The 57,671-nt window shown below is 32.7% G+C and carries 63 protein-coding genes and 1 pseudogene (1 of these 64 cut by a window edge); 63 read left to right on the forward strand and 1 reads right to left on the reverse strand.

Translation table 11 applies throughout. From position 1 onward, the window contains the following. The 40 genes from QO263_RS10185 to QO263_RS19150 form a co-directional block, all read left to right on the forward strand. Positions 1–2,005, forward strand: partial view of a hypothetical protein gene (locus tag QO263_RS10185; protein WP_285620783.1) — the 3' portion only. Its footprint begins 584 nt before the window's first position; 2,005 of the gene's 2,589 nt are visible here — the last part of the coding sequence; its start codon lies off the left edge, out of view; its stop codon occupies positions 2,003–2,005. Positions 2,006–2,406: 401 nt separating this feature from the next. Further along, complete coding sequence (locus tag QO263_RS10190; protein ID WP_285620786.1) at positions 2,407–2,541, forward strand: hypothetical protein; 135 nt, start codon at positions 2,407–2,409, stop codon at positions 2,539–2,541. Positions 2,542–2,555: 14 nt separating this feature from the next. Then, a complete protein-coding gene (locus QO263_RS10195) occupies positions 2,556–2,771 on the forward strand; it encodes a DUF5659 domain-containing protein (protein ID WP_285620788.1) in 216 nt (71 codons plus the stop codon). Between the two features lie 70 nt (positions 2,772–2,841). Then, positions 2,842–3,405: a GIY-YIG nuclease family protein gene (locus QO263_RS10200; protein WP_285620791.1), complete on the forward strand. Its 564-nt coding sequence runs from the start codon at positions 2,842–2,844 to the stop codon at positions 3,403–3,405. 124 nt (positions 3,406–3,529) lie between these two features. Then, entirely contained in the window at positions 3,530–3,742 is a 213-nt protein-coding gene (locus QO263_RS10205; RefSeq protein ID WP_285620793.1) for a hypothetical protein, read from the forward strand. Positions 3,743–3,814: 72 nt separating this feature from the next. Further along, a complete protein-coding gene (locus tag QO263_RS10210) occupies positions 3,815–4,558 on the forward strand; it encodes a DUF3800 domain-containing protein (RefSeq protein WP_285620796.1) in 744 nt (247 codons plus the stop codon). A 260-nt stretch (positions 4,559–4,818) separates the two neighbouring features. After that, a complete protein-coding gene (locus QO263_RS10215) occupies positions 4,819–5,484 on the forward strand; it encodes an HsdM family class I SAM-dependent methyltransferase (RefSeq protein ID WP_285620799.1) in 666 nt (221 codons plus the stop codon). A 2-nt stretch (positions 5,485–5,486) separates the two neighbouring features. After that, positions 5,487–5,930: an HNH endonuclease gene (locus QO263_RS10220; protein WP_285620802.1), complete on the forward strand. Its 444-nt coding sequence runs from the start codon at positions 5,487–5,489 to the stop codon at positions 5,928–5,930. Positions 5,931–6,053: 123 nt separating this feature from the next. Next, the gene (locus QO263_RS10225; protein WP_285620804.1) at positions 6,054–6,539 is read left to right on the forward strand and encodes a phage terminase small subunit P27 family; all 486 of its coding nucleotides are present in this window, start codon (positions 6,054–6,056) and stop codon (positions 6,537–6,539) included. Then, positions 6,539–8,284 carry a terminase large subunit gene (locus tag QO263_RS10230; protein ID WP_285620806.1) on the forward strand — a complete coding sequence of 582 codons (1,746 nt, stop codon included), beginning with the start codon at positions 6,539–6,541 and terminating at the stop codon, positions 8,282–8,284. Before QO263_RS10225 ends, QO263_RS10230 begins: the two co-directional genes overlap by 1 nt. Positions 8,285–8,479: 195 nt before the next feature. Further along, positions 8,480–9,727, forward strand: coding sequence for a phage portal protein (locus QO263_RS10235; RefSeq protein ID WP_285620808.1), 1,248 nt, complete (start codon positions 8,480–8,482; stop codon positions 9,725–9,727). Next, entirely contained in the window at positions 9,720–10,307 is a 588-nt protein-coding gene (locus tag QO263_RS10240) for an HK97 family phage prohead protease (RefSeq protein ID WP_285620810.1), read from the forward strand. Before QO263_RS10235 ends, QO263_RS10240 begins: the two co-directional genes overlap by 8 nt. Positions 10,308–10,354: 47 nt before the next feature. Further along, positions 10,355–11,497: a phage major capsid protein gene (locus QO263_RS10245; protein WP_285620811.1), complete on the forward strand. Its 1,143-nt coding sequence runs from the start codon at positions 10,355–10,357 to the stop codon at positions 11,495–11,497. Between the two features lie 83 nt (positions 11,498–11,580). Next, positions 11,581–11,886: a head-tail connector protein gene (locus tag QO263_RS10250; RefSeq protein WP_285620814.1), complete on the forward strand. Its 306-nt coding sequence runs from the start codon at positions 11,581–11,583 to the stop codon at positions 11,884–11,886. Further along, on the forward strand, positions 11,876–12,205 hold the full coding sequence (locus QO263_RS10255) for a phage head closure protein (RefSeq protein ID WP_285620817.1): 330 nt from the start codon (positions 11,876–11,878) through the stop codon (positions 12,203–12,205). Before QO263_RS10250 ends, QO263_RS10255 begins: the two co-directional genes overlap by 11 nt. Further along, positions 12,205–12,561: an HK97-gp10 family putative phage morphogenesis protein gene (locus tag QO263_RS10260; RefSeq protein WP_285629273.1), complete on the forward strand. Its 357-nt coding sequence runs from the start codon at positions 12,205–12,207 to the stop codon at positions 12,559–12,561. The genes QO263_RS10255 and QO263_RS10260 overlap by 1 nt, the downstream gene beginning before the upstream one ends. Positions 12,562–12,570: 9 nt before the next feature. Further along, positions 12,571–12,924, forward strand: a complete 354-nt coding sequence (locus tag QO263_RS10265) for a prohead protease (RefSeq protein ID WP_285620819.1) — start codon at positions 12,571–12,573, stop codon at positions 12,922–12,924. 48 nt (positions 12,925–12,972) lie between these two features. Beyond that, positions 12,973–13,566: a major tail protein gene (locus tag QO263_RS10270; protein WP_285620821.1), complete on the forward strand. Its 594-nt coding sequence runs from the start codon at positions 12,973–12,975 to the stop codon at positions 13,564–13,566. A gap of 65 nt (positions 13,567–13,631) precedes the next feature. After that, complete coding sequence (locus QO263_RS10275; RefSeq protein WP_285620824.1) at positions 13,632–13,973, forward strand: hypothetical protein; 342 nt, start codon at positions 13,632–13,634, stop codon at positions 13,971–13,973. A gap of 230 nt (positions 13,974–14,203) precedes the next feature. Further along, the gene (locus QO263_RS10280) at positions 14,204–17,518 is read left to right on the forward strand and encodes a phage tail tape measure protein (RefSeq protein WP_285620826.1); all 3,315 of its coding nucleotides are present in this window, start codon (positions 14,204–14,206) and stop codon (positions 17,516–17,518) included. Between the two features lie 36 nt (positions 17,519–17,554). Beyond that, positions 17,555–18,325, forward strand: a complete 771-nt coding sequence (locus QO263_RS10285; protein WP_285620829.1) for a phage tail domain-containing protein — start codon at positions 17,555–17,557, stop codon at positions 18,323–18,325. A 15-nt stretch (positions 18,326–18,340) separates the two neighbouring features. Further along, on the forward strand, positions 18,341–20,812 hold the full coding sequence (locus QO263_RS10290) for a phage tail family protein (protein ID WP_285620832.1): 2,472 nt from the start codon (positions 18,341–18,343) through the stop codon (positions 20,810–20,812). Positions 20,813–20,824: 12 nt separating this feature from the next. Further along, on the forward strand, positions 20,825–21,382 hold the full coding sequence (locus QO263_RS10295; RefSeq protein ID WP_285620835.1) for a DUF4376 domain-containing protein: 558 nt from the start codon (positions 20,825–20,827) through the stop codon (positions 21,380–21,382). Next, on the forward strand, positions 21,369–21,785 hold the full coding sequence (locus tag QO263_RS10300) for a putative ABC transporter permease (RefSeq protein ID WP_285620838.1): 417 nt from the start codon (positions 21,369–21,371) through the stop codon (positions 21,783–21,785). Before QO263_RS10295 ends, QO263_RS10300 begins: the two co-directional genes overlap by 14 nt. A gap of 81 nt (positions 21,786–21,866) precedes the next feature. Beyond that, complete coding sequence (locus QO263_RS10305) at positions 21,867–24,974, forward strand: hypothetical protein (protein WP_285620840.1); 3,108 nt, start codon at positions 21,867–21,869, stop codon at positions 24,972–24,974. A 4-nt stretch (positions 24,975–24,978) separates the two neighbouring features. Continuing rightward, on the forward strand, positions 24,979–25,254 hold the full coding sequence (locus QO263_RS10310; RefSeq protein ID WP_285620842.1) for a hypothetical protein: 276 nt from the start codon (positions 24,979–24,981) through the stop codon (positions 25,252–25,254). A 15-nt stretch (positions 25,255–25,269) separates the two neighbouring features. Further along, positions 25,270–25,461 carry a hypothetical protein gene (locus QO263_RS10315; protein WP_285620844.1) on the forward strand — a complete coding sequence of 64 codons (192 nt, stop codon included), beginning with the start codon at positions 25,270–25,272 and terminating at the stop codon, positions 25,459–25,461. Positions 25,462–25,463: 2 nt separating this feature from the next. After that, on the forward strand, positions 25,464–25,604 hold the full coding sequence (locus QO263_RS10320) for a hypothetical protein (RefSeq protein ID WP_285620849.1): 141 nt from the start codon (positions 25,464–25,466) through the stop codon (positions 25,602–25,604). 45 nt (positions 25,605–25,649) lie between these two features. Then, complete coding sequence (locus QO263_RS10325; RefSeq protein ID WP_285620852.1) at positions 25,650–25,796, forward strand: hypothetical protein; 147 nt, start codon at positions 25,650–25,652, stop codon at positions 25,794–25,796. A gap of 185 nt (positions 25,797–25,981) precedes the next feature. Then, complete coding sequence (locus tag QO263_RS10330) at positions 25,982–26,389, forward strand: phage holin family protein (RefSeq protein ID WP_285620855.1); 408 nt, start codon at positions 25,982–25,984, stop codon at positions 26,387–26,389. Next, positions 26,389–27,015: a peptidoglycan recognition protein family protein gene (locus QO263_RS10335; protein WP_285620858.1), complete on the forward strand. Its 627-nt coding sequence runs from the start codon at positions 26,389–26,391 to the stop codon at positions 27,013–27,015. The genes QO263_RS10330 and QO263_RS10335 overlap by 1 nt, the downstream gene beginning before the upstream one ends. Positions 27,016–27,285: 270 nt before the next feature. Beyond that, positions 27,286–27,465 carry a hypothetical protein gene (locus tag QO263_RS10340; protein WP_285620861.1) on the forward strand — a complete coding sequence of 60 codons (180 nt, stop codon included), beginning with the start codon at positions 27,286–27,288 and terminating at the stop codon, positions 27,463–27,465. Positions 27,466–27,543: 78 nt separating this feature from the next. Continuing rightward, complete coding sequence (locus tag QO263_RS10345; RefSeq protein ID WP_285620864.1) at positions 27,544–29,238, forward strand: recombinase family protein; 1,695 nt, start codon at positions 27,544–27,546, stop codon at positions 29,236–29,238. A 171-nt stretch (positions 29,239–29,409) separates the two neighbouring features. After that, the gene (locus QO263_RS10350; protein WP_285620865.1) at positions 29,410–29,583 is read left to right on the forward strand and encodes a hypothetical protein; all 174 of its coding nucleotides are present in this window, start codon (positions 29,410–29,412) and stop codon (positions 29,581–29,583) included. A gap of 884 nt (positions 29,584–30,467) precedes the next feature. Then, a complete protein-coding gene (locus tag QO263_RS10355; protein WP_285629275.1) occupies positions 30,468–30,653 on the forward strand; it encodes a DNA-binding protein in 186 nt (61 codons plus the stop codon). A 4-nt stretch (positions 30,654–30,657) separates the two neighbouring features. Beyond that, on the forward strand, positions 30,658–31,338 hold the full coding sequence (locus QO263_RS10360) for a response regulator transcription factor (RefSeq protein WP_285620867.1): 681 nt from the start codon (positions 30,658–30,660) through the stop codon (positions 31,336–31,338). Further along, positions 31,335–32,372 carry a sensor histidine kinase gene (locus QO263_RS10365; RefSeq protein ID WP_285620870.1) on the forward strand — a complete coding sequence of 346 codons (1,038 nt, stop codon included), beginning with the start codon at positions 31,335–31,337 and terminating at the stop codon, positions 32,370–32,372. Before QO263_RS10360 ends, QO263_RS10365 begins: the two co-directional genes overlap by 4 nt. A 127-nt stretch (positions 32,373–32,499) precedes the next feature. After that, positions 32,500–33,165, forward strand: coding sequence for an ABC transporter ATP-binding protein (locus tag QO263_RS10370; RefSeq protein WP_285620874.1), 666 nt, complete (start codon positions 32,500–32,502; stop codon positions 33,163–33,165). Positions 33,166–33,177: 12 nt separating this feature from the next. After that, positions 33,178–35,730, forward strand: coding sequence for an FtsX-like permease family protein (locus QO263_RS10375; protein ID WP_285620877.1), 2,553 nt, complete (start codon positions 33,178–33,180; stop codon positions 35,728–35,730). A 202-nt stretch (positions 35,731–35,932) separates the two neighbouring features. After that, entirely contained in the window at positions 35,933–36,061 is a 129-nt protein-coding gene (locus QO263_RS19150) for a recombinase family protein (RefSeq protein ID WP_502928663.1), read from the forward strand. Between the two features lie 84 nt (positions 36,062–36,145). Here the strand turns inward: QO263_RS19150 and QO263_RS10385 are convergent. Beyond that, positions 36,146–37,088, reverse strand: a pseudogene (locus tag QO263_RS10385) (IS982 family transposase). A gap of 251 nt (positions 37,089–37,339) precedes the next feature. Between QO263_RS10385 and QO263_RS10390 the strand changes: the two are divergent. The 23 genes from QO263_RS10390 to QO263_RS10500 all read left to right on the forward strand — a co-directional run bounded on the left by QO263_RS10390 (position 37,340) and on the right by QO263_RS10500 (position 57,546). Further along, positions 37,340–37,492, forward strand: coding sequence for a hypothetical protein (locus QO263_RS10390; protein ID WP_285620879.1), 153 nt, complete (start codon positions 37,340–37,342; stop codon positions 37,490–37,492). A gap of 109 nt (positions 37,493–37,601) precedes the next feature. Next, on the forward strand, positions 37,602–37,787 hold the full coding sequence (locus tag QO263_RS10395; RefSeq protein WP_285620882.1) for a hypothetical protein: 186 nt from the start codon (positions 37,602–37,604) through the stop codon (positions 37,785–37,787). 130 nt (positions 37,788–37,917) lie between these two features. Further along, on the forward strand, positions 37,918–38,784 hold the full coding sequence (locus QO263_RS10400; protein ID WP_285620884.1) for a WD40 repeat domain-containing protein: 867 nt from the start codon (positions 37,918–37,920) through the stop codon (positions 38,782–38,784). 596 nt (positions 38,785–39,380) lie between these two features. Further along, entirely contained in the window at positions 39,381–39,944 is a 564-nt protein-coding gene (locus QO263_RS10405; RefSeq protein ID WP_285620889.1) for an SPOR domain-containing protein, read from the forward strand. A 98-nt stretch (positions 39,945–40,042) separates the two neighbouring features. Next, a complete protein-coding gene (locus QO263_RS10410) occupies positions 40,043–40,405 on the forward strand; it encodes a DRTGG domain-containing protein (protein WP_285620892.1) in 363 nt (120 codons plus the stop codon). Beyond that, positions 40,406–40,837 (forward strand): ATP-binding protein, encoded by a 432-nt coding sequence (locus tag QO263_RS10415; protein WP_285620895.1) that lies wholly within the window; start codon positions 40,406–40,408, stop codon positions 40,835–40,837. Positions 40,838–40,871: 34 nt separating this feature from the next. After that, positions 40,872–42,155 carry a [Fe-Fe] hydrogenase large subunit C-terminal domain-containing protein gene (locus tag QO263_RS10420; protein WP_285620897.1) on the forward strand — a complete coding sequence of 428 codons (1,284 nt, stop codon included), beginning with the start codon at positions 40,872–40,874 and terminating at the stop codon, positions 42,153–42,155. After that, positions 42,152–42,484 (forward strand): DRTGG domain-containing protein, encoded by a 333-nt coding sequence (locus tag QO263_RS10425; RefSeq protein ID WP_285620898.1) that lies wholly within the window; start codon positions 42,152–42,154, stop codon positions 42,482–42,484. The genes QO263_RS10420 and QO263_RS10425 overlap by 4 nt, the downstream gene beginning before the upstream one ends. Before the next feature lies 1 nt (position 42,485). Next, positions 42,486–43,199: a PHP domain-containing protein gene (locus QO263_RS10430; RefSeq protein WP_285620901.1), complete on the forward strand. Its 714-nt coding sequence runs from the start codon at positions 42,486–42,488 to the stop codon at positions 43,197–43,199. Between the two features lie 6 nt (positions 43,200–43,205). Beyond that, entirely contained in the window at positions 43,206–43,748 is a 543-nt protein-coding gene (locus QO263_RS10435; protein WP_285620904.1) for an ATP-binding protein, read from the forward strand. Between the two features lie 306 nt (positions 43,749–44,054). Then, positions 44,055–45,383 (forward strand): electron transport complex subunit RsxC, encoded by a 1,329-nt coding sequence (gene rsxC / locus QO263_RS10440; RefSeq protein ID WP_285620906.1) that lies wholly within the window; start codon positions 44,055–44,057, stop codon positions 45,381–45,383. Between the two features lie 15 nt (positions 45,384–45,398). Beyond that, positions 45,399–46,343: an RnfABCDGE type electron transport complex subunit D gene (locus QO263_RS10445; protein ID WP_502928714.1), complete on the forward strand. Its 945-nt coding sequence runs from the start codon at positions 45,399–45,401 to the stop codon at positions 46,341–46,343. Further along, complete coding sequence (locus QO263_RS10450) at positions 46,336–46,914, forward strand: RnfABCDGE type electron transport complex subunit G (RefSeq protein ID WP_285620911.1); 579 nt, start codon at positions 46,336–46,338, stop codon at positions 46,912–46,914. The genes QO263_RS10445 and QO263_RS10450 overlap by 8 nt, the downstream gene beginning before the upstream one ends. Before the next feature lie 24 nt (positions 46,915–46,938). Further along, positions 46,939–47,559, forward strand: coding sequence for an electron transport complex subunit RsxE (gene rsxE, locus QO263_RS10455; RefSeq protein ID WP_285620914.1), 621 nt, complete (start codon positions 46,939–46,941; stop codon positions 47,557–47,559). A gap of 17 nt (positions 47,560–47,576) precedes the next feature. Beyond that, positions 47,577–48,149 (forward strand): electron transport complex subunit RsxA, encoded by a 573-nt coding sequence (gene rsxA / locus QO263_RS10460; RefSeq protein WP_285620917.1) that lies wholly within the window; start codon positions 47,577–47,579, stop codon positions 48,147–48,149. Positions 48,150–48,164: 15 nt separating this feature from the next. Next, positions 48,165–49,139: an RnfABCDGE type electron transport complex subunit B gene (locus QO263_RS10465; protein ID WP_285620920.1), complete on the forward strand. Its 975-nt coding sequence runs from the start codon at positions 48,165–48,167 to the stop codon at positions 49,137–49,139. Positions 49,140–49,393: 254 nt separating this feature from the next. After that, a complete protein-coding gene (locus QO263_RS10470; protein ID WP_285620923.1) occupies positions 49,394–51,031 on the forward strand; it encodes a putative manganese-dependent inorganic diphosphatase in 1,638 nt (545 codons plus the stop codon). Between the two features lie 88 nt (positions 51,032–51,119). Beyond that, positions 51,120–51,824, forward strand: coding sequence for a hypothetical protein (locus QO263_RS10475; protein WP_285620926.1), 705 nt, complete (start codon positions 51,120–51,122; stop codon positions 51,822–51,824). A 150-nt stretch (positions 51,825–51,974) separates the two neighbouring features. After that, complete coding sequence (locus QO263_RS10480) at positions 51,975–53,243, forward strand: sensor histidine kinase (protein WP_285620928.1); 1,269 nt, start codon at positions 51,975–51,977, stop codon at positions 53,241–53,243. A gap of 1 nt (position 53,244) precedes the next feature. Next, positions 53,245–54,081, forward strand: a complete 837-nt coding sequence (locus tag QO263_RS10485; RefSeq protein ID WP_285620929.1) for a response regulator — start codon at positions 53,245–53,247, stop codon at positions 54,079–54,081. 334 nt (positions 54,082–54,415) lie between these two features. Further along, a complete protein-coding gene (locus QO263_RS10490) occupies positions 54,416–55,888 on the forward strand; it encodes an alanine/glycine:cation symporter family protein (RefSeq protein ID WP_285620932.1) in 1,473 nt (490 codons plus the stop codon). Positions 55,889–56,609: 721 nt separating this feature from the next. Continuing rightward, complete coding sequence (locus tag QO263_RS10495; RefSeq protein WP_285620934.1) at positions 56,610–57,032, forward strand: hypothetical protein; 423 nt, start codon at positions 56,610–56,612, stop codon at positions 57,030–57,032. A gap of 52 nt (positions 57,033–57,084) precedes the next feature. Then, positions 57,085–57,546 (forward strand): hypothetical protein, encoded by a 462-nt coding sequence (locus QO263_RS10500; protein WP_285620937.1) that lies wholly within the window; start codon positions 57,085–57,087, stop codon positions 57,544–57,546. Positions 57,547–57,671 lie beyond the last annotated feature (125 nt).

The raw sequence follows: 57,671 nt of genomic DNA on the forward strand, positions 1-57,671 counted from the left end.
TAGTTCTAGCATAGAAGGTTTAATAGAAATTAATTCTGATAACATATTAATAGTTGATGATGTTAAAAGCACTTTTCCTATTAATGCTAATGTAGTAGAAAAAAATGGAGAAGGTATGCTAGTTAGTAATCCTAAGGATAATTATATAATGGAAAATGAATTATATGATGGGGAAAGCTTATTAGATAGCAGCTACTTTAATAAAGTAAATAGATCAGACAAAGGTATGATGCTCCTTAGGCAACATATGTATAAGACATGTGCATTTAATACCAATATCCAACAATTTCTACAGGATTATTGTCCAGAAGGCATTGAATTTGATAAATGGGAATTAATAAACATGTTTGGTCAACCTATATTCGCAAGAGATATACATATGATTACAACACCTTCATCATTAAAAGCATTAAAATTCAGCAATGTTAAAGGTAGTAAGCGAAGGACATGGAAACATTGGAAGAAAAAAGTTAATGCTGATGGCAATTTGTTTGGAATATGCAAAAGTGATATGCAGAGCAAACGTGGAACAGATGAAGAAGGTAATATTGTAAATCAGACTAGTTATCAGATGCTAAATGCTATGCCTATTGATATAGAAGATATGAGAGAATTAAGCGTTTTCGAAGTTAATTATATAGAACAACTAAAAAACAACGATGATGTATATGCAAAATATCTCTTAGAAACAGCTAATAAAATGAACTGCAATGAAATGCTAGTCGATTTATATTATAGAAATAGTAAAATAGCAAATACTAAGCCTTTTAAAGATAAGAGGAAAAAAGACATTAATAATTATGTTACTCATGTCAAAAGAGGTAAAATCAGATTAAATGGGGACTATTGCACCATAGCAGGAAATGTTATTAAATATTTATTCCATGCGATAGGTCGAAAACCAACTTGTAAAGTATTAGAAGGAAATGAAGTTTATACGACATTACATAAGTTTAATGAAGAATATGTTGCCTTTAGAAATCCTATGACATCTCCCTCAAATGTGCTAATTGTAAAAAATGTACATAATCAATTCATAGAAAAATATTTCAATTTTAGCGATAATATTATATGTGTTAATGCCATTTGTTTTCCAATTCAAAGAGTTTTAAGTGGGATGGACTACGATTCAGATGCTTTGGTTTTATTTAACAATAATATTTTATTGTCTAATGCCAAAAAGTGTTATGGACATTATAGAGTATGTGTCAATGGAGTAATCCCAGACCCTACTCAATACACTGTATGTGCTAAAGATATGGCTAAAATAGATACTACATTGGCAGATAGTCAGGAATTCATCGGTAGAGTTGTGAACCTAGGACAACATTATATGAGTGCTTATTGGGATATGATTAACAATAGTACTAAAGATATAGAAAAATTAGATAAAGCACTTGAAGCCGTTGATATATGCACAGTTCTTAGTGAAATCTCAATCGACTCAGCCAAAAGAATGTATGATTTAAATATAGGTAAGCAAATTGCGTATCTAAGCAAAAACGACATAGTAAATAGTATGAAACCAATGTTTTTTAAGTACATTAGCAAAAATAAGAATATAGCAAAAAATATTAAGAAATATGATACAGCAATGGACTATCTATATGAAATATTAGATAGTGTTGAAGATGCATCTGATAGGAGAACCATTAAATTAGAAAAGTTATTAATAAACAGAGACATTAGAAAGGTTAAGAATAGACAAATTAACGGTATTGTAAAAGCTATAACAGATATGACAAATGAAATTAAAAATATTGAAGCAACAAAACAATGTACGACAGACGAAGAAAAGACAGAGAAGTATATCGCTATTGACAATGTAAAAAATGAATATGTGCCAAAGATTAAAAGATATAAAATCAAGATTGAAACAGTGTATGCGATTGTCTATAAAATATTTAAAAATGAGGTTGATTGTAAGTACAAAATTGATGTATTAAATGCTCTTTACCAAGTTGATAGGGATGTGTTTTTACAAGCGTTTAAGGCACAAAAATAACACCTGAAAAATTTAGGTGTTTTTGTGTTTTTGGTGGACAAATCAAAAAAATAAACGTTGAAATATAAATGTTAATAGGACGTGCAATTGGTTCCTAAATGGAAGGGAGGCGTGGTGAGAAGTTGCAACCTTTTGTCTCGAACAAACGGCTAAAAGCCAAGTAGTTGCGCCTTTTTCCATTATTTTTTTATTTCAACCTTACAACATTCCTAAGTCAATTATATCATAACAAATTACAAAGTCAACAGCTATTTTTAAAATATTTAAAATTGTTTTTTAGTATCATGATGCATTGTTTTTATTTAAAAAAATGTATAAAATAACCCAATTTAATAATATCACCAAATCAAAGTAATGTCAATACTTTTTAAAAAAATATTTTTACGAAGGGAGGAGCTACTATGGAAGTTGATTTAGATAAAATTATCAAAGAGTGTAAAGAGAGAAATAAAAAATTAAGAAAAATGAATAGAGAATGGAAAATCTATAGAATCAAAAGAGCAATTAGAAATTTCTTTAGAAAAATATTTTGGTAGAAGGGGGAGATACATTGGATCAAAGAAAAATTTATAGTTTGAATTTGGCGGCACATGCGCTTGCAAAAGGCTATTCATACACAATACATAAAGATACAGAAAAAGAAGGTCTTAAGTATTTTGTTTTCGATGATGATATTACAGATATTATAGATGAATATAGACAAGATGAAGCATTGCAAAAATTTATAAGATGTTACAAAAAAGTTAAAGAAGATGTACATAGTTAATTAGACATTTACGTTTTATTTGTAAGTGTCTTTTTTATATTCAAAAATTAATTAATGGAGGAGATTTATCATGAGCAAACAAAAGTTAATTGGTAAAACTGGTATATATGCAATTTTAATTAATGATGTAATTAGGTATATAGGATCAAGTGTAAATCTAGAAAGTAGAAAAAGTAACCATCTAGCCAGACTTAGAAAGGGAACTCACCATAAAGAGTTGCAGAAATTATTTGATAAGTATGGAGAAGAAAGTTTTAAATTTTATGTATTAGACTATTGTAATAAGTCTTCATGTTATGAATTAGAAAAATTACACATGATGATTCATGCTGATACTATAGTCAATGAAAACAAAGTTAGAGATACTAAGAAAAAGGTCAGGCGAGGACTTGAGTCTAAAAATCATAAGGACAAGTTTTCTAAGTTGATGAGTGGCGAGAACAATCCTAACGCAAAAATTAGTGAAAAAATCGCATCTGAAATACTGTGGATGAAACAAAATACAGATATGAAGCAAATAGAGATTGTAGAAAAATATGGAGTAACAATTGGTATTGTAAGCAGAATTGGTCGTGATAGGTGGGTAGGTGTAGAGCCAATTAAGCCTGATTGGTTTGAAAAAGATGTCGGATAATAGGGAACGATTTATAAAGGAATTTATGTTATTATGTAGAAGTTCTATAAAAGATGTGATATAGATACATAGTGTTGTTAGTTGACGATTAACGATTACGATTAAATGAAAGGGGGAATTTAGAATGGCAACAGTTAAAACATGGAAAGAATTAGAAAAGGCAATGAGAGATCAATATGAAAAAGAGATAAAAAAGAGGTTTAAAAATGGTGAGGTAAAGGAACATTGTTCAGTTTGTAAATGCGAACAAGTTTTAAAATTAGAGGATAATAAGGTAAAATGCACTGTATGTGATAATGAATTTGATTTAGATATTGAGTATAAGTTTAAACAATAATATATAAAAATATTAGCTTGTCCCCCAAAATATGTTATAATATGTAGAGAGATGACGGAATGGGGGATAAGATTGGGTACTTATTATCTATTTTTAGATGAATTAAAGCCTAATAGCGAATATAAGCACTTTTGCTTAGGTGGATGTATAATTGAAGAAATGACTTATAAAAACGAAGTTATTCCATATGTTAACAATCTAAAGCAAAATGTATTTGGTAATACAACAATTATTTTACATGAAAATAAAATAAGACAACGAAAAAATAATGATGGATATAACTATGGGATATTAAAAGACAAAGCAAAAGAAACTCAATTTTGGGAACAAATGAGAAGTCTATTTAGTAAATCATGGATAAAAACGATATGTGTTGGAATTGATTATGACAAATATAGACAAGCTTATAAAAAAAGTTCACTGAAAAACAGTGAATACTTTATTGCGTTACAAATAATACTAGAAAACTTCATACATTTTTTACTAATTAATAACAGTAAAGGTGCAGTTTATATTGAATCTAGAGGCATTGATGATGATCAATATCTTGAAATTCAATACAACATTATAAAAAATAATGGTACTCTTTTTGTAGAAAGAGATGAGTTCCAAAAAAGATTAAAAACAATTAGCTTTCCAATGAAAGCAGATAACAATATTGGCATTCAAATTGCAGATTTTGTTCCAAACCCAGTAGCTCGTCATTTCGATGGAACGACTCAACGTCCGCTTACTATTTTTGATGAAATTAGATGTTGTTCTTATGATGGAGATTTAAGTTTGATTGATAGATTTGGTTTAAAAAAAGTGTTATAAAAAGTTTAAAAAATGTACATAATATATATTGACATATGGGTATATGTTGTATATTATTAAATTAAGCAGATTAGGGAATTACTTTTGTATCTTTCTAATTTGTTAGCCTATACAGGAGAATAACTTAATTGTTTCTTTTCTGTGAACAAAAGACAGGGACACTTTCTTTATTGAAGGTGTTCTTTTTATTTTATCGTTAATATCATAATAAATCTTATCATAAATGATAATAAATAACAATTTGTAATTGGAGGTATTACATGGCAAACATTAGCACGAGACAATTAAGAAAGAATGAAAAATTAATAGAAGGATTAAACAATAATACAATAAGTCATGAGGATTTTTTAAAAGATTATGTCCCAACTAGAACAGAAATGGGTCAATTCTTTACACCTAAAGAGGTAGTAGATAAAATGTTATCCCTTGCATGTATTACACAAGGTGAGAAAGTACTAGAGCCTTCATGTGGTATAGGGAATATATTATATTACTTACCTGAAGATGCAATTGGTATAGAATGGGATAACAAAACAAATGAATTAGCAAAGAAGATTACTAAAAGAGAGGTTGTCAATGACAATCTTTTTTCTATTTATAGAGATTATTTAAACACTTTTGATTGTATTATAGGAAATCCACCATTTGGCGATACACCAGGTAGAAAAGACCTAGAGCATGAATTAGAAGTAGGTGAAACTAGAGCAGAGATAATGTCAATAGAGTGTATTTACCACATGTTAAAAGAGGGTGGCAGAGCTATATTATTGTTACCTTCTATGATTAGTAAAGGTGGAAGGAATTATAGTAAATTATATAAGTTTATAGAAGCTCACGATACTTGTTTAGAAGCAGTTTTAGATTTGGGTCACGTAGATTTTAAAACGACCAAAATTGGAGTTAGTATATATGAAATGTGGAAATAAGTATGGCACTTAAAAAATTATGTAGATGTGGGAAGCTAATAGATTATAATCAAAAAGATTGCGATGAGTGCAGCAAGAAAGTAGATGCACAGAACAAGAAAAGGCACAAGGATTATAGGCTACGAAGAACAGATGTCGATGAGCAGAAGTTTTATAATAGCAAGCCTTGGAAGGTTACTAGGCAGGTGGTAATTAGTAGAGATAACGGATTGTGTTTATTATGCTTGTATCGGAAGTTAATAAGAAGTTACTACACAGTTCACCACATTGAGGAATTAAAAGAGAATTGGGATAAGAGATTAGATTTTGAAAACTTGATTTGCTTATGCGAAAGTTGTCATCAGTATGTACATGACGTATACAACAAGAGTGAAGAGAGTAAAAGAGAGATGCAGGAGTTGCTAAGAAGATTAATAGAGATGAACTCTAGTAATTCCAAGGGGTAGGGGCTATTAATAATGTTTTTAACGACTCTTAAAAATCGCAAGCCCCAGCTTTCAAAACGCAGAATTCTAAATACTGGTAATTAGGGGATACCAATTATGAAGAAGAAAGAGAGGTGATTTACAATGGGTAAACCAAGAAAAATTTTGAGTATGCAAGAAGGAAATTTAACCAAAAAACAGCAAGCAGAAAAACAACTACAAGAACAAATTATGCAAACAGGAGCAGAACAATTAAATAATCCTCCAAGATGGTTAAGAGATTCTATTGCAAAAAAAGAGTGGATAAGACTAGTAGAGCAATTCAAAGTATTAAGCGTAATAAGCAATTTAGATTTGAATAATTTGGGTGCTTATTGTAACGCTTACTCTAGTTATTTAGAAGCAACAAAAAAATTAAAGGGACAGGCACTAACTATAGAATATACAAATAAAGCTGGAGCAACTAATACAATAGAGAACCCCTTAATAAAAATACAAATGAAATATTCTGATGAGATGAGAAAATATAGTAGTCTTCTAGGTTTAAGTATTGATTCTCGTTTAAAATTGGCAACTATAAAACTAACTGAAACAAAAAAAAGTATTACTGAGGAATTTGGTGATATTTAATGACTATATTAGATGAGCTTGTACTTTATGCGAATTATTGTTTAGAAGATAAATTTGTTTCTGAATATGAAGACTATATTTCGTGTGAAAAGCACAAATGGAGTTGCCAAAGATTTTTAAATGATGTTGATAAATATAAAACAGATGAAGAATATATATATTATTGGGATGAAGACGAAGCAGAGAAAGTAGTCAATTGGTTTACGTATTTAAGACATAGTAAAGGTGAATTAGCAGGACAACCAATTCATTTAACTCTTTGGGAAAAATTCTTTGTATGCCAAATTTATGGGTGGAGAAAAAAAGATAATAAGAGACGTAGATTTAAAAAATCATTTATACAAGTCGGTAGGAAAAATGCAAAATCACAAATTGAAAGTGGTATTGCACTATACGAATTGGCAGTCGGAAGTACTAGAAATAATGAGGTTTACGAAGTATGTTGCGCAGGTATAAAAAGAAAACAAAGTAAAGTTGTTTTTGAAGAAGCTAAACTAATGCTGAATGGAAGTCCTTTGTCTACTAAATTTAAATGCAATAGGGACTATATACAACATATTAAAACTGGAAGTACCATGACACCCCTATCGAAAGAAGATGGACAGAAAAATGATGGTGGAAATATGGCTCTTTTTGTTTTAGACGAGTATCACCAACACCCAACCGATGATTTCTACACGATGGCAAGCTACGGACAAGCAACTAAGGAACCATTACTAATGATTATAACTACAGCAGGCGAAGACCTTACCTATCCCTGCTATACCCAAGAGTATACTTATTGTAGTCAAATTCTTAACCCTAGTGTTGATGTTGAAAACGACACGTATTTTGTTGATATATTAGAGTTAGATAAAGACGACGACATTCACAACGTTAGAAATTGGTGGAAGGCTAATCCTGTTAGGATGACTTATAAAGCGGGTGTAGAGAAACTAAAAGAAGAGTATGAGATTGCTAAAGAAATACCCGAAAAAATGCCGAAATTTATGACGAAATGTTTAAATGTATGGGTACAAGCTAAGCAAAACGGCTACATGGATATGGGAAGATGGAAGGCTTGTGAGGTTAAAGAAATACCGTATAATTTAAGTGGTAGGGACGTATATGTTGGATTTGATATGTCTGCAAAAATAGACTTAACTTCAGTAGCTTTCATTATTCCAGTTATGGATAAGGGAACACCCAAGTATATCTGTTTTAGCCATTCTTTTATACCGAATCGTCAAAAATTACAGGAAAGAATCAATAAAGATAAACAACCTTACGACGCGTGGGAGAGAATGGAGTTTTTAAGTGTAACTAATACAGATATTGTAGATCAGCAACAAGTACTCGATTATGTAGAGAAAATTTGTAAAGAAAATGATTGGAAAATACATACTTTATGTTTTGACCCCGCAAATGCAAGTAAAATGATGATGGATGCGAGCAACATGGGATATAACGTTGTAGAAGTATATCAGTCACATAGAAGTTTAAACGAATCTACAGCAGGATATAGAGAACAAGTGTATAGTGGTAATGTTTTATATACATACAATCCCTTACTCAATTATGCTATGGCTAATACAGTGATTAAGACAAATAATGGATTAATTAAAATTGATAAAGATGCAACAACCAAACGTATCGACCCTGTAGATGCGATGTTATGTGCTTATAAACTAGCATATTATCATGAATTTACAGAAGATATAAATAACTACATCACAGATGAGAACCTAGAAAAATGGGGATGGTGATAAAAATTGAATAAACTAAAACAATTTCTTCTACTATATATAGAAGATTTTTTAATTTTTTGTGGCTTATTGTTTATAAATATAGCTACTTTTTTATTGTCCAAAATCGCAGGAATATATGTGCTAGGAATGACTTTATTAACGCTAGGGTTATATTTTTCTAAATATCCACCCAAGAAGAGGAGGTGATTATAGTTGATATTTAGACAAGCAGCAGAAAGAAGAAGTAATGTAGTGACTAGTGCAGACACAGCAGAATTTCTAAAATTGCTAGGAATAGATGTAAACAACATTAGTAATGACAAATTAAATGAAACTACATATTTTACGTGTATGAGAATTTTGACAGATTCTGTTAGCAAATTAGGACTTAAATTATATAAAGAAAAGAATAATGGCATAGAAAAGGCAACAGATCATAGTCTTTATAGACTTTTAAAGTTAAGACCTAATCCGTATATGTCGAGTAGCGATTTTTGGAAGGCAGTAGAATTTCAGCGTCTACATCACGGACATTCTGTAGTATATATAGATTTTGTAAAAAGAGGAAGAGACGCAGGAAAAATTAAAGGTTTATATCCTTTGAATATGAATGATGTAAAAATATGGGTTGATGATGCAGGAATTATTAGTAAAGACAATGCTCTGTGGTATGTATACAAAGATAAGAAAGAAAAAGAGCATAAATTTAAACATTCAGAAGTGCTGCATTTTAAAGGACTAACAGCAGATGGAATTACAGGATTAAGTGTTAGAGAGTATCTAGCTACAATAATAGAAAATGCACAAGCTGGACAGAAATTTGTAAATAACTACTTTAAAAATGGTCTATTTGCTAGAGGGTTATTACAATACACGGGAGATATATCTCCTGATAATATGAAAAAAATGCAGGAAAGATTCGAGAATATGGCAAATGGCGTTACTAATGCTGGTAGAATATTGCCTGTACCTTTGGGATTTAGCTTTACAACTTTAAACACTAGTATGACTGATGCTCAATTTAATGAAATTTCTTCGGCTACTATTCAACAAATAACGAGCGCATTTGGTATTAAAATGCACCAAGTTAACGATTTGTCTAGAGCTACTTATAGTAATATATCCGAACAGCAAAAAGAATTTTACATTGATACCTTACAAGCGATACTGACAATGTACGAGCAAGAACTAAATTATAAACTACTTTTACAACAAGAATTAGAAGAAGGGTATTTCTTCAGATTTAATGTAGATAGTATTTTAAGATCAGACATCAAGACCAGATATGAAGCTTATAGAATAGGCATACAATCGGGCTTCTTAAAAATCAATGAAGTTAGAGATTTAGAAAACTTACCTTCTACAGAAGAAGGCGACACGCTAATTTGTAACGGAAATATGATTCCAGTTAAATTAGCAGGAAAACAATACAGCAAAGGAGGTGAGAGTACTAATGAATAGAGAAAAAGAGTTAAGATATCTATCTATAGAAAAATTAGAAACTAGAAAAACAGAAGATGATAAGATGACTATTTCTGGTTATGTGGTACAATTTAACAAAAGAAGTAAGGTGATGTGGGATTTTGTAGAGGTAGTTGCAAAAGGAGCTTTTAGAGAGTCATTAAAAAATAATGTTATAAAAGCGCTTTGGAATCATGATAGCAACTTAGTTTTAGGTAGCACCAAAAATTCTACTTTAAGATTACTAGAAGATGACTTTGGTCTAAGATTTGAACTAGATTTACCTAACACAAACTGGGGAAGAGATGCTTGGGAATCTGTTAGGCGTGGCGATGTTGATGGTGTATCTTTTGGCTTCTTTGTTATAGAAGATAACTGGGAATATCTAAAAGATGAAGACTTGTATCAAAGAACTTTATTAAATGTTGATTTATTTGAAATAAGTCCAACTCCATTTCCTGCGTATGGAGATAGTCAAGTAAGTTGTAGAAGTTTTGAAGAATTTAAAACTAGTATTGAACAGCAGAATAAAAATGAACTTAATAAAAGAAAAATGATGTTAGAGCTAGATTTATTCTAAGTTCTTTTTTATTTTAATAAAACAAATATTGAAAGGATGGTTTTGATATGACTAAAGAATTAAGAGAATTATTGCAAAAAGTTGAAGAAATGAAGACTGAGGTAAGAACTTTATTAGAAGATAATAAAGTAGAAGAAGCTGAAACTAAAATGGTCGAGGTAAGAAGTATGCAGAAGAAAATTGAACTGCAAAAAGAAATCGATGAGCAAGAAGAAAGAGAAATAGACAACAAAATGGAAAAAAGAGAGGATGATAATAAGATGGAAAAAAGAACAGATAAGAAAGAGTTAGAGTTAAGAGCGCTAAGAAAGGTATTGTTAAGAGAGGAACTAACAGAAGAAGAAAGAACAGCGGTAACAACTGTCAATGGCGCTGCTATATTACCACAGGGCTTTGTAAACGAAATAGAGACCCTAAGAAAAGGCTATGTACAATTAAAGAACTACGTACATGTAATACCAGTTTCAACTAATACAGGTAAGGCACCACTTTCCAAAGGTATGGTTACTAAAAAACTAGCTGATTTAGTACAAGACCAAGAACTAGTTAAAGACATGGTTACTTTATTACCAGTTGAGTATGCTGTCTCAGATTATGGTAAAATTGTTCCTGTTCAAAATCAAGTTTTAGAAGATACTACAACAAACTTTATGGACGTTCTTAACGAAGATTTTGTTGAATGTGCAGTAAATACAGAAAACGAAAAGATAGTAAATGCTGTAAAAACTGTATGTGTAGAAAAAACAGGCGCAGATTATAAAGCACTAGTAAAAGCAATTAATGGTTTATCTCCTAACGCTAAGAAAAGAGCGATTATTATAACAAATAGTACTGGCTTCTCTTACTTAGATGAATTAGAAGACAAGAATGGCAAGCCTTTATTAAAATCTTCATATGCAGAAGGTTCAGAGAGATTAATGTTTAAAGGATTAGAAGTTATTGAGGTGGATCCTGAAATCTTAGCAGATGAAGTTGGAAAGGCAATATTTTATATAGTAGATGCAAGAAAAGTAATTAAATTCTTTGATAGAAAAGGCTATGAATTAGGAGTAAGTAAAGAAGCATTGTTTACATACAATCAGACAGCAGTAAGAATGATTGAAAGATTTGACGTAAAACCAATAGCTGATAATACTGATACTGATGTACAAAAGTTTGCAGTTAAAGTTTCTTTAACAATTGCAGCTTAATAAATAAAAAAAATACTAGGGCATAAGAATATGTTCTTTTTTTATGTCCTTTTTTATTTTTATTTAAGAAAGTAGGTGGAGCTATGATATTAGATTTAAAAACGGCTAAGGATTTTCTAAGGATAGATCAAGACTATAGGTTAGAAGATGAATTAATACAGTTGTTAATTGACAATGCAGAAACTTACATACTAGATGCAGTTGATAACTTTGATTATACAAGCGAGAGACAAATGAGAAAAGCAAAATTATTAGCTTTAGTTTTGATAAATGATTGGTACGAAAACAGAGAGCTAATTCAAGATGGGAAGTTAAGCGATAGAGTACGTTTGTCTATACAGTCATTACTACTACAATTGCAATATGGAAGTGATAGCATTGAAGGTTAAAGTTGGAGAATTAGACAAGCGCATATCTATAGTAGAAATCATCAAGGGTGATGACGACGAGGGCTTCCCAATCAACGAGGAAAAAGAAATCTTGTCTTGCTGGGCTAGCGTAAGTAACAAATCAGGGACAGAGATTTTTAAAGCTAATGCAGATTACTCTAAAGTTGTAACTAGATTTTTAATACGATATAGAAAAGATATAATAATTGATACAACTAAAAAAATTCGATTTCAAGATAGACTCTATAATATCGTATATGCCAATAACTATAATTTTGATAATACATATCTAGAAATTATAGCAGAGGTGATAGAGTGATGGCTGGAATAGAACTGGATGGATTCGATGAGTTCATAGAATTTATAGACGATATAGCAATATCGGAATCAGATGAAAAAAAAGCTATGAAAAAAGTAGTTGAAATGGTAGGACAAGAAGTAGAATCTAACACACCTGAAGATACTGGTAAGACAAAAAGAAATGTCAAAAGACAAGTAAAAAGAGAGTTACACGCAACTATTGGAATAGTAAAGCTTGGTACTTGGTATTCTGTTTTTACGGAGTTTGGAACAAGCAAGAGCAAAAAACATGTGGGATTCTTTGATAGAAGTATAAGAAATAAGCAAGATGAAGCATTTAAGATTTTGGAAGATGAATTGTTAAATGTAAAGTAGGTGCAAACCATGAATATAAGAGAATACGTGAGAAACATCTTAACAAATGAAGAAATATTAAATTTGACTGAAGATAAAAAGGTTTATTTTCTTACAGGTGGAGAAGAAGCAAAGCCGACATATGTTTGCTATCAAATTATAGATGAATACGGGAGTTTCTTTGAAGAAAATGAAGAAGTAATAACTGCATTTAACGTGCAAGTAGATATATTTAGCAAAGGTAGTTATTCGCAATTAGAACAAATAATTAAAGACAAAATGAAACAAGCAGGATTTTATAGAGGTATGGCAGCAGATTTGTATGAAAATGATACAGGGCTATATCACAAAGCGATGAGGTTCTCTATTAATTTATCTAAATAGAGAATTTTTTTATTTAAAAATTAAAATTTGAAAGGTAGGATGATAATTATGGCACAAAAAATTATGCCAGTAGTGGGATTGGAAAAACTATATGTTGCAAAGATTACAAAGGATGATAATACAGGAGCTGAATATGATATTCCTAAATATTTAGCAGGAGTTAAAGAAATAGGGATAAATCCCAAGGCAAATACAGAAAACTTTTATGCAGAAAACAAAGTATGGGATAGTGAAACAACATTAGAAGATATAGAAGTTACTGTTAATATAACAGATTTAACAGACGAAGATGAGGCTTTATTATTAGGTCACAAATTAGCAACTGAAGGTGGAATAATAAGAAGTGAAGATGATATTGCGCCAGAAGTCGCTCTATTATTTAAGGCAAATAAAAGTAAAGGTGCTACAAGATATACAGTGCTTTATAGAGGAAAATTTAGGATCGGGGAAGAAGGGGCAAAAGGTAAAGAAGGAAACACAAGTTTTCAAACCAAGACATTAAATGCCACTTTTGCACCATTGAAGTTTAATGGTATGTGGAGTTATAAAGTCGATAGCGACAGTACTGACACTCCTGTAGATTTGGATACAACTTTCTTTGAAAGCGTAATTATGCCAACCGAAAAAGTAGTTATACCATAGGATAGATTGATTTCTATCCTTTCTTTTTTTACATTAAATTATTAAATACTAGGAGGAATGTATAGATGGTAAATATAGAGGTTAAAGAATTCAAAATTAAAATAAGTAAAAAGGTATATACATTTAGATTGGATTTTAGAGCTTTACTTAAGTTCAACAACAAATATGAAAATGGAATGGAGATATTTAACTTATTTTTGCAAGGAAAGAATAGTTATGATTGTGTAGTTAAAATACTATCTTGTGCATGTATAGAGAAAGAATGGACAGAAGAAGAGCTAGCAAGCAAATTGTCTTTTGATTTTGAAACTATGAGACTAATAGATGATATTATGTTTACATTAGCAGAGGGATTACTTGTAAAAAATGAAGATAAAATAGAAGAAGGTAATGAAGAAAAAAACTAGAGAACCAGTCGGAACCTAAGTCATTCTTAGATTTTGACTGGTTTTATTATATTTCAACAGTACATCTAAACAAGAGCGAAGAAGAATTTTGGAGAAGTACACCAAGGATGATTGACGCTCTCTGGAAGATACACGTTAGGTTTAATGGTTGGAAATTCAAAGGTGAAGAGATTACACAAAAACAAAGGGTGTATATAGATGAAGTACCGTTCCTGTAAGGGGGTGAATAGATGGCAAATGATGTAGAAAAACGGATAACCGCCAAATTTGTAGCTGATACTACTGGATTGAATAAAAGTGTCGGTGATGTAAATAGACAGTTAAAACTTGCTCAGAGTGAGTTTAAAAACACTTCTACTCAAATAGGCGTTTTTGGAAAGGATTCAGAAAAATTAAAGTCTGTACAAGATGGTTTAGCAAAGCAAGTAGAATTACATTCTAAGAAAGTAGATTTGTATAAGAATAGCATTGAAAAAACTACTTCTAAAATGCAGGATAACATAAAAGAAAGAGATAGATTAAAAGTAAGTTTAGACAGCTCTAATAAGGCATATGATGAAGCAGTAAAACTCTATGGTAAAGAATCAGAACAGGCACAGAAAGCAAAAGAGGAAGTATCTAAGCTTGAAAAAGAGTATAAGAATAAAGAAAAAGCTATAGAGTCGAATACTAGACAGATTCAAAATTACGAGACTAATATGAATAAAGCTAATACGCAAATGGTTAAAACTCAAGGTGAATTGAATAAAATTAATCAAGAGTTAGATAAGTCTAATAATAAATGGCTACAGGCTAGCGATACACTAAAAAAGAATTCAGAAAGCCTAAAGAGTGTTGGCGAAGGAATGAATAAAGCAGGGAATACGATTCTAAAAGCTACAGCTCCTCTTGTCGGATTGGGAGCAGCAAGCTTAAAGTTTGGAATTGATTTTGAGAGCGCTTTTGCAGGGGTTAAAAAGACAGTTGATGCGACAGATGAACAGCTTTCAAGATTAAGCGATGGAATAAGGAATATGGCAAAAGAAATACCTTCTAGTGCTACAGCTATAGCGGGAGTTGCAGAAGCAGCAGGACAATTAGGTATTCAAACTAATAATATTTTAGGATTCACTAGAGTAATGATAGATCTAGGTGAAGCTACTAATTTAAGTGCCGACGAAGCAGCAACATCTTTAGCTAGATTTGCTAACATTACACAGATGAGCCAGGGCGATTTTGATAAATTGGGAAGTACAATTGTTGCACTTGGAAACTCTATGGCTACAACGGAAAGTGAAATTGTTGCTATGGGCATGGGTTTAGCAGGTGCAGGTGCACAAGTAGGATTAACAGAAGCTCAGATAATGTCATTTGCTGGTGCTTTAAGTTCAGTAGGTATAGAAGCACAAGCTGGAGGCTCGGCATTCTCTAAAGTTATGATAGAGATGCAACTTGCAGTTGAAACAAATAGTGAAAAACTACAAGACTTTGCTAATGTTGCTGGAATGAGTGCTACACAATTTAAACAGGCATTTAAAGAAGATTCAGCGGGGGCAATAATAGCCTTTATTAAAGGGTTGTCTGATGCAGAAAAACAAGGAACATCTACTATCAAAATTTTGGACGATATGGGTATAACAGAAGTCAGACTAAGAGACGCATTATTAAGAGCTTCAGGAGCTAGTGATGTATTTAGCGAAGCAATTAAAACAGGTACTAAAGCCTGGGACGAAAATATTGCATTATCAAATGAAGCAGCCCAAAGATATGAAACTACAGAAAGTAAGTTAAAAATATTGAAAAATCAATTTGTTGATGTAGGAATAAAGTTAGGCGATGTATTAATTCCTTATTTAGAAAAAGGTGTAGATAAACTTGGAGAATTTGCAGATTGGTTAGGTAATGTTGATTCCGAAACTTTAGAAAGCACTGCTAAAATGGTAGGATTTGCAGTCGCGATAGGTGGAGTTCTAAAAGTCGGTGGTGGTGCAATAAGCACGGTAGGCAATATAGCAGGAGGACTTTCTAAGCTTACTAAAGTTTTAGGTGCCACAAAAGTTGCTACAGCAGGAGTAGGAACAGTGGCAAGTGTAGCAGGTGGGACAGCAGGTTTAGGAGGTTTAGCCGCAGGACTAGGAGGGGCAGTAGTAGCAGCAGCACCATTTCTTTTAGCTGGAGCAGCGGTTGCAGGAGTAGGATATACAATTTACAAAGGCATGACAGAGGAAGCAATTCCAGCTATTGATTTATTTGCCGATAAAGTAGAGTATGCAGCTACATCTATTGATGGAAGTTATAGTAGAATGAGTTCAGGATATGAAACGACTGTAACTACAATTTCTGAATCTACAAAAACAGCAGTAGGAGCGTATCTTGAATTAGACGAATCTGCAAAAAAAAGCATAGATAGTATATATATACACTCAACAGAAATAACAGAACAAATGAAAAACGAATTAATCGGAAAATATGAAGAAATGGGTGCCACAATTAATAGCACCACAGAGCAAAAAAGAATAGAAAATATAAATGATCTTCAAGAGTTTTTTAATGAAAGTAAGGCACTATCAGAAAGAGAAGAGTCTGATATATTAGCAAATACAGAAAAATATTATTCTGATAAACAAAAAACTGTACAAGGCTATGAAGATGAAATTAAGAGAATAATTGAGATAGCATCAAACGAAAGAAGGAAATTAACTGAAACAGAAGTAATGTCAATTAATGGACTGCAACAAAAGATGAAAGAGGAAGCAGTTAAAATACTATCAGAAAATGAAATCGAAGCACAAATAATATTGCAAAGAATGAAAGATTACGATACTAGAATAACCGCTGAGCAGACAGCAGAGCATATCCTTAAACTTAACGAAAGTAGAGATAAGGCAGTGGCAGTAGCAAATGAGGAATATGAAAAAAGAATTGCCACAATAATAAAAATGCGAGATGAGGCAAAGGTAATTAGTACTGAGCAAGCCGATGCTCTAATTGAAGATGCTGGAAGACAAAGAGATGGAATAGTTCAAAGAGCAGAAGAAACTAGACTTGAAGCTTTAGATAAAATGAGACGAATGAATAAAGATTTGGATGAACAAGTAGAAACAACCACAGGTAAAATTTTAACTTGGTGGGATAAGTTAAAAAGATGGTGGGGTGATTGGAAACCAGAGACAAAAACTTTTGAAACTCAGCAAAAAACGTACAGTACAGTTGTAACAAGTTACGCATCAGTAGGAGGTAAACCTGCGGTTTCAGCAAATTGGACAGGTACAAATAGTTTTCAGGGTGGATTAACAACACTGCACGAAAAGGGATATGAAGTCTATGATCTTCCACGTGGTACTAGAATATATAATCATGAAGCAAGTGAAGATATGGTGATTAAAGCAGCTGAAGAAGTTGTAGGCAAAATGTTTGATAAAAATAATATGGGTGGCTATGTACAAAATGCACCTATATTACATGTAGATAATTTACAAGTCAGAAATGATGGAGACATTCAAAAAATAACTGACAAAATAGTAAGAGAGATGAATAAAATGGGAATAGTCAGAGGGATAGTGTAAAACCTTCTGACTATTTTGCAAGGAGGTGTAAATACAATGGAAAGCCCTTATTTTATATTTGATGGTATTAAATCATCTGATATGGGTTTATATATAATTGAACTTGAACCAGGTAGATCGTTAACCCCGTATTGGGGTAGTCAAAGCGTTATAGAAAGAAATTCTAGAAGAAAGATAACCACTAATCTAATAGGAATAAATCGTTATCCAATAGAATTTAATGTTAAATTTTCTCTGTTAAAAAATCAATGGACTACACAAAAACGAAACGAAATAGCAAGGTGGTTATTACACGATACATATAAAGAGTTTCAGACATGTGATGACTTAGGAAAATATTTTTATGCTATTTGCAATAGTTCTAGTGATTTAAATTTGATTCACAATAGAGGATATTTTGAGCTAACTTTTAGGACAAATTCTCAATTTGCTTGGTCACCTATTTATATAAGCGAATTTGATTTAAGTGATAATGTATCAACAAAAATAATAGAAGTTGAAAACAAAAGCAATGTTGTGAAATACTTTTATCCTAAACTTCAATTTAGTTTAAAAAATAATACAACTAATTTTTCTATTAGGAACCTTTCCAATGGTGGGAAGGTTTTTTCTTTTGAGAATTTAAACCCTAATGAGACAGTAGGAGTAGACAATGAAGAAAAGATTGTATTAAGTGACAATCCAATGAGCAACCCATTCTCTAAATTTAACAGGAATTGGCTTGCATTAGTTCAGGGTGTTAATTACTTAGAAATTACAGGTCAATGCGATTTAAAATTTAAACAACGGTTTCCAATAGCACAGTAGAAGGGAGGTTATTAATTGCTTATAGATATAAATCCTAATTTAGAGTTGCCCGATTATAAGCTAACTCTGTGTAAATTAAATGAAGAGCCATTGCAAGAATTATCAAATATTACTGATATAATATATACACCTTTCTTTGCTAATATAGATGAGCTAACCTTTAATATTCCGCTTTATAGAACAACAAGTGATGGTGATAAAATAAAAAACGAAATATTCGACTTGGTTTCTGGAGACCATTTAATTCTTTTAAACGATGGACAGTTTTTTTATATAGATTATGTTGAAAAAATAGATGATGGTGAAATATATAAAGCAGTGCATTGTTATAGTAGAGAATATGAACTATCAGATAAAAAAATAATAAATTATAGCGCCGAATCAAGAAAGTTATATAGCTTATTAAATGAAAAGGATGAAAACGGACTTGAAATAGGAATTATGAATTACATAGAAAAAATATGCTCGTGGAGAGTTGGATATGTAAATCCTAATTTATTAAATAAGTATAGGTCTTTTATATTTGAGAACTTTAATTTATTGCAAGTGCTACAAGAGACACAAAAATCATTTGAATGTCTGTTTAAATTTGATACTATAAACAAGATTATTAATATATATGAGGTTTCAGAATTAGGAAATAACCAAGGCTTATATATTAGTGATAAGAATTTCATAGAAACTCTAAAAGAAAAAACTAAATCTGATGAAATAAAAACAAGGCTGTATTTATTTGGAGAAAATAATATTTCTATAGAAGATATTAATATAACTGGCATGCCATACATAGAAGATATTAGCTTTTATAAAAACACTAACTATATGAGTCAAGAGCTGATAGATGCATTAAATAATTATGAAATATTAATTGAGTCAAAACAAAGTGAATTTGAGGAATATTTAAGTCAAATAGAAGCCTTAAAAGCCCAGACAGATAATAAATATAATGAGCTAGTACAACTAAATATAGAATTAAAGGCTATTAATACTAATATAGATGCTAATATAGGAAAGCCAGAATATTCACAATATCTCCAGCAGCAATTTGAAAAACAAGTTGAAATTGATGCTAAGATTTCAGAAATTAATAATTTGAATAATCAGATTGATGGCATAAATGCAAGCATTAAAAATATGAGAGAAGAGATAGATTCAGCTAATTATTTTACAGAAAAGCAGGCTAAGGAATTAGATACTTTCATTAAAGAAGAAACCTATACTAGTCTAAACTACACGATAGATAATATAGAAGAATTATTAGAACAAGGTATTAAAATACTTAACAAAATTAGTAGACCCGTTATTAATTTTGATATAGAAGTTGAAGATTTTCTTAGAATTGTAGAGTATCAGCATCTATGGAAAAAACTAAGATTAGGAGATAAAATTAATATTCATCATAGCGAAATGGGTTTCGATGTAGAAGTAAGATTAGTCAGTTATTCACATAACATTGAAGATAATACCTTAAGTTTAAGTTTCAGTAATAAAAATTCTATTGATGATTCTAGTATATACTTAAGAGATTTACTTGGCGAAGTGAAAACTACTAGTACGCAATTAATTCATAATAGAATAAAGTGGGACGAAGGTTCAAAGGCTAATTTAGCCATTAAACAATATATGAATAGTAAACTAGACATAAGCAAACAACAAATAGTTAAAGCCAGTGGACAACATCCTATGTTTGACGAACGAGGTGGATGGTTTTTCAAAGAAAACCCCGATGGTACAATTGATCCCGAACAAATAAGAATTGCGAACAATCAAATAGTGTTGACTACAGATGGATTTAATACAGTTAAGGTAGCAATTTCACCTTTTGGAATCCTAGCACCTTATTTAATCGGTGACATTATCCTTGGCTCAAACCTAAAAATCCTAGGTGACAACGGAATCCTAGAAATACTCGGAAACCTACTAACTATCAAAGATAATCAAGATAAAACTCGTGTTTTAATGGGTGAATATGAGGCTGGGAAATATGGAGCTAAATATTCTCATAACGATAATAGTGAAACTATAATTGACGAAGATGGTTTTAAAAGGAAAATTACTAGCAATGGTAACACATATAATTATATAAATCTAAATTATGCAGGGAATGCATTAACAACAGGCTCATACAACCAAGATGGAGATGAAGCTAATCCAATAATAAGAAAAACACAACAGGAACTTGATGATTTAGGTGTAGGTGTGGATTGGATTGAAATACCTAATCCTGATTTTAAAAATAGACAATTTATAGTTATACCTTCTTTGTTAAGTTTAGGAGAGTTTTGGACTGCTGAAACAGGAGGTTCTTATTCCACAGTGTGGTCTCATTATCTAGTTACAGATTTAGGTATTTTAGATTATGACTACATTAATGGTAAATTCCAAATAAGAGCTAGACGTGGTGAATATGCTATGTATCGTGGTAAATATATGTATGAGAGATGGACGCCTGTAACAGTTAGTTATTATGTATATGCGATAACCTAAGAGGTGATATTTATGTATTATTATGTTGAAAAAAAAGACAGTAAATTAATTGGTAAATTAGAGAGCAATGATTCAATATGTTCAGACAATTTTATAGAAGTTACAGAAGAACAGTACAATTTAATAAAAATACCCTATAATGTAATGGACAATATTTTCGACATTCAACACATTATAGATACTCAAAACCAAGAATCATTTATTTTAGAAAAAAATAATTTAATCATAAAAAGTAAAAATCTACTTGCAGAATATTTACAAAGCAATCCGCTTTTATTTACAGATGGTAAATATTATAGTGTAACTCAAGAAAAGCAAAATCTTCTTAATAATGCTATAACGGTCTATCAAATGAAAATTCAGTTAGGGATTCCAGCAGAATTAAAGTGGAATTCCACAGGTGAAGAATGTACCATATGGACTTTAGAAGATATTACTGCTTTAGCATTAGCGATATCTGAATATGTTGAACCATTAGTAACTTATCAACAAGCAATTGAAGTGCAAATAAGAAACTGTACTACTAGAGAAGAATTAGAAAGTGTTGTGATAGACTATGCAACAGTTTAAAAAGCATCTAATACTATTTTTAATTGGGTCAATATTATATTATAATTTAGAATTAATTTATAGAGGATATTCCCACTGGTCAATGCTTTTATTAGGTGGACTGTGTTTTGTTTTAATAGGATTAATTAATGAACATTTTAGTTGGAAAATGAAATTATGGAAACAGCAGTTTATTGCAACAATTATAATTACTACTTTAGAATTTATTACAGGATATATAGTAAATATAAAACTAGGTTGGAATGTTTGGGATTATAGTAGTCTTAGATTTAATTTAATGGGACAAATTTGTTTATTATATAGTGTGTTTTGGTTCTTTTTATCAGCAATAGGGATTATATTAGATGATTGGTTACGTTATTTTTTATTTAAAGAAGAAAAACCACATTATAAGATAATTTAACAACCTATTGAAACAGTTATTTCAATGTAATTATGAACTAGCAAACACGAGAAAAACGAAGTAAAACGGAGATTTAGAGAGGTGAAAAATCATCTCTCTTTTATTTTACATAAAAATGAGGTGATTAAAGAAATGAGCATGATAAATTATAAAGACCCGTTTTTTATTCAATGGAACATAGACGACAATGGCAACAAAGTTTCTGTAGAAATATTGAATGAACAAAGACAAGTTATAGGAAATATACTCGTACTAAGTCAATTACCAGATATACAATATAGAGTTTTTATTGATGAAACTTTTGTAGAAATAGATATAAAAGAAGAAATAACACAAGAAAATCAATTTAAAGTTGACTATACTTACGGGTACATAGTAACACATCCTAGCTTAAATGGTCAAACGTTGAATATAAAAAAATACTACGGTAGAGGGGTAATCCTTACACATGTAAGCAGGATTTTTACCAAAGTTGAGGGAGATGTCGCTGAAACATTGGCGAGTATAATTGAAGATGGGACAGACGCTTTAACTGCTTATGGTGGAATTGTAAAAGCAATAAATGACGCTGAAATTAAAAAACAAGCATTGGATGGTAGTATAACTACAGGAACTAATTTAAATGCAGAGCTAGATAGTAATATATTAACAGGTTCACAACTAAAAACTGATTTGGATAATGATATTTCCCAAGGAATAATAGTTAAAAATGAACTTGAACAAGCTATTATTAATGGAGATATAGATACAATAAACAATAATATAATAGATTTAGCAGGTATTGGTCGTACTACTGAAACAGTAAAAGGCAATTCCGATAAAATCGGCATTTTAGAAGATGATTACAAGCAACCCGAATATGCGCCAAACATTGAAGCAACAGCAAGCCTAATACCACTATCCAATGAGGCTGTTCTCGGCAATACCAATGTAGAGCTATACGGTAATACAATAGTTAATTCTATTAAAGGTGACTTATCTGATGGTATATCTGTTTGGCATTCTATATCTGCTTCTTTATCTATTTCTAATAACATAATGAGTATTACTGGAAATGGTAGTGGGCAATATCCAAGTGCAAGTAGGCTATCCACTATATCTGCTGTTTATGGTAAAAAGATATTTGTTAGATTTAGACTTAAACCAAATGCTGACCAATTAAGAGTAGACTTAATGATAAATGCAGGAGTAATTCAAGCTGTATCAATTACTGATTTAGATACAACTAAATTTAAAGATTATTATGCAATATTTACTCTATCTACTGGCCAAACAGAAGGTAACAAAGTTAGAGTATACGCACAAGCTACTTATCATAGTGCAGCTTTATCAGAGGGTAAAGTAATGGAAATGCTTGGTGGTAATGATGGTGTTGTTGCGATAGACTTAGACCAACACCCTTACTTAAGTGGATTAACAGCGGAAGAAATATCTGCACGAATACCATATTATATTGATGGTATGCAGTCAAGCGGGCCATTGAAATTGAAGTCTGTGGGGAAGAATTTGTTTGACGGAAAATATAAACAAAATATAGCTATTGCTGTTTCTGTTGGAAATGAAGGGGAGTTTACTTCAACTGCTAATGCACGCACTACTGAAAGAATAAGATGTGAAGCTAATAAAACCTACTCTATTAGTGGAGCTAATAGAAACGTATGGAGGTTTGAAAATGCTAATGGTATTAAAATACCTTTCACATCTAATAACTTACAGACAGTAGTTTCTCCACCTGACGCATATTATATGTATGTGTATTATTCAAGCGATGGTACTCATACAGAAGTACAAATAGAAGAAGGCGAGATATCAACTCCATACGAGCCTTACCAAGAGAGCGTTGCCTATATAGACGAAGAATTAAGAAGTCTACCAAACGGTGTTAGGGATAGTGTCGATAATGGTACATTGTTTCGTAATACAAGAGAGTATATACTACAAGCTGGCGATATAGTTACAAATGACAACCTAACTACAGTTCAAAGGGTCTACATAAGCAAACCTAATGACAGCTATGGTAAAGGTAACACAACAAACAAAAATTATCTGTTAAGCGGATATAGTGAATTACTAGAAGGTTCAGCAGATAATGTTAATAATGTTGGTAAATTTAGAAGTTATGGGACTGTTAATAATATAGAGTTATTTGTACCACTTGGTACTTATGCAAACTTACAAGCAGCACAAACAGCACTAGCAGGTACAAAACTAATCTACCAACTAGCTCAGCCAGAAGTAAAAGAATTAAATATACCTATGCTTACAGTTTTTGAAAAGGGAACAGTATATGTGACACCTAAAAAAAGAATGGTGCTTGATGGAAGTTTAGATTGGAAGTTTAGGGAAAATAGAGTTGGATTTAAATTAGTTAATTTACCTAATAGCAATTTCCCTAATAACAATATAAAAAGCACTCAGATAAACGATGAGGTTAAGATAAGAATCTATAAGCCTGATAAATCCCTAATTTTAGGATATTACCAAAAAGGGTTATCTAAATGGGAAATAGACACATTCAGCTATATTACCACCCCTAATGGTATTGATTTATCAATTTCTATATCAAATACAGATTCTGGGTGGACAGATGCACAAACACCGACACCAGCTGATATAAAAGCTTATTTTGCTAAAAATCCATATATACTAATTTACGAAATAGACACTAGTAAAACAGTATCGCCTACTGTAAAACTGCTAGATATACCAAAGAATCGAGCAGGGCAGATTGATTCTAACACTAATGCAATAGATAGGCAGTCAGAAATATTAAATGAGTATGAGATAAAGCTACAAGCATTACAATCCATAACTAAGCAACTTATAAAAGAAGACTTATCTCAAACTGTAGTTATTAGTAGAGAATTATCATTGGTGGGGTCACAAGTGGTAACTGGTTTTAGTAATATACCTAAATATATCGACATTTTATCAAACATAAATGGAACTAAACAAATGTGTATAGGTAAAGTAACTCAGAATAGAAATGATGCACTTGTACGGCTTAACAATGACCTAACATATAACTTTTCATCCGCAATAGTGCATGGCACAGATGCTTCTAATATAACAAGAGGGACAATAACAATAAATAATGATAAGACAATCACAATCAATTGGACTAAAGATAGTGCAGGAGGAACAGGAACAGCAGATATAAAGATAATAGCTCATTATCATGGGGAGTGATATTATGAAATATTGTGTTATTAAAGATACTACTAGAATTATAGATGGCTCTGAAAATCCTATAGAAACAATGTTATTAAATGCAATAAATGCAGGGTTTGAGGAATCGGAAGTAGAGATATTAACAGAAGAAGAATATTTAGCAAGAAAAGAGTTAGAGCCAATAGAATCACAGCCTAAGTCTGAGCTTGAAATATTAAAAGAAGAAAACGAAACACTAAAGAAAAAACTAGATGAGCATTCATTAGCAATGCTCACTCTTACTTTAAAAAATCTATAGAAGGAGGAATTTACTATGGAACACGATTTAACAACGGTACAAGGTATATTTGGCTATTTTGGAGAGCATACTCAAATATTTGAACCTGTCAGAGTAGAATTTGAAAGGCTAGAAACTGAAAATACTGAATTAAAGAATAAAAATGCAACTTTGGAAGGTGCTATTATGGAACTAACAATAGCACTTGCATCTATAGGAGGTATGTAAACATGATATTTACTGAAAATAGTTTTTTGGTAAGAATGTGGTTAGACAAAGTAAAAGATATCAATAGTGGTATAAAAATTGATGATGTGCCTGCGTTATTTAATTTAAAAGAAGTTGTTTTATCACTCTTGAATAGGGAGTGATTTTTTATGTTCAAATTAATTAAAATTATGAGGAGGTTGTTTGTTATGACATTTACAGAGAATAGTAATTTGACAAAGATTTGGTTTTCAGCGGTATTAGGTGGAGTTTATACAAGAGAACAAATACCCAATTTGTTTAACTTACAAGTAGTGGTTAATGCAAAATTAGATGAAATAGGGTTTCCTAAGTAATCTATTAAAGTCCACATTTCATTGGGTTTATACCCTAGTGTTTTCAATGGGTGCAGGGGTTAAAATGTTGAAAATTGCACATTTAACGTAATTTCTACACATTTTGAGGGATATTTTGAGAATATCTCTCTTTTTTGTGTGGTTTAAAAGTAAAAGACAAAAAATAATTGAGATGAGGTGATAGTATGCAAAAGAATTTTGATTTTGGAGTTATCGTTAGTATAGGTGGTAGTATAGTAACTTACCTTTTAGGTGGAATAGATTCGTTACTACAAGTATTATTAATATTTATTGTTTTGGATTATATAACAGGTATAGCAAAAGGATATGTAAAAAAAGAACTTAATAGTACTATTGGATTTAGAGGGATTCTAAAAAAGGCTCTTATTTTATGTGTATTAATTATTGCTGTCCAGCTAGATAAAGTTGCGGAAACTGACCAAGCTTTTAGAACAGTAGTGGCATGGTTTTATATTGGTATAGAAGGAATTAGCTTATTAGAAAATGCTGCTGAAATAGGTCTACCAGTACCTAAAAAATTACTCGAGGCGTTAAAAATATTAAAAGATAGGGGAGAGGGTGGCAAGGCATAATGCTATATTCAGAGATAAAGAAACAACATTTACAGAAAGGTCACATGAAAAGAATAGAAAAAGCCTTAGACTTTCAATATATAACCGTACATAATACAGCTAACCCAACTTCTACAGCTAAGAATGAACGTGATTGGTTGGATAACCCACAGAATAATAATACTACAGGATGGCATATTGCAATTGATGAGATTGAAGCTATAGAAGCCATACCTATTACTGAAATTGCATACCATGCTGGGGATGGAAAAAATGGGACAGGTAATACTAAGTCTATAGGGATAGAGATTTGTGAATCAGGAAATTATGCTAAAACAGAACAAAATGCTATCGAATTAATTACTTCTATATTAATAGATAAAGGTTGGAGTACAGATAGAGTAAAACCTCACAAGCATTGGAGCGGTAAACAATGTCCTAGAATAATTCTTCCATATTGGGATGATTTTATCAAGCGTATAGATGAAGAGGTTAAGAGGCAGAAAAACAAAGAAGTAAGCAGTTGGGCAGTTGATGCCATGAAATGGGCTATTGAAAAAGGGATTACGGATGGAAATAGACCAAAAGATGTTGCTACAAGGGAAGAGATATGGACTATGTTATATAGAATGAGAAATGTTAAATAGGTTTAGGAATTCTTTTTAAACCTTCCGTTTTGGAAGGTCTGAGAGTTTCCATTTTGGGCACTCAGAACCCATTTTAAAAGGACTCTGAATTAGAAGTACCGTTATGGTATGTCTGCTCTTTTAAGGCATGGTTTACTATGGAAAGCATAGTTATCATGCCTTAAAAGAGCTATTATTTGGCATTTACATATTTATAGCACTTTAGATTAATTTCTAAGGTGTTTTTTTGTTGCTTACATATAAAAAGGGAAAAGAAAAAGGGGGTATTTTATGATTAATTTAAAAGAGATAAAAAAGAATGAATTAGGTCAAATTCAAGAGTGTTTTACAACGAATAATCCTAGAATTAAAAGTGTCATATTTACATATGCAGGAAGAGAAAAAGATATGGACAATTTTTTACAATCATTAATATTAGAATATGGGAAAAATGAAAAATTAATTGCATAATTGGTTATATTATAATATAATGTCACCAAGCATACACCAATAGATGTCTATTTAGTGAAAAAGCGAAGGAGGATTTTTATGAACATATTTGATATTGATAAGATTTTTGAAAGTGATATAACTAATATCACAATAGCAAAATACAGAAAACTACTTAAGAATAAAAAAAGACCGTATGTATGGGGTTATGCTAGATTAAGCAGAGATGACGATAAAGAGCAAAATTCATTAACTAATCAAAAAGGGATTATTAAGGATTATGCAGAATCAAATAAATATGATTTGGTTGATATAATGGAAGATGATAACGTATCAGGTATGACATTTGATAGAGATGGAATATCCTTATTAAAGGACTTGATAGATGAGGGGTTAGTTGATATAATTCTTGTCAAAGACTTATCCCGATTAGGTAGGCATAAAGCATATTCCGCTTTGTTTATTGAATATATAAATCAAAAGGGTATTAAAGTTATTTCAATCAATGAAAACATAGACACTTCTAATGAAAATGATGATCTAATTATCGGATTTAAACAAATAATAAATGAACAATATGCAAAGGATATTAGTAAAAAAATCAGATCGGGAATTAAGCAAAAACAAAAAGAGAAGGGTTTAGTGATGATACCACCATTTGCATATTATAAAGATAAGAACACTGGAGAAATGAAGGTCATTCCTGAATGTGCCGATATTGTAAAACTAATTTTTAAGTTATATATTGATGGTTTAGGAGCTAGAAAAATAGCATCTTATCTTACTGAAAACGGTTATAAGACACCTTCACAATATCAAAAAGAATTACTAGGTAAAAAAGTTCCAGTTAATAAGACAAAGATAGCAGGGGCAGTTTGGAATGATAGAACTATTACTAGAATATTGGACTCAGACTGTTACATTGGAACTCTAAGGTGTGGAGTATCTTATAAAAATACTATCACTAAAGTTAGGAAAAGACTAAGTGAAGATGAGCATATTATACATGAAAACTTTTTTCCACCTATTATTGATAAAGAAACATGGGAGTTATCAAGAGCTATAAAAGAAAATAGAAGTAGAAACAATGTAAGAGCTTCAACTAATAGAAAAATTCATAGGTATGCAGGGTTATTAAGATGTGGGGATTGTAATGCAACATTTACCGCCAAAAGAAGAGCAATTAAAACTAATGAATATATAGAATATGTTTGTAATACTTATCATAGACATAGTAAATCAAATTATTGCACATCGCATAGAATCAAAGAATCTGAAATTGATGACATAGTCTATGCATATCTTGAAAGAGTAAAGGTATTAGCAGAAGAAAATCTATTAAAGGTTGACGAGTTTATTAAGGAATGGAACAATAAGAAAAGAGATTATTCTAATGATATAGATAAACTTAAAATTGAAATAATGACATTGAAAGATGATGTAAAGCAATATGCACAACAATTAGCAAGAAAATTAATCAATGAAGAATTGTTCATTGAACTTACACAAGAGAGCAATCAAAAGATAGATTTATTGGAAAAGCAAATACAAACATTAGAAGAAATGATAGAAATTAATAAAGATGCTAAAAAAGGAATTGAAAGTAGTGTTGAGTTACTTACTAAGATAGTAGAGAAAAAAGAGCTAAGTAATGCACATTTACAAATGCTTATTAATAACATAAAAATATTCGAAGATGAAGAAGGAAAATTGAGTCTTGATATAACTTTAAATACGCCTTTTAAATATCATACTAGTTTAGGAAACTATTTCACCGACAAGAAGTCATCTTGAGGGGCGTATGCGCAAGCATGAGGGTTCGAGTCCCTTCCTCTGCACCAAGTAAAGTCATGTATGAGGATTTGAACTCATACATGATTTTTTATTTTACCTGTGCTAAACTTAGGGTGAACATTATTCATATAAGTTGAAAGAATAAGTGAGAATTTATGGGGGTGAAATTATATGAATAGGATTAATAAAGGGGCCAAAATTGGGCTTATGATAGAAATGTTTGCAGGAATTATTATGGCAATTTTGGTTATAGTTAACAAACCAATTCCAACAGTAGTTGCTTGGCTATTTGGAGTAGGAGTTGTTATAGCTTTGGCAAGTTCTTTAAAAGAACTGAAAAAGTGAATTCCAGTTTTTCAATCTGCGATTATGAACACAATCTTATTCAGTTAATAGTTCAAATCCCTTTTCCAGGATGGTATGATATCCATATACCGAACACAACACAAGTTACAAGCTACATTTTTGTTGGTAATAAACCAATGAAGATGTAGCTTTTTTCATATGATGTGCGTCCAGCAAAGCTGGACCACACTTGCTGGTGAAAGTCCAGTACGGGTAATTGGCAAGAAGCCCGTTAGCTAATCCCAGTGCGTCACAGTAATGTGGGGTGCCAAGCGGGAGGATAAAGTACCTGTATATAGCAGGGCAAGCGAAGGTGCAGGTCGTAACATGAAGTGAATTCTGCCGCATCGTAAAAGAAGGTCTCTGGTTAACAGAGGATAGAGGAATTGATAAAGTAACAATAACAGATGTAGAAAAATATGGAGAAAAAACATTCCTACTAGAAATTCAAAAAGAATTAAAAGAAGGAAAATACCATCCTAAGCCAGTGAAAAGAACCTACATCCCTAAAGGAAAAGGCCAAAGAAGACCATTAGGAATCCCAGTGATAAAAGATAAAGTTATACAAATGGCGGTAAAGATAGTAATAGAACCGATTTTTGAAGCTGGAGGAAGAAGAATATCGGAAAGCCGTGTGCGGGAAAATCGCATGCACGGTTTGATGAGAGGGGAATGAAATATTCATTTCCCTACTTTATTTGTCCAAATGAGTTCAGTAATTCCTTCACTGTTGGTTCGCCTCCTACCCCAATTTCACAGTATGGGGGGGTGAGAACGAACCAGTAATGACTGTTATCAAGAATATATTTCTAATAAAAGGGATCGTTGTTTTTATTCGTTTTTGCGTATATAATGTGATAAAGATACTTTATGGAGGAATACAAATGCTTAATTATATATCCGTACAGCAGACCGCAGATAAATGGGGAATTTCCAAACGTAGAATACAGAAGCTCTGTGAAGAAAATAGGATTGACGGAGCCGTTCGCTTTGGTCATGCGTGGGAGATTCCAAAGGATGCACCAAAGCCTGCAGATGGCAGGCTGAAAGAAAACAAAGCAAAGGAGTGATACAATGAAGCGAATTCTTGTGGTAGAAGATGATGTAATGCTGAATTCCGGTTTGTGCTATAACCTTGAACTGGATGAATATAAAGCGGTTCCCGCACATGATATGGCATCGGCTCTGGAAAAGATACGGAGTGAACCTTTTCATCTTGTCATTTTGGATGTGAATTTGCCGGACGGCGACGGTTTTGGGCTGTGTAAAAAAATCAGGGCTGCACAGGATATCCCGGTGGTTTTCCTGACCGCCCGTGATCTAGAAGCCGATGTGATGAAAGGTTTTGATTTAGGCGCGGACGATTACATTACAAAGCCGTTCAACATTAATATTTTCAGAAAAAAAGTAGCCGCTGTTTTAAAGCGATCAGGAAAACTGTCGAATCAAAATCTTTATATGTGCGGTGACCTCATAATCGACTTTGACAAGCTGACGGCATCCATCAAGGATAAACCTGTATTTTTTACACCCACCGAATATAAAATCTTAAAAATCTTCACGTGCAATCCGAACGTACTTCTTACTCGGCAGCTACTGCTAGAAAAATTGTATGATGTGGATGCAAACTTTGTGGATGAACACGCCTTGACCGTCAACATCAATCGTTTGAGAAACAAGATAGAAACCGTGGACAGAAAATATATCAAAACAGTTTATGGTATGGGCTATCTGTGGGCAGGTGATAAGGAATGAAAAAGAATTTATCCACAAACGGAATCTATATCGGAGTCTGTGCTGCTTTTCTTGTTCTTACAGTATGCTTTCACATCATTGTGTTTTATCATACAGAAAACCCGATCATACGGGGAACGGCAATTGTATTTTCTCTGTTGGTTCTGCTTCTTGGCATCATTTTGATTCTCCTGCTCAAAGGCAAGCTGGTGGCGTTTTCGGATTCCCTTAACGCTTGTATTGATGACATTGTAAACGGAAAAGAAGATGTGGCCTTTGATCTGGAATCGGAAACGCTGACCGGTAAATTCAACTACAAGCTCCAGCGGCTGTACGAAATCATGCAGAACGGAAAAAGACAGGTGCAAGAGGAAAAACAGTCTATACAGGAAATGGTCTCAGACATCTCCCATCAGGTGAAAACTCCGATAACCAATCTGAAAATGTATAACTCCACCCTGCTGGAAAGACATCTTATGCCAGAGAAAGCATGGGAATTTCATAAGCTAATGGAATCGCAAATTGACAAGCTGGATTTTTTGATGCAGGCAATGGTAAAGATGTCCCGTCTGGAAACTGGCGTCATCACCCTCTCCGTTTCTCCCGCACCGATTTATGATACCATAGGGCTTGCACTTTCAGGTATTGAACGGACAGCAGAACAGAAAAATATGGAAGTAAACGTGGAATGTGATTCCGCCATCATCGTACCGCATGATAAAAAGTGGACAGCGGAAGCCTTATTTAATATTCTAGATAATGCGGTAAAATACACACCGTCAGTCGGCAAAATATCTGTGACGGTGGAATGCTGGGAAATGACAACGAGAATCGACATTAGCGACACAGGCAGGGGCATCCCGGAACAGCATTACGCACAGATATTCAAGCGCTTCTATCGGGAAGATGAGGTGCATGATATCAGCGGCGTTGGCGTTGGTCTTTACCTGTGCCGTGAGATCATCTCCAAACAGGGTGGCTACATTCAGATAAAATCCGAAATAGGCAAAGGCTCCACCTTCTCGGTGTTCCTCCCCAACGAAAGGCAGCTCTGAGAGCTGTCTTTTTGCTATTCAGAATGAAATGTCTCAAAACTGTGACAATTGATTTTGTGATTGAGACTATTTAGTGACATTTGCTCTGTACAATGAAGAAGATAAAATGAAAACAGGAGGATTTATCATGAGTATATTAAAGACAAACGAATTGAAAAAGCAATATGGAGCTGGTGCAAACCTTGTGAAAGCTCTCGATGGTGTTGCTTTGAACATGGAGCGAGGAGAATTTGTGGCGATTGTCGGCACGTCCGGAAGTGGCAAGTCCACTCTGTTGCATATGCTTGGTGGACTGGACATTCCTACCTCCGGCAGCGTGGAAGTGGATGGGAAAGAACTGTCCAAAATGAATGACGACCAACTTACCATTTTTCGGCGCAGGAATATCGGCTTTATCTTTCAGAACTACAACCTTGTGCCGATTCTGAATGTTTACGAAAACATCGTCTTGCCCATTGAACTGGACGGCGATAAGCCGGACAAAGCCTTCATTGAGAAAATTTTGAAGATGCTGGGGCTGACAGAAAAGCTGAACAATCTGCCGAACAATCTGTCCGGCGGTCAGCAGCAACGTGTGGCAATCGCGAGAGCATTGGCAACCAAGCCTGCTATTATCCTTGCGGATGAACCCACCGGAAATCTAGACAGCAAGACCAGTCAGGAAGTACTGGGGCTTCTTAAAATGACAAGCCAGCAATTCCATCAGACCATCGTGATGATTACCCATAACAATGAGGTCGCCCAGCTTGCCGACCGAATCGTGCGGATTGAAGATGGACAGATTGTAGCGTAAGGAGGTGGAAAGATGTTTCAGAACAATAACGGTGCTATAGCAAAACGCTTATCAGTTAAATGTCTGCAAGCAAGCCGTAATAGAAATATGGTTGCGATTATCGCTATTCTACTGACGACGATTCTTTTCACAACCGTTTTTACTGTGGGACATGGTGCAATTTATTCAGGGGAGCAGCAAATGCTTCGACAAGTCGGAACAAAGTTTGATGCCGAATATAAATTTTTGACAGAGGCACAGTTCTTGAAAATTAAGTCGCATCCTTCCTTTCAAAATATTGGCGAACGCCAATATTTTGCCCTCGCGGAGAATGATGAACTGATTAAGCGATTAGTGGAAATTGATTATGGAAATGAGCCAGAAGCAGAAGGAAAATACAGTGTACCTACCACTGGCCGGATGCCTGAGTCAATAGATGAAGCTGCTGTCGATACGGTTGTATTGGACTTGCTTGGGATACCGCGTGAAATAGGTGCAGAAATCCCGCTTGTATTCAGCGTAAACGGCGAACAAAGACAGCGCAAGGTCACTCTTTGCGGCTATTGGGATGGTGAAACAAACGATGATTTATGTTATCTTTGGGTGTCTAAAGATTTTATTAATCGTGAGTTAGCAGGTATTCCACTGCCAGAAAATGGGTATTCCGGAGCCGGGAATTACTTTTTGGATGTTGATTTTTCAACTCATCGAAATTTACAGGAACAGATAAATAAGGCTCGGATAGATTCAGGCTATGATCCCGATGCTGTTTTAGGCGATTCTCTATATGTGGCTGCTGATGTAAACTTGGTATATGCTTCAAGTAAAGACAACGGTATTGATATAAAAATGATACTTGCCGTTTTAGGTTTACTGGTTCTGATTTTAATATCGGGCTATCTTATTATTTATAATATCTTTCAGATTTCAGTTGCGAAGGATATCCGACTGTATGGTCAGCTTAAAACTCTTGGTACTTCACCGAAACAGCTACGCATTATTGTTCGCAGACAGGGGCTGATACTATCAGTTATTGGCATCCCCATAGGATTATTGATTGGCTACTTTTTAGGCAGATTACTGGTGCCTGTTATTATGAATGTTTCTAACTATGAAGGAATTATACCCCCGCCAAATGTTTTTGTTTTCATAGGAGCTGCGATTTTTGCACTTCTCACTGTTTTAATCAGTTTTCGGAAGCCTGCTAAAACAGCCGCAACTATTTCGCCAATTGAAGCGATGCGATATAGCGGAGTTGAAACCACAAAGCGAAAGCAAAAGAAGTCGAAAGGCGGGTCAAAAATATTTAGAATGGCGGCATCCAACCTTATCAGAAATCCACGCAAAACTTTTGTGGTTTTACTCTCAATATCTTTAAGTACGGTATTAATCAATTCAGTACTGACTTTTACAGATAGCTTTCAATTACAAAAATTCATTGATAGGGATGTCATAAGTGACTTCGTTGTTTCTGATGCTCACTACGGCAGGGGGAATCCATTTGGAAGGGTATCGGGAATAAGCAAAAGCGTCATCCATGCTATACAGCAACAATATACTTTTGAAGATGGAGGTTCCGTCTATTATCATCAGTCAGATATAGAAACTGATAAAATAGATGAATTGGTGGAACATACCTTGACACACATCACATCTTACAACGGAATGAAAACGGAAGAAGGCAAGAATGACTGGTGGAGGCAGTTTTATGGAATGGATGAATTCCCATTTTCATTACTTGATGTATTAGAAGGAGACTTAGATTGGGAGAAATTCAATACTGGAAAGTATGTCATAGAATTTTCCCCTTATAATGACTATCATAGGGTAGATATAGAGGATTATAAATTTAACCCTGGTGATAAAATTGTGCTTGAAAGCGAGGGTGTGAAAAGAGAATACGAAGTTCTCGCAAGGGCTGCTTGCAAAAGGGGCATGGATTCAGGAGTTGTTTTAGGATATAGTTCAACTACTTCTTCTACATTTTTGGCGGTATCTTCTTCTGAATTTCTTAACAATTTCCCTTCACAACCACCCTTGCATTATCTTTTTAATGTAGGAGAAAGAGCAGATTTCACAAAGATGAACTCGTTCTTACAGGATTATACGGAACGGATTGAGTCTGGACTAAAGTATACTTCAAAACAGACGGTTGAAGATAATTTCTATGAACTAAAACGGACATATAATATTGCCGGGATGGTGCTTGCCGCCATATTTGCAGCTATAGGGCTGCTCAATTTTATCAATGTGATTGCCACAGGGATTCTATCCAGACAAAAAGAGTTTGCTGTTATGCGGAGCATTGGAATGACCAAACGGCAGTTAAGAAAAATGTTGGTGATAGAGGGATTATGGTATGCAGTCATAGCAGCAATACTTTCGCTTATCTTCAGTATCGTTACTTCTTTGCTGCTGGTGCGCCCGATAGCAAATTCTATATGGTTTTGCACTTTCACTTTTACATTAAACCCAGTAATTATCGTAGTACCTTTTTATCTTCTTCTGGGGGTACTGGTTCCTTTATTAGCTGCAACGAAAAACAATAGGGTTAGCGTAGTCGAGCAGCTTAGGCAGGCGGAATAAAAGATTTTGTGATGCTTAATTATATCTGTTAGCATAGTAGGGAGCTATTTCCCGACAACCCCATTTTTACGTTAAGGAGGTTTTGAAATGAGTAGACAGATTACTTATTATTCCTGCAAAAAATAATCAATCGGATAAAAGGTTAAGGGTTGCTGCCTATTGCCGTGTTAGTACTGAGCATGAGGAACAAAGACAGCGTTTAATGAAAGACTGTAGAGACGGAAAGGTAGATTTGATTTTGATGAAATCCCTTAGCCGTTTTGGACGCAATACATTGGATGTCTTGCTTATGCTTGATGAATTATCTAAATTAACTTGTTGTGCTATATAAATTTAATGCCTAATAAGAAAAATATGGTAATGGATAAAGTTAGACTGATTTTAGGAAATAAGAACTAATACATCTATGGATTATTTATCCAAATATCAATTCTTTTATGTTGGCTAGATTAATATTCTTATTCAGACATTTATTAATAAAGTAACATATATTGTGACCTAAAATCTTAGTTCTTAGCCTTGTTATTAAGCCCCCATAGAGACTTAGATTTAACTTTATTTAGATTAAACTGTTCAGTTAATTGAGAGAATGAGGTTTCTATTCTTCTTCTAGCTTTAAAAATTAACTGTCTAAAAGACTTTGGAAATTGAGATTTACTCTTATTTCTTTTCATAGAAATTAAGTCTATTTCTTTTTCGTTCTTTAGTTCCAAAGCCAGTTTTTCACCTATATAACCTTTATCTCCTATAATGGTTAAGGAATTATAGGAGGAAACTAAGTCCCAAACAGCACTACGATCATCTTTACTAGCATCAGTTAAAACAAAGTCTGTGATATATCCATCTAAAGTGGAAAGCATATGAGCTTTAAAACCAAAATAGGTTTCTTTTTTAGATGGACATTTACCATAAGTGGCTATACCCTTGAAAGTTTTATGAAATACAGCTCTCCCAAATTTACAAACGGGTATAGGTATGCTATCAATAATTCTATGAGGGTCGCTTGTATAACCAAGTTTAGAAGAAAGCTTTTTTCTAATTTCATCTATGATAGAATGTAGATTTCTACGTGTTCTGTTAAATCTAGTTCTATCACAAAATCTAGGGAATAAATCAACTAAATTTTTTTTACAAAAGTTAAACCAAGCTTTCTCAGAATCTATAGATAGCAGTTCACCTACAATACTAATAGTGGTAACTTCACTATCAGATAAAATTAAATAATTGGCATTTTTACGTGATTTAATATATTCTGGAGTAATTTCTTGGTATAGGTCATCAATGACTACATAAGTTACCAAGAAAAAGTCCTTTAAATTTTCTATTTCTTTGATAGAATATTTATAGAGCTCTGGCATATGTTATCCTCCTATCATGATTTCGTTGTGGTTATCAATGATAGGTTAACATAATTGCTAGAGTTTTTTTATTAGTAAGTTTTACTAGCACAACAGGTTAAATTAATTAAATGTAGTTGTCTACTTCGAAATAGAGGACATTGGTCTAATAATGATCCTCGGGTAAAAAAGTACATTGCCATGGCAGCAGTGGATTATTAGGAAGAGAGCAGACAGAAAAGCTAAGCTATTAAGTGGGAGATATGGTTATTATGAGTATTGAGACTTATGAGAATCAGCAGTCGTTGCTTAGCCTTTATGCCAAGCTTGCCGAAGCTGAATCCGAGATTGAAGATGGTGACGAGGGCAAGGACTTTTTTGAATTAGCGAAAAAGCTAAGGAGAAATGTCTATGGGAAAATTTAAAATAAGGATTTATAAATCAGCTGAAAATGATTTAGAAGATATCGTTGAATATTAGTATCAAGAATATTCAACGTATATTTTCCACGTCAGGTTCAGGGTTGTTTTAGAAGTGCTGGGAAAGAAAGTGGACAACATTGACGAAGAAGTATATAACCACATATTGAAATGGATAGAAAGTAATGAAAATTTTGATCTTGATGACCGTTACGGGCATAGGATTATGTTTCACAGAATAGGCTGCGATGATGTTCAAAAAGCACTTGGATGGCACAACAGGAAATATTTGTACCTGTAAAAATATGTTTTAAATAAGCATAATAGAATCACACCAAATTGCAATGCTTAAACTAATTGTTTTAATATGACATAAGGTTGTCGTATTATATATGATATTATATATATTAAAAAGATGGAGTGTGAAAATTATGCTTTCTAAAGTGATTTTCTCTGAAAAACCAATTTTGTCATTTGATATTAACAATAATGAAAATGAAATTATTGCTATTAGCGAAAAAAATGTCTATCGCTATGAATTATTATCTGGAAATTTAGTTATGAAAAAAGAATTATTTACAAAGAATGGACTTTCAAGAAAAGTATTGTGTGATGATAAATTAATTTATTGCAAAGATTTTTGTACCTTTTATGTTCTTGATTATAATTCATTAAATGTTATATTTAAATCTGAACTTGGTACGAATTTATCTTCAGATATTTGCGGGCTTGATTTCGATGATACTAATATATATGCTAGTATACGTGGAGGAGGGCTAGCCATAATCAATAAAGAAAATTATGATATTAAAAAATTAACCATTTCAAGCAATAGTCTTTGGAATGTTAAATCTGATACTGAATATATTTATGGGGGCGCAGTGAATGGTACATTTTTTGTAATTAATAAAAAAACATTGGAGATTGTCGCATGTTTAGATGGGCATAAGGAAAATTGTGATGACTTTATTATTTGTGAAGATTTTATAATTACCTCAAGTAAAGATAAATTGATTAAAAGAAATAAGAAAACATTCGATATTATTCAACAAGTAAAAAAACCACATAAATATCAGTTCTCTATTATTGACTTTTGGAACGATTATTTTATCACAGCTGCTTTTCGCGATGGTATAATACGAATATGGGATACAAAATCAATGGAGATATTGAGAGATGTGAATATTATAAATTGTCTTACCGGCTATGCTAAAATTGAAAATAATCTATTGTATTTATCTTCAAGGGCGATAAATGGAATTGATCGTGTTAATCTTACTAAATTGCTTGATTTATAAATGAATAGATATTTACATTAAAATTATATTTTATGACATCTTTTATGACCTATTAATTGAATTTTTGCTGAAGGAAGTCCATTACTGCAAAAGGATAATCAATTGTTTGAAAAATAAAATATATCCTATTGTGAGCATAATCTCATGCATCTATTTTGACATAATTGCACAAAAAATAAAAAAGATGAGTAAATATTGTTATTAGTATTTACTCATCTTTTTTATTTTTCAGTTTTGTTTGATATACAATGTAATATTAATTCATTTGACGAATTATCCAAGATATAGAAGCTGCAAAATAATTTTTTAACTTATTAGAAAATAGAAGGAAAAAGAAGCCGTATATAGAATAGTCTATACATAGTAATAAGGTTAACAAAACCATAAGATTGCCTAAATCTTTTTCTCATATCCCATAGGGAAGTTCTTATTTTTTCTTAGAGCTAACTCTCATAAAATAGCTTAAAAAAAAGGTTCTTATTTGTATTATTTTTTCGTTAAAAGTCCTTTTTAATAATAACAAAATTAATTTTTTGTTAATTAAATTATGAGAACTCTCATAATCTATAGTATAAAGAAAAAGGGGGGCAAGCTTTATGAGAAGAAATGTGAGAAGGAGAGTAAGTAATACTAGTAAGGACAGGCTTTATACTATTTTTGCCTTTTTTATAGTAGCACCTATTATTTCTATTGTGCTAGCGATTGTCTTAGTACAAAATGTGATATTGCCTAGACTTGAAGAAGGACAAAACGCTATTAGTACAATTGAAGATAATCTTGATAAAAAAGGAATGAATAACTTAGATTCAAATATTGATTCCAATTCAGCTGGAGATAAAGACATGTCTGGATTGGAACCCGTAGACGAAACAGACCAAAAGCCTGAATCAAATGATGAAAATACCATTGAAACTACTTTCTATAGTGTACAGATAGGTAACTTTAGCAGTACAGCTAATGCTGAAACTTTTATTAAGGAACTTAAAGAAAAGAATATTAACGATGGATACATAGTTAATGTGGGAGAGTCATACAAAGTTTTTGCAGGTGAATTTCAAGCTAAAGAAGAGGCCTATAGTTACTTAGAAAATATAAAAAAGTTATATGAGGATGCCTTTGTTAATTCAGTATCTAGTAAAGACAAGATCACGAAACCCTAATAGAATAGGGAAATGACATTGCTTTAAAGATAAAGCATATCTAAACTATGGCCATTGTAAAAAATAATCTTTTATGTATAAAGATTGGGGTGAAAAAAATGAAATTAAGCGAGATTAGGGACATATTAGAAGCAAAGGTATTAGTAGGGGAGGGATTTTTAGAAAGAGAAGTATATTCAGCATTTGGTTCTGATTTGATGAGTGATGTTCTTGCATTTATTAATGAAAACTCAATATTATTAACAGGCCTTACAAATACACAGGTCATAAGAACTGCTGAAGCAGCTGACTTTTTTGCTATTGTATTTGTAAGAGGAAAAAGACCAAGCGAAGATTTATTAGATCTAGCATTGGAAAAAAATATTACAATAATGACTACAGAATACACTCTCTATACCGCCAGTGGTAGACTTTATGAAAAAGGACTGAAGGGAGTAAAAATTGAGGGCGTGATAAGATAAATGAGTTCAAATAACGATAAGATTATACTAGAGTACTACATTATGAAAAATGATTTTAAGAGTGCTGGTGAAGCATCAAGTAATGTTAAAAAGGTGCTTAATCAGCTGGGAGTTGATTCTAAAACAGTTAGAAGAGTTGCCATAGCAACCTATGAAGCAGAAATGAATATAGTAATCCATTCAAATGGAGGCAATATTATTGTAACTATATCCTCGGATAAAATTGAAATAATAGCCCATGATGAAGGGCCAGGCATAAAAGACATAGAGCTGGCCATGCAAGAAGGATATTCAACTGCTTCAAATCAGGTCCGAGAATTAGGATTTGGAGCGGGTATGGGCATTCCAAATATGAAAAAATGCTCAGATGTTTTTAGTATCTCATCCCATGAAAATGAGAAAACTTTGGTCTCAATGACAATGTATATGTGATAATAATATAGAAAATAACTAGTGGGTGATAAACTTGAAGGAATATTTTCATTCGGTAGTCTTAGACAAACATAAATGTAATGGATGTACAAACTGTATGCGAAAATGTCCTACTGAAGCAATAAGGATAAGGGATAAAAAAGCAGTTATCACAAAAGATAGATGTATTGACTGTGGCGAATGCATTAGGGTGTGCCCTTATCATGCTAAAGATGTTATAGTAGATGACTTAAGTGTATTAAAAAACTATAAATATAATATAGCTATTTCTCCTATGTCATTATACGGTCAGTTTAGTGTAGATACTGATATGAACAAAGTTTTTTCTGGAATAAAGGCTTTAGGTTTTGACTGTGTTTTTGATGAAGGTCTTTCAGCAGATGTACTAACCATTGCAATAAGAAATATTTTAAAAAGTAATAATCTGCAAAAACCTGTAATTTCATCATTCTGTCCTGCTGTTCTAAGAATTATACAGGTAAGGTTCCCCTCTTTAATAGATAATATCATAGAAGTAGAATCTCCAATGGAAGTAGGAGCTAGAATAGTAAAAACGAAAGCCATGAAAGAATACGGATTAGATTTTAATGATATTGGTGTCTTTTATTTAGCCCAATGTCCAGCTAGGGTAACTAGTATAAATCGCCCTATTGGAATACGAAGTTCATATATTAATGGAGCTATGTCTATTAAATCAATTTACGGAGATATTGTAAAAAACGCCAAGAAAGTTCAAAAAGATGAAGAATATATGAGAGCTTCTCCAAAAGGAGTTGGCTGGGGAAGAGCAGGCGGCCAGAGCTATGCTATCGGGGTAGAAAACTATTTGGCAGTAGATGGGATTGAACATGTAATCAAAGTTCTTGAGGAGATCGAGCTAGGGAAATTAAGTAATATTGATTATTTTGAAGGATTAGCATGTATAGGAGGGTGTGTAGGCGGACCTCTTAATGTAGAAAACCCTTTCATTGCTAAAGCCAGAATAAGAAATATTGCAAGGACCTCAGAGAAATGTGATTTTCTTAATAATGAATTCATAAATGAAATTCTAGCCCAAGGGCTTATAAATTGGACTGAGAAAATAACTCCAAAGGGAGTAATGACTTTAGATGATGATATAGCTAAAGCTATTAAAAAGATTGAAATGCTAAATCAAATACGTAAAGAATTGCCAGGAACTGATTGTGGTTCCTGCGGAGCTCCTTCGTGTAATGCTTTGGCGGAGGATGTTGTTAGAGATAAAGCCAAGATAGAAGATTGTATTTTCATATTAAAAGAAAAAATTAGAGAAAAAGAAAAATATGGAGGTAAACTATGAAACTTTCTTCAATAGCCGATAAATTAAACCTTGAAATAGTTACTGGGCCTGAATTAGAGGAGAAAGAAGTAGAGGGCGTATACATTGGAGACTTGCTAAGCATAGTGATGTCAAAGGCACAGCAAAATTTTTTATGGATTACTATTCAAACCCATATAAATATTGTAGCTGTGGCAACATTGGTAGATTTGGCAGGGATAATAATTGTAGAGGGAATGGATATAGAAAAAGATGCAGTTGAAAAGGCAAGAGAAGTAGGCATTCCTCTTTTTAAATCTAAATTAAGTGCCTATGATATTGCATGCAAATTAAAAGAAATTGGGATATAAAATGAAAATAGCCTATGATCTCCATATACATTCTGCATTGTCTCCATGTGGGGATAATGACATGACTCCAAATAATATCGTTAATATGGCATATTTAAAAGGACTGAATGTTATAGCTATTACAGATCATAATTCAATGTTAAACGTAATACCAGCCATAGAGGTTGCAAATATGAGGGGGATTCTAGTAGTTCCAGGAATAGAGGTAACTACAAGAGAGGAAGTACATGTTTTGTGTTATTTTTCAACAATTGAAGATGGCATGTCCTTTCAAGATTTAATATATGACAGTCTTCCAAACATCCTTAATAAAGAAGAGATTTTTGGTGAACAGCTTCTATTTGACAATGAAGATAACATTGTAGGGAAAATAGATAAAATGCTGCTGAGTAGCAGCAAATATTCTATAGGAGAAATATTTAACCTAGTGAAGATATATAATGGGGTGCTTGTTCCTGCTCATATAGATAAAAGCTCCTTTAGCATATTATCTACACTGGGGTTTATCCCAAGCAATATAGATATTAAAACAATAGAGATCTTTGATTTAAATAGACTAGGGGATATGACAAAAGCTTTACAGCAAGAAAAATATAGAATTATAAAGAACTCAGATGCTCATTATCTTGCTAGCATAAATGAAGCAGATTACTATATGGATTTAGACACTCTTACAGCTAAATCAATAGTAGACTATCTTAAAGGCGGGTTGTGATAAAAATTGAAAGAATTATCCTTACATGTATTAGATTTAGCGGAAAATTCAATAAGAGCAAAAGCAAAGCTAGTGACAATATCTATAACTGAAGATTTGAATCATAATCTTCTAAAAATTTTAATAGAAGACAATGGAAATGGTATGGACGAAGAACTACTAAGCGTTGCTGATGACCCTTTCACTACTACTAGAAAAACTAGAAATGTTGGTCTTGGATTATCACTTTTGAAAGCAGCAGCTCTAAGAGCGGAGGGAGATTTTCATATTACCTCTGAAAAGGGTACAGGAACAAAAATAGAAGCAACCTTTAAGCATAACCATATTGATAGAGCACCTATTGGAAATATGGGTAGCACCATTGCTACTATATTAATCAGGAAAGAAAAAATTGATATACTGTATATTCATCAGGTAAATGGAAGGCAATTTATATTTAGTACAAAAGAAATAAAAAAACTCCTAGGAGAAGTTAGTATAAATACTCCAGAAGTTATTCTATGGATAAAGGATTATATAAATGAAAATGTCAGCGAATTAAATAAATAATGTAAACAATAAAGATTATAACTTAAAGCTTAAAGGGGTGTACAATAAATAAAAAAAGTGTTACAATAGAAGAAAAGTAAAAAAGGGCCTATAATAAGGTCCTAATTTTATTGTTATGAAATTATGTATGTTAAAATTTTAACAATAAGACCTCACTTTTTTCTACATGCCTTGTCAAAAAACAATAGATACAACTGATAATATTGTTTATTTATTATCAATGCAGGTTTTTTGTATACAAAGGTAGAATAGTTTATTTTGGCACTATATAATCAATATAAAATTAACTAGCAAGAGGTGAAAAGTATGAATCTTAAAAGCTTTACCTTTAAGGGTGGAATACATCCTCCACACTATAAAAGGTACTCAGAAAAAGCAGAGATAGAAAAAGCTGAAGAACCAAAGGTAGTTATTATTCCGATGCAGCAGCATATAGGTGCACCATGTGAGCCTATAGTTAAAGTAGGTGACAAGGTAAAGATTGGCCAGAAAATTGGTGAGGCAAAGGCCTTTGTCTCTGCACCAATACACTCTAGTATTTCTGGCATAGTCAAAAAAATATCCTCTATGAATACTCCTACTGGCAGTGGGGTTATGTGTGTGACAATAGAATCTGATGAACTAAATGAGATTCATGAAAACGTTATGTCAAAAGGAGACATAGAAAAACTTACTAAGGAAGAGATCATTAATATTATCAAAGAAGCTGGTATAACTGGACAAGGAGGAGCAAGTTTCCCCACACATGTGAAGCTATCTCCGCCGCCAGACAAAAAAATAGATACAGTTATTCTTAATGGTGCAGAATGTGAACCATTTTTAACTGCTGATCACAGGTTGATGCTAGAGCAGCCAGAGAAAGTTGTTTATGGGCTTAAAGCTCTGATGAAGGCAGTAGGAGTAAATAAAGGATATATAGGTATTGAAAATAATAAACCAGATGCAATAAAAGCAATGGTTAAAGCAGCAGAAAAGGAGTCTAATATTGAGGTAGTGTCTCTTGTAGCTAAATATCCTCAAGGAGATGAAAAACGATTAATAAATGCAGTAACAGGAAGAGTAGTACCTTCAGGTGGGCTTCCGATGGATGTGGGAGTTATTGTAAATAACGTAGGAACTGCATCAGCAATTGCTAATGCAATACAAACTGGGATGCCTTTAGTAGAGAGGGTAGTTACTGTTACTGGTAGTGCAATAAATACACCGAAGAACCTTTTAGTGAAGATAGGAACTCCATTTAAAGATATTATTGCCCAATGTGGAGGATATAAGGAAACTCCAGGAAAAATAATAATGGGTGGACCAATGATGGGACTTGCTCAATTTACAGACGAAGTACCTGTTATAAAAGGTACCTCTGGCGTTTTAATATTAAATGAAAAAGAAGCTAGAATTCCAGAGCCTGATCCTTGTATTAGATGTGGTAAATGTGTGGATATTTGTCCAGTAAATTTACAGCCATTATTCATTAGTCAATTGTCTTTAAAGGGTCAATATGATGATACACAAAAATATCATGTACTAGATTGTATAGAATGTGGTTCATGCTCTTTTATTTGTCCATCTAAAAGACCACTGTTACAATCTATAAGAGTAGCGAAAAGAGAAGTACTAGCAAAAAGAAAGAAAAGCTAATTGATTGGGGGGATAATAATGGAAAATAAATTGATTGCTTCATCTTCTCCACATATAAGGTCAGATGAAACTATTTCTAGAATAATGCTGGACGTAATCATAGCACTTCTTCCTGCCACATTAGCCAGCATATACTTTTTTAGATTCAATGCTTTAAAATTAATAGTTCTTTCTGTATTATCAGCAGTAATTACAGAAGCAATATTTCAGAAAGCTAGGAAAAAACCTGTAACTATAAATGATTTAAGTGCAGTGGTAACTGGATTATTGTTAGCATTTAATATTCCTTCCTCAGCACCATGGTGGATACCAGTTATAGGTTCAGCCTTTGCTATTGCCATAGTAAAACAATTTTTTGGTGGACTAGGACATAATTTCATGAATCCTGCATTAGCTGCAAGGGCAATGCTTTTAGCATCCTGGCCAACAATAATGACAGAGTGGGTGACTCCAGGGGCAGATGCCGTAAGTACAGCTACACCACTAGCAATTCTAAAGGGACAGGCTGAAGGAATTCTTCCCTCTTTGACTGACATGCTAATGGGAAATATGGGTGGTAGCTTAGGAGAAACCTCTGCTATTTTACTAATAATAGGCGGGATATATTTACTGTATAGAGGAGTAATTAACTGGAGAATACCATTTACCTATATTGGTACCGTTGCAGTTATAATGCTTGCTTTTGGTGGTGGAATCCAAAATACTATGTATCATTTACTATCAGGTGGATTAATGCTTGGAGCATTCTTTATGGCTACAGACTATGCATCTTCACCAGTCACAAAAAAAGGTCAAATCATATTTGGAATCGGAGCAGGATTATTAACTTCTGTGATTAGGCTGAAAGGTGGCTATCCTGAAGGAGTATCCTATTCAATACTTTTGATGAATGTGGCTGCGCCATTAATTGATAAGTATACTGGCCCAAAAGTTTTTGGGGAGGTGAAGCAGAATGCGTGAGATTGTTAAGCTTGGATTAATTCTTTTTTTAATAACAGCAATAGCGGCGGCACTTCTTGCATTTGCAAATGATGCAACAAGTGAGTTAATTGCTCAAGTTCAAGAACAGGAAAGTAATAAGGCAAGACAAGAAGTTCTTCCATCTGCTGAAAATTTTGTACCTTTGGATGAAAACGAATTTAATAAAATAATAGCTGAAAACAATAGGATTAAAGAGATTTATATTGGCAAGAATTCAGCTGATGAATTAGTTGGATATACTGTAAAAACTACAGCTTCTGGATACGGTGGAAACATTGAAATAATAACTGGTATTTCTGAAGATGGCAAAGTAACTGGTATGAAAGTAGTTAGTCACTCTGAGACTCCAGGTCTAGGTGCCAATTCTACTAAACCAGAATTTCAAGATCAATTTGTTGGAAAATCAGTATCTTCAAATATATCAGTGGTGAAATCAGCACCTAATGATAGTGATATTCAGGCAATTTCAGGTGCCACAATAACTTCAAAGGCTGTATCAAGTGGTGTTAATATGGCTATAGATGTTTTTAATGGTAAACTTGCAAAATAGATTTACAATATTGGAGGTGAAGCTATGAGCTTAAAAGATTTTAAGAATGGATTGATTGATGAAAACCCTACATTTGTTCAGTTAATTGGTATGTGTCCAACTCTAGCAGTTACTACTTCATCTATGAGCGGTTTGTCTATGGGATTGGCTACTACTGCCGTATTAATTGGTTCGAATTTAGTTATATCGCTTTTAAGAAAGGCTATACCAGATAAAATAAGGATTCCTGCCTTTGTTGTAATAATTGCTACATTTGTTTCTTTGATACAAATGCTTATGAATGCTTATGTACCTGCACTATATGCTTCTTTGGGATTATACATTCCTCTAATCGTCGTTAACTGTATAATACTAGCTAGAGCAGAAGCTTTTGCTTCTAAATATGGACCTATTAGATCCATAGCAGATGGAGCAGGAATGGGACTTGGATTTACATTAGCTCTTACAATACTTGCATCAGTAAGAGAGCTTTTAGGCGCAGGATCTATTTTCGGTTATTCACTTTTTGGACAGGCTTATAAACCTGCATTATTAATGATTTTACCTCCTGGTGCTTTTCTGGCTTTAGGTATACTAATAGGATTAAAAAATTGGCTTATGAATAGGATTAAAAAATTGGCTTATGAAAAAGAAAGCTTTAAATAGTTAAAGGAGGGGTATAGATGGGCTTTTTTACAATTTTGCTTAGTTCAATATTAGTTAATAACTTTGTAATGTCAAGATTCTTGGGTATCTGTCCTTTTCTTGGTGTATCGAAGCAGGTAGAAACTGCACTTGGTATGGGAACGGCTGTTACATTTGTAATGGCTATAGCTTCTGCTGCAACATATGTGGTGCAGGTATCAATATTAGATAAATTTGGATTAGGATATATGCAGACCATAGTTTTTATATTGATAATTGCAGCCTTAGTGCAGCTAGTAGAATTATTTATTAAAAAAGCTAGCCCTACTCTTTATCAGGCTTTAGGAGTATACTTGCCACTTATTACTACTAATTGCGCTGTATTAGGTATTGCTATTTTAAATATTCAAATGGAGTTATCATTATTAGAAAGTGTAGTTCATGCTGTTGGAGCAGCTATAGGCTTTACACTTGCAATAGTACTTTTTGCTGGTATAAGGGAAAGACTTGCTTTAGCTGATGTGCCTGAATCTTTTCAAGGCTTCCCTGTTGCTCTTATTACAGCAGGACTTATGTCAATAGCTTTTCTAGGCTTCACTGGACTTGTATAGGAGGTGAAATGGACAATGAATAGTATAGTAACAGCTGTAGTTAGTTTAAGTAGTATGGGACTTTTATTTGGAGTAGGCTTGGCTGTAGCAGCTAAAGTCTTTGCAGTGAAAGTTGATCCAAAGGTTGAACAGGTAAGGGGTGCTTTACCAGGAGCTAATTGTGGAGCGTGTGGTTTTCCTGGATGTGATGGACTAGCAAGTGCTATAGCCAATGGAAGTGCACCAGTTAATGCATGCCCTGTCGGTGGAGCTGTAAGTGCAGGGAAAATTGCAGAAATAATGGGAGTGGCTGCCGGCGATACAGAGAAAAAAGTAGCTAGAGTCACTTGTGGAGGTACTAGCTGCAATGCCTTTGAAAAATTTGAATATACAGGAATTAAGGATTGTAAAGCTGCCGCTTTAGTTTCTGGTGGAAGCAAGGCTTGTTCATATGGCTGCTTGGGACTAGGAACTTGTGTAAGTGTATGTCAATTTGGTGCAATTGATGTTATTGATGGAATAGCGGTAATAAATTCTGAAAAATGTACTGCCTGCGGAAAATGTGTTTCAGAATGTCCAAAGGCTGTTATAAAAATGGTTCCTTATGAACAAAAAGTTGTAGTAGACTGCAATAGTAAGGAATTTGGGAAAGACGTTAAAGTAAAGTGTACAGTTGGATGTATTGGATGTCAAATCTGTGTGAAGGCATGTCCATTCGGAGCTATGGAGTTTGAAAATAACCTTGCTAGAATCAACTATGACAAATGTACAAATTGTATGATATGTGCAGAGAAGTGTCCAACTAAAGCTATTTGGGCTGATTTTGCAAATAGAAAAAAAGCTTTTATTGAAGAGGACAAATGTATAGGATGCACTATTTGTAAAAAGCAATGTCCTGTAGAGGCAATAGAGGGAGAACTTAAAGCAAAGCATACAGTAACAGAAGATAAATGCATTGGCTGTGGTGCGTGCGCTAAGAAGTGTCCAAAGTCTGCAATAGACATGAGATAAATGAAAAAACCTGCTAATTTTAGGAGGCCACTGAAAAAGTCCCTTTGTGTCATCCTGAGCGTCAGTGAAGGATCTCTCCTATATTGATAATATGAGATTCTTCAACTGTGTTTCAGAATGACAAGCAAGGAAATTAAAGTTTTTCAGTGGCTTTAATTTTAGAAGGTTTTTTGCAGTATATTGGGCAGCTATGATATAATTTTAATAATCATAATTCTTTTGCTAAATATAAAATATTTTTAGGAGAGATACTTGTGAAGGAAACAATATATATAACAGGACATAAAAATCCAGATTCAGACTCAATATGTGCAGCTTTAGCCTATGCAGAATACAAGAATGCCAACGGAGATATAAATGCTGTTCCTGTACGACTTGGCGAAATAAACAGAGAGACTAAATTTATATTAGAATACTTTGGTGTTGAGGCCCCCGTTTTTATGGAGACAGTAAGATTAAGTGTAGAGGATCTAAACTTTGATAAAGTAGCTCCTGTTAGTCCAGATATATCAATGGGTATAGCTTTAGAGCTGATGAAGAAAAACAATGTAAACAGTCTACCTGTAGTGGATGAGAATGAACAGCTTATTGGTATTGTGACAATATCTGATATAGTAGAGAGTTATATTGATGTATGGGATAATACTATTCTAGGTAGATCAGGTACCTCCATAGATAATATTATTGACACACTTTCTGCAAATCCAGTTAATATACCTAAAAATATGAAGCCTTTAAGCGGAAAACTTTTAGTGCTTGCAATGGAGCCTAGATCAGTAGTTGAATACATAGAAGAGAAGGATATAGTAATATGTGGAGATAGAAAGGATGTTCAAGAGCTTGCAATTAACAATGATATTTCCTTAATGATTATAACTGGAAATGTTAAAATTGATGAAGAAATCATAAACTTAGCAAAGAAAAAAGACGCAGCTATGATACTAACACCTTATGATACATTTACAACATCTAGATTAATATCTCAATCTGTTCCTATAAAACATGTAATGACTACGGACAATTTAATAGTGTTTTCATATGATGATTTAGTAGATGATGTGAAATTGCAAATGTCTCAAACAAGATATAGATCTTACCCAGTAATTGATGATGATAATAGAGTAGTAGGTCTAATATCTAGATACCATTTAATATCCAGCATGAGAAAGAAGGTAATTTTAGTTGATCACAATGAACGCAGCCAGTCTATAGACGGCTTAGAGGAATGTGAGATACTAGAAATTGTTGACCATCATAGGGTAGCAGATGTCTTTACTGGAAATCCAATATATTTTAGAAACGAGCCTGTGGGAAGTACATCTACAATAATTGCCTCCATATTATTTGAAAATGGTAGAAGACCTTCAAAGAAAATGGCAGGAGTATTGGCTGCTGCTATAATCTCTGATACTCTATTATTCAAATCTCCTACATCTACAAATACTGATAAGATAGTGTTAGAAAGATTAGCGAGAATTGCAGATTTAGATGTAGATAAGTTTGCCATGGAGATGTTCAAGGCAGGGACTTCTTTAGTTGGGAAAACGCCACAGGAATTACTTACTCAAGATTTTAAGGCGTTTACCATAGGTGAAGATAAGATAGGAATTGCCCAAGTATATACTATGGATCCAGACAGCCTAAAAGATATGAAAAGCGATTTAATATCATTAATGGAGGAGCGTGCAAAAGAATATGGATATTCTATATTTATACTAATGTTAACAGATATATTTGCACAGGCTTCAGAAATGGTCGTAGTCGGACACAATAAGGAGTTGGTAGCACAGGCCTTTGGAAAGAAACTCATAAGCAACTCATTCTATGCACAAGGAGTACTTTCAAGAAAGAAACAGGTGGTTCCACCAATTACAAACGCATTATTAAACTAGATTCATGCCTTTAAGGTTTTGTATAATGCATATTTTAAAATTAATCTGGGAAAACATATTACTATAAAAAGAAAAGGTATGTGATGATATGATAAGAAAAATAAAAGCTGTTCTCCTACTTGTATTGATATTTACAGTAATGTTGACTGGCTGTACTTCAAAGAGTATGAGCAATGCTGAATTAGAGAATGAACTTAAGAAAAGAGATACCGCAATAAGTGAATTAGAAAAAGATAAAAAAGCTTTAGAAGATAGGATAAAATCTCTTGAGTCAGAATTAAATGTTGAAGACTCTGATAATCTTTTGGTAAAAGTAATTGAAGTCATTGGATTGATAAAAGACAAGGACATGAATGGTTTATCTGTATATGTCCATCCAACGAAGGGACTTAGATTTACTCCTTATCCATATGTGGATACTCAGAAGGATTTAGTATTTACAGCTGGACAAGTGGCAGACATTATTAAGGACACTAAGGTATATACTTGGGGTAGCTATGATGGTTCCGGTGAACCAATAAAGCTAAGCTTCAATGAATATTATGATAAGTTTATTTATGATGAAGATTTTGCTAATCCACATATGATAGGAAACAATGTGGCAATAGGAAAAGGAAATACTACAGATAATATAAAAGAAGCTTATCCAGAAGGATATTTTGTAGAGTTTTATTTCAAAGGTTTTGAATCAAAATATGAGGGGATAGACTGGAGAAACTTGAAGCTAGTATTTGAAGAAGAAAATGGAACCTGGTATTTAGTAGGTATAGTTCACGGACAATGGACAATATAATCTAATAAGCTGTCTTGAAATGAAATCAGGACAGCTTAAAAAATTTTGCTAGCAAGTTTATGGAAAATAAAGTTTTTATCTATACTGAAATTTCTTGATAGAGTATGCACGGTTTGTTAAGTCTATAGCTAGGGCTAGGAGTTGATTGACTTGAAAAACTTTCAAAGAATAGCAGTTGTATCTGTAATTGTTGCATTATCCTCACAAATAAATATTGGATTTTTAGGTACTGATTTTAGAGTTTCAGGAGGTATAATACTTCTATCAATACTTCTTTTTCTTTATAAGGATTTAAAGCCAATTCTAATGGGAATAGTTTCGGGAATAGCCGTATATCTCCTTAGGATGCTACTTTATTATCTGGGAAATGGCAATATTAATGATGTCCTTTGGTCATTTCAATTAGAGATATTATTTTATACATTCTACGGAGCAATATATTATTTATTAAATAGAAAAAATATTAAAGAAGATATCAATCGATTATTGTTAATTATGATAATTAGCGACTTTTTTTCAAACATAATTGAGGTATTGGTTAGAATTAAAGTCGGTGTTTCTCAATTTAATTGGGAAATAATAACTACATTATTCTTTGTGGCTATAGTGCGTTCTAGTCTGGTATGGTTTGTATTAAACGGACTCAAATATTATAAAATGCTGCTGTTAAAGGAAGAACATGAGAAAAGATACCGAAGGCTTCTATGGCTAACTGCACAATTAAAAACCGAAATGTACTGGATGGAAAAAAATATGGACAACATAGAGAAAGTTATGTCTAACTCCTACGGACTATTTGAGAAGATAAAACTAGACGAGGACAAAGAGGATTGGGCAGATAGAGCTGTGACTATTGCTAGAGATGTTCATGAAATAAAAAAAGAATATGAGTTAGCTATTAGAGGAATGAGAGAAATCACAGAAAATAAGCTGCAAGATGAAGGAATGAATTTTAGAGAAATAATGAATATTTTATACGAAACCATGAAGAGAGAGATAATTCATAAAAAAAAGAATATAGAATTACATTTTGAAGTAGGAGATAATTTTTATACTTCTAAGCATTATTATCTTATGTCAATATTTAGGAATTTGATTATGAATGGGATTGATTCAGCTATAGATTCTAAAAAACAGTGCGAAATTAGATTTATTCACGTGGTTGAGAATGGACAGCATGTTTTTGTAATTGCTGATACAGGTGTTGGAATAGAAGAAAAAAACTTAACTCATATATTTACACCTGGTTTTTCTACTAAGATAAATTACGCTACTGGTGAGATTAATAGAGGACTAGGATTAAGTGTAGTTAAAGATATTGTTGAAAATCATTTAGGCGGGAAAGTTACAGTAAGCTCAGAGGAGGATAAAGGAACAACATTCCGGATTTGTATACCAAGAGATTCTCTGGAGGTGTGAGATGAATATCTTTATCATTGAAGATGACAATAGCATTATCAGGATATTAGAGAAGATAATAACTGACAGAAATTTAGGTACATTATTGGGATGGGCTAATGATGGAATTGATGGTCTTATAGAGATACAAAATTTAAAACCTGATATAGTACTGGTAGACTTATTGATGCCAGGTAAGGATGGCATAACCCTAGTGAAAGAAGTAAAAAATATGTACCCTAACATGCAACTCATCATGATATCGCAGGTGACTTCTAAAGATATGATAGGTAAAGCCTATCAAAGTGGAATAGAGTATTTTATTTCAAAGCCAATAAATGCTATAGAGGTTGAGAGTGTTATTCATAAGGTTCAAGATAAGATAAAAATGAATCAAAAATTATCCAAAATTCAGAGCTTGTTTACTAATGAACAAAATCAAGTTATACAGAAGCAAGAAAATAAAATTGAAGAAGTAAAGAGAGTAATGCAGAGAATTGGAATTGTCGGTGAGAGCGGGAGTCAAGACATAATCAACATCATAAAATATTTGCTTGATACAAAGCAAGATATGTCTGACTTTACGGTGAAAGAATTATGCAGCCATTTTACTGACCAAGTTAAGACTATGGAACAAAGGATCAGAAGAACTGCTACTGTTGGAATGATTAATCTTGCTAATTTAGGTATAGAGGATTACATGAATGAAATATTTACTGAATATTCCAACGGACTATATAACTTTGAACAAATTAAAATTGAAATGGATCATATTAGAGGTAAAAGTAAGAAGAGAGGAAAGGTAAATTTAAGAAAGTTTATTGATGGTATATTATTTTATTGCAATAGAAATGAATAGGAAGGTTGAAGATGAGCAGCTGCTTTTCTTCGGCCTTTTTCTATTGATGAAGAGATAACTATAGATAAATATTATAAATTTTTATACAAATGTGAAACTTTTTGTAGTTTTTTGAAGGTTGATAAATATAATCAAAATATAAAATTAAATAGTCATTATAAATCGACAGGAAAACGGTATCTAAAACGGCTTAAGCTTCATCAAGAGAATGAAAGTCATTAAAATAATATGAGTTTGGATCATAGATATCGGATAAATTTTAAAAATCTTAATGACTAGCATGATTATGTTAATTGACTAAAACTAACTATAAAAAGAAAGATGAGGGATTCATATGGAAACATTTAAGCTTATAGTTGATTCTGTAAATACAGTTCTATGGGACTATGTGCTAATAGTTGCTCTTTTAGGTATAGGTGTTTTTATGACAGTAAAACTTAAGTTTTTACAGTTTACCAGGTTATTTCCTGCATTAAAGAAGATGCTTGGAGGATTAACAAGCAAAAAATCAGTAGGGGAAGGAAAAATGACGCCCTTTCAAGCACTATCAACAGCAGTAGCAGCTCAAGTTGGTACAGGAAATATAGTAGGAGTTGCCACAGCCATAGCAGCTGGAGGGCCTGGAGCAGCATTTTGGATGCTAGTATCTGCATTTTTCGGAATGGCTACAATATTTAGTGAAGGGGTTCTAGCACAAAAATATAGAGAGATTAAAGACGGAGAGCTAGTAGGAGGGCCAGCTTACTATATTAAAAATGGTTTAAAATCTAAAGGATTGTCGGTATTCTTTGCTATAGCATGTATTGTTGCACTTGGTATAGTCGGCATCATGGTACAATCAAACTCTGTTGCTGGTTCTGTAAGTGAGGCATTTGGCATACCAACCATTGGTATCACAATAGGACTTTCAATTATAGTAGCACTTATACTAATGGGTGGCATGGGAAGAATAGCAGCTTTTGCAGAAAAAGTAGTACCAATAATGGCTGGTGCATATATTTTAGGAAGCTTTATAATAATCTTAATGAATATAGGAAACTTTGTTCCTGCAATAAAGAGTATTTTTATGGGTGCATTTTCACCAGCGGCAATTGGTGGAGGGGCACTTGGTATCACTGTTCAACAGACTATTAGGTTTGGACTTGCAAGGGGACTTTTCTCAAACGAAGCAGGTATGGGTTCAACTCCACATTCACATGCAGTTGCCGATACTAAACATCCTGCCGAACAAGGCTTTACTGCCATGATAGGAGTATTTATTTCAACATTCTTGATTTGCCTCTCAACAGTTATGGTAAACTTAGCTTCAGGATCTTATAACCCAAATATATCTGCAATAGAGATGACGGAAAAAGCCACTGTGATGACACAATATGGCTTTATATCAGGATTTAGTGTATTTGGTGGAATGTTCTTATCAATTTGTTTATCATTCTTTTCACTTACTACAATAGTTGGATGGTATTACTTTGCCGAATCCAATGTGAAAATGGTATTTAACTCTAAGGCTAGAACATTAAATATATTTAAAGCTATATCTATAACAGCCTTAGTACTAGGGACAGCTATTGAAACTACATTTGTATGGAAATTAGCAGATATGTTCATGGGTATTATGGCTATACCAAACATAGTAGCACTATTCTTATTATCCAAAGAAGTACGTGCGGTACTTGATGACTATGATTCATGCGTACTTAAAGGAGATATCCATTGGGATTATGAATATGAGAATCTTGAAGAAAACAAAGCGAAGAATAAAAATTCTGTATTAAAGAAGGTTTTAACTACTACGACTTTAAAATAGTTGAATACAGAAATCTAGATAAAGCACATGATTTCTCTTTAGGTAAATAGAAGCTCCTCTTAGAAATACTAAATTTAGTATTCTAAGAGGAGCTTTTTAGTGCAATAATATTCAACCCTCAAATCTTAATTATTTACCCGGTGATTTCTACAAGCATTTTTAGACTAGTGCTAACCTAGATTTAAAATCGCGCTGTCTTTTAGCAACTCCAAAAATCACAGTTCATAAATAGTATTATTAGTATTAAGAAGAAGAATAGCAGCTCACTTCCACTATTTCCACGACATCCTTTTGCTACAACCATCATACAACCTCCTATCAATTAAATAAGTTAGGTTTTTACCTTAATACATTATATTAGTTGCTGAAGTTTGTGTTACGTTTTTTCTGGTTCATATCTTAGCTTGTGGTCCTAATAAAGGAAAATAGTTAGTAAAATCTTTAGATAAATTTGTTTGATATCATAATGATGAAAAATAGATAATATTTGTAAATTAGTTATAATTTTTAAAATAAGTAAAGGGTTTCTGATATTTGTGTAGAAATGTATAATAAATTGCAGAGATTAGGGTTTATTTTATCCTAATTTATAAACTCAAAAAATGTTTATATAAAATAATTTGAAGTACTTACAGATAAATAGAGAGGTATTGTGATAGCATAATAAAATTAAGCATACGTTTTATTAGGGAGAAGTATAACTTGTAAGGATGGTGGTAGAATGGCAATTTCAAAAATTCAGAGTAAAATTAATGTGAAATATTCAATTTTAAGGTTTGCTATTTTGACATTATTTATACTGATAATCTTTATATGCTATGATTTAATTTTTGCTAGTTGGAATAATAATGAACTTTTTCATGAAAATGTTTCCTTTGATAGAATGAACCTTGACAGAACTAGTTCTTTCACTGTAAAACAGGAGGGAAAAGCTATAGTTCACGTGTTTTCAGATATTGAAGAAGGAGGATTTCATGTTGCTTTATACAATCCTGAGGGATATACGGTATATGAATATGAAGGATTAAAGGGATCTGATGATAAGGAAATTGAAATTTATAAAGGAGATTGGACAGTTAAAATCATTGGGGGAGATGTTAAAAAAGGAAAATATAAAGTATTAATCCAAAGAATTAGGGAGTAATAAATAGAATTAGCTTTATCTTTTTAATTGCTCATTAAAGGAGGCTGAAATTATGATTGAAATTATAATTATTCTAATGCTATATTTTCTTGCGATTGCTTACCACTTATATTCGACTCTTTACAAAGAAACTAAAAATATTAGAGTAATGTTAATTTTATTTTTATTATATAATGTTCCTATAATAGTATTTTTTATTTATCCCGAAATCAAATACTTATATTTATTATATTTATTGCCAGTTAATCTACAGACATATATATTTTTAAATTCTCGTAAAAAGAAGAATGAAAGAATTGCTAGTAATAATAAAGAAGAGAAGTGTTATTCGTACAATCTTTTTGAATATTCTAAGGCTACTGTTTTTATAATAGGAGTGTTTATAATTATTGGCTTACTGCCTATATTTATAAAAAAAATAGATTTTCAAGTTATTCATTATATTGTTTATTTTGTAAATATTTGTATTGGAGTCTGTACATGTGCGACTAAATATATAAATATATATACTTGAAAACAAATGTATTATTGCAGATGAAAAAATAACTACTATTAATTTTTCAGAATGGGACTCATATAAAATAGCAAAAAACAAAATTATCTTTTATTCAAATGACGACACACATAGGTCTTTTAAGT

It is taken from the genome of Proteiniborus sp. MB09-C3 (assembly GCF_030263895.1).
Classification (GTDB): domain Bacteria; phylum Bacillota; class Clostridia; order Tissierellales; family Proteiniboraceae; genus Proteiniborus.

Coding starts and splice junctions, on each gene's coding strand:
- QO263_RS10300 (WP_285620838.1), top strand. CDS start 21,369: ATGCAACAGTTTAAAAAGCATCTAATACTATTTTTAATTGGGTCAATA.
- QO263_RS10490 (WP_285620932.1), top strand. CDS start 54,416: ATGGAAACATTTAAGCTTATAGTTGATTCTGTAAATACAGTTCTATGG.
- QO263_RS10405 (WP_285620889.1), top strand. CDS start 39,381: ATGAGAAGAAATGTGAGAAGGAGAGTAAGTAATACTAGTAAGGACAGG.
- QO263_RS19150 (WP_502928663.1), top strand. CDS start 35,933: ATGAAAGACTGTAGAGACGGAAAGGTAGATTTGATTTTGATGAAATCC.
- QO263_RS10315 (WP_285620844.1), top strand. CDS start 25,270: ATGGAACACGATTTAACAACGGTACAAGGTATATTTGGCTATTTTGGA.
- QO263_RS10430 (WP_285620901.1), top strand. CDS start 42,486: ATGAAAATAGCCTATGATCTCCATATACATTCTGCATTGTCTCCATGT.
- QO263_RS10475 (WP_285620926.1), top strand. CDS start 51,120: ATGATAAGAAAAATAAAAGCTGTTCTCCTACTTGTATTGATATTTACA.
- rsxE (WP_285620914.1), top strand. CDS start 46,939: ATGAGCTTAAAAGATTTTAAGAATGGATTGATTGATGAAAACCCTACA.
- QO263_RS10265 (WP_285620819.1), top strand. CDS start 12,571: ATGAATATAAGAGAATACGTGAGAAACATCTTAACAAATGAAGAAATA.
- QO263_RS10370 (WP_285620874.1), top strand. CDS start 32,500: ATGAGTATATTAAAGACAAACGAATTGAAAAAGCAATATGGAGCTGGT.
- QO263_RS10190 (WP_285620786.1), top strand. CDS start 2,407: ATGGAAGTTGATTTAGATAAAATTATCAAAGAGTGTAAAGAGAGAAAT.
- QO263_RS10425 (WP_285620898.1), top strand. CDS start 42,152: ATGAAACTTTCTTCAATAGCCGATAAATTAAACCTTGAAATAGTTACT.
- QO263_RS10345 (WP_285620864.1), top strand. CDS start 27,544: ATGAACATATTTGATATTGATAAGATTTTTGAAAGTGATATAACTAAT.
- QO263_RS10500 (WP_285620937.1), top strand. CDS start 57,085: ATGATTGAAATTATAATTATTCTAATGCTATATTTTCTTGCGATTGCT.
- QO263_RS10260 (WP_285629273.1), top strand. CDS start 12,205: ATGGCTGGAATAGAACTGGATGGATTCGATGAGTTCATAGAATTTATA.
- QO263_RS10340 (WP_285620861.1), top strand. CDS start 27,286: ATGATTAATTTAAAAGAGATAAAAAAGAATGAATTAGGTCAAATTCAA.
- QO263_RS10415 (WP_285620895.1), top strand. CDS start 40,406: ATGAGTTCAAATAACGATAAGATTATACTAGAGTACTACATTATGAAA.
- QO263_RS10230 (WP_285620806.1), top strand. CDS start 6,539: ATGACTATATTAGATGAGCTTGTACTTTATGCGAATTATTGTTTAGAA.
- rsxA (WP_285620917.1), top strand. CDS start 47,577: ATGGGCTTTTTTACAATTTTGCTTAGTTCAATATTAGTTAATAACTTT.
- QO263_RS10450 (WP_285620911.1), top strand. CDS start 46,336: ATGCGTGAGATTGTTAAGCTTGGATTAATTCTTTTTTTAATAACAGCA.
- QO263_RS10465 (WP_285620920.1), top strand. CDS start 48,165: ATGAATAGTATAGTAACAGCTGTAGTTAGTTTAAGTAGTATGGGACTT.
- QO263_RS10350 (WP_285620865.1), top strand. CDS start 29,410: ATGAATAGGATTAATAAAGGGGCCAAAATTGGGCTTATGATAGAAATG.
- QO263_RS10275 (WP_285620824.1), top strand. CDS start 13,632: ATGGTAAATATAGAGGTTAAAGAATTCAAAATTAAAATAAGTAAAAAG.
- QO263_RS10325 (WP_285620852.1), top strand. CDS start 25,650: ATGACATTTACAGAGAATAGTAATTTGACAAAGATTTGGTTTTCAGCG.
- QO263_RS10330 (WP_285620855.1), top strand. CDS start 25,982: ATGCAAAAGAATTTTGATTTTGGAGTTATCGTTAGTATAGGTGGTAGT.
- rsxC (WP_285620906.1), top strand. CDS start 44,055: ATGAATCTTAAAAGCTTTACCTTTAAGGGTGGAATACATCCTCCACAC.
- QO263_RS10335 (WP_285620858.1), top strand. CDS start 26,389: ATGCTATATTCAGAGATAAAGAAACAACATTTACAGAAAGGTCACATG.
- QO263_RS10225 (WP_285620804.1), top strand. CDS start 6,054: ATGGGTAAACCAAGAAAAATTTTGAGTATGCAAGAAGGAAATTTAACC.
- QO263_RS10355 (WP_285629275.1), top strand. CDS start 30,468: ATGCTTAATTATATATCCGTACAGCAGACCGCAGATAAATGGGGAATT.
- QO263_RS10495 (WP_285620934.1), top strand. CDS start 56,610: ATGGCAATTTCAAAAATTCAGAGTAAAATTAATGTGAAATATTCAATT.
- QO263_RS10320 (WP_285620849.1), top strand. CDS start 25,464: ATGATATTTACTGAAAATAGTTTTTTGGTAAGAATGTGGTTAGACAAA.
- QO263_RS10390 (WP_285620879.1), top strand. CDS start 37,340: ATGAGTATTGAGACTTATGAGAATCAGCAGTCGTTGCTTAGCCTTTAT.
- QO263_RS10360 (WP_285620867.1), top strand. CDS start 30,658: ATGAAGCGAATTCTTGTGGTAGAAGATGATGTAATGCTGAATTCCGGT.
- QO263_RS10270 (WP_285620821.1), top strand. CDS start 12,973: ATGGCACAAAAAATTATGCCAGTAGTGGGATTGGAAAAACTATATGTT.
- QO263_RS10205 (WP_285620793.1), top strand. CDS start 3,530: ATGGCAACAGTTAAAACATGGAAAGAATTAGAAAAGGCAATGAGAGAT.
- QO263_RS10200 (WP_285620791.1), top strand. CDS start 2,842: ATGAGCAAACAAAAGTTAATTGGTAAAACTGGTATATATGCAATTTTA.
- QO263_RS10245 (WP_285620811.1), top strand. CDS start 10,355: ATGACTAAAGAATTAAGAGAATTATTGCAAAAAGTTGAAGAAATGAAG.
- QO263_RS10365 (WP_285620870.1), top strand. CDS start 31,335: ATGAAAAAGAATTTATCCACAAACGGAATCTATATCGGAGTCTGTGCT.
- QO263_RS10485 (WP_285620929.1), top strand. CDS start 53,245: ATGAATATCTTTATCATTGAAGATGACAATAGCATTATCAGGATATTA.
- QO263_RS10280 (WP_285620826.1), top strand. CDS start 14,204: ATGGCAAATGATGTAGAAAAACGGATAACCGCCAAATTTGTAGCTGAT.
- QO263_RS10375 (WP_285620877.1), top strand. CDS start 33,178: ATGTTTCAGAACAATAACGGTGCTATAGCAAAACGCTTATCAGTTAAA.
- QO263_RS10250 (WP_285620814.1), top strand. CDS start 11,581: ATGATATTAGATTTAAAAACGGCTAAGGATTTTCTAAGGATAGATCAA.
- QO263_RS10240 (WP_285620810.1), top strand. CDS start 9,720: ATGAATAGAGAAAAAGAGTTAAGATATCTATCTATAGAAAAATTAGAA.
- QO263_RS10310 (WP_285620842.1), top strand. CDS start 24,979: ATGAAATATTGTGTTATTAAAGATACTACTAGAATTATAGATGGCTCT.
- QO263_RS10295 (WP_285620835.1), top strand. CDS start 20,825: ATGTATTATTATGTTGAAAAAAAAGACAGTAAATTAATTGGTAAATTA.
- QO263_RS10410 (WP_285620892.1), top strand. CDS start 40,043: ATGAAATTAAGCGAGATTAGGGACATATTAGAAGCAAAGGTATTAGTA.
- QO263_RS10285 (WP_285620829.1), top strand. CDS start 17,555: ATGGAAAGCCCTTATTTTATATTTGATGGTATTAAATCATCTGATATG.
- QO263_RS10215 (WP_285620799.1), top strand. CDS start 4,819: ATGGCAAACATTAGCACGAGACAATTAAGAAAGAATGAAAAATTAATA.
- QO263_RS10220 (WP_285620802.1), top strand. CDS start 5,487: ATGGCACTTAAAAAATTATGTAGATGTGGGAAGCTAATAGATTATAAT.
- QO263_RS10400 (WP_285620884.1), top strand. CDS start 37,918: ATGCTTTCTAAAGTGATTTTCTCTGAAAAACCAATTTTGTCATTTGAT.